This window comes from Nocardia sp. CA-290969 (genome assembly GCF_050936135.1).
In the GTDB taxonomy this organism is placed as follows: domain Bacteria; phylum Actinomycetota; class Actinomycetes; order Mycobacteriales; family Mycobacteriaceae; genus Nocardia.
Window position 1 is genome coordinate 686309 of the sequence record NZ_JBNJNJ010000001.1, and the last position, 57671, is coordinate 743979.

Genomic DNA, 57671 nt, shown 5'->3' on the forward strand with positions numbered 1-57671 from the left:
CGATGCCGACCAGTAGCGTCCCGATCACCGGACCGAGCGCGGACCCGGTATTGCCGAACACGTTGAACAGCGCGAACGCATCGGCCGCGCGGTCACCGCTGTCCCGGGCGATATAGGCGCGTACCGCCGGGTTGAACAGCGCACCGGCGAACCCGGTGAGCACCGACGCGAGCAACACCACCGGCAGCGAACCGCCGACGGCGAACAGCGCGAAACCGGCCGCCCGGATACCCGCGCCGACAATGATCACCCCGCGGGCCCCGAGCCGGTCCGCCGCCGACCCACCGACCAGGAACAGCCCCTGCTGACTGAGGTTGCGTACGCCGAGCACCACCCCGACCACCGCCGCCGACAACGCCAGATCGGTGCTCAGGTATTCGGCCAGGAACGGCACCAGCATGTAGAACCCGGTATTGCCGATGAGCTGGTTCACCAGCAGTAGCCGCACCGAAAGCGGGAACGAACCGAACAACCGGAGCCCCGTCATGCGGCTGCCCGCCGGCGTCGCACTCCGAGCCCGGGCCCGGCGGGCCGCCGCAGGATGCCGTCCGACCCACCCAGACCTGTCCACGGATCGTGCGCCAGCAACAGGTGCCCGTCCAGATCGACCCACCGCGCGGCCCCGGCGAGCTGCACCGCGGGTGCGATACCGAGTGAGCTGGCGGCCTGGCAGCCCAGCAGCACCGCCAGCCCGCGCGCCTGCGCCCGGTCGAGCATCGTGCGGGCGGCGTCGATGCCTCCGCACTCGGCGAGTTTGATGTTGACACCGCCCAGGCCGGCGGGCAGCCGGTCCAGATCGGCGATCGTTGCGGCGTCTTCGTCCGCGAGCACCGGAATGGGTATCCGCCGCGCGACAGCGGCGAGCCCTCGGAGATCCCCGGCGGCGACCGGCTGTTCGACGGCGGCGATTCGCGCACCGGCGAGCGCGTCGAGCACCGTGACGGCGGTGTCGGCGTCCCAGGCGCCGTTGGGATCCAGCAGCAGTTCCGCCTCCGGTGCCGCGGCCCGGATCGCGCGGACCCGGGCGATGTCCTCGGCCGGATCCGGTGCGCCCGCCTTCACCTTGAGCACGGTGAATCCGGCGCCGGTCAGCCGGCGGGCGGTGGACACGGCCTCGCCGAGGGGCATCAGGCCGATCGTGTAGGCGGTGGGCACGGCGTCCCACCGTGGCAGATCGAGGTATTCGGCCAGCGGCAACCCGGCCAGGCGGGCGAGCACATCGTGGACCGCACTGTCGACCGCGGCGACCACCGGAAGCGGGAACTCCGCGCGCAGCCGGGGGAGCAGTGCGCGGATCTCCCCGGGGTCGGCGCAGCCGGCGATCCGGTCGCCGATCGCGCGCAGCGCGGTGTCGATCGCGGCGCGGTCCAGGCCGAGGCGGGGGCTGCCGACGACCTCCCCGTGCCCGATATGGTCGCCGGCGGACACGGCGACCCACACGGCAACCCGGCCGGTCATCGTCGCACGTGAGATATGCAGGGGCCGAGCCAATTCCAGCGTGGTAGCCGTCCACGTCACGGTCATGCGCGGACCTCCCCGCCCGCCGAGCCGGTGGACCGGCCGGCCCGGACCGAATCGGAACCGGCGAGGCCGGGAGCGAGCGGGTCGCGGACAACGGTGCAGCGGGCCCAGCCCCGTGCTTCGGCCGCATCGGGTTCGGGCAGCTCCACCGGTTCGGTGACGGTCGCGCGGAGCAGGTCGTGGCGCCGGCACCAGGCGTCGTCGTAGATGCTGCGCAGATAGCGGTGCGGGCCGTCGGGGAACACGGTGAGTACCCGGATACCGGGTTCGCGCCGCGTGACCCACTCCGCCACCAGCGCGGTCGCCCCGGTACTCCACCCACCGGCGATTCCCGTTCCGGCGGCCAGCCGCCGGCAGGAGGCCACGGCCTCGGCCGGACCCACCCAGTGCACCTCGTCGAAGTCGGCGTAGGCGACATTGCGCGGCAGGATGCTGCTGCCCAGTCCGCGCATCAGGCGTGGGCGGGCGGGCTGGCCGAAGATCCGCGAACCCACCGAATCGACCCCGATCACCCGCAGCTCCGGCCAGTGCGCACGCAACACCCGAGTGAGGCCGGCACAGTGACCGCCCGAGCCGATCCCCGCCACCAGCACATCCGCGTGACCGGCCTGTTCCACCAATTCGGCGGCCATATCCGCGTATCCGGCGGCATTGTCGGGGTTGTCGTACTGATCGGGCCAGTACGCGCCGGGGGTCGCGGCGAGTAGTTCGGCCAGCCGGTCCAGCCGGGCACGCTGCCAGCCGCCCTCGGGGTGTGGTTCCCGGACCACGTCCAAACCCACACCGAACGCCGTGAACAAGGCGCGCATCTCCGGCTCGAGTTCATCGTCCACCACCAGCACCACGGGACAACCGAACGCCTTGCCCGCCAGCGCGAGTCCGAGGCCGAGCGTGCCGCTGGTCGATTCGATCACCGTCGCACCCGGGGCCAGGTCGCCACGGGCCCGGGCGGCGCCGAGCATGGACACCGCCGCCCGCGCCTTCATTCCCGCGATACTCGCGGCCTCCAGTTTCGCCAGGTAACTGCCTGTTCCGGCCGGTATCGGCACGACCGGTGTGCCACCGACGAGGCCGAGCAGCGCGGGCTGCGGAATCGTCATCGACTGCACGAAAGACCCCCGTAGCGGTAGTGGTACAGGGTGCTGGGCCCGCCGTCGAGCGAGAAGAAGGGATACGGTTCGGCCGAGACCGCGGTGACGCCCCGGCCCAGGAACCACGGCAGCACGGCACTGCCGGTCTGCGCGAACAGCACCAGCGGCCGCCCGCAGCCGGTCACCTCGGCCAGCAGGGTGTCGAAAGAGCCGTTACCCAGCGTCATTCCGGTCACCAGCAGTGCGTCGTAGTCCGCCGGAGCGTCCGTGACAGCGCGATGAACGGGTTCGTCCCATTCGGTCCGGCCGCCGGCGAGGTCGCACGGGTAGTAGCCGATACCGCGGGCGCGCAGCACCGCCAGCAGCGAGCCGACCACCCCGACGACGAGCACGCGCCGTAGCCCGGAGGGCAGCAGATCCACCACCGCCTCGGCGCGCCGCCGGGACTTCTCGAGTGAAGTCCCACCCGGGATCTCGACGCGCTCGGCAGTCATCTCGCCCGCGCCGGGGTGTGGGCGCAGATGCATCAGATACGCGTCCAGCGCCGCGATCCGGACTGCCGGCTGCGGGTGTGCCACCAACTGCGCAACCGTCGCGCCCACACACTCGTCGAGCACCTCGGGATCGTCGGTCCCCGGCTCGATCCCGCAGGACCCGACGGCCGCACCCACCCGCAAGCTGAGCACCGCGTTCCGGTAACCGCCGCGCCGCCCGGTGTGCCGGGTCCCGTACCGGGTGTGGAAAGCGGTGGCCACCGTCAGCTCTGCCGGGTCGGTGCCGAGGCGGGCCGCCCGCACCCACTCGAGGAGTTCATCGACGGAGCTCGGTCGCGAGGTGAGGTCCGTGGCGGTCACGACGCCACCACCAGATCGAGCCGGTCGATCAAGCGCTGCGCGTAATCGCCTGCGGCGCTGCTCGTTTCCTCGGTGACCATGACATGGCCGAGATAAGTGTTGTTATCGGTCGCAACCCGGACCTGGGTGCCCGGTTCGGCCAGAGTGTGCTCGACGATCCGGGGATCTTCCGGCCATTGCTGCGCCCCCGATATCCCGGTCAGCACCCCGGCGCGATCGGCGACGGCGAACGCGATGGCGGCACTGCCCGTGCCGGTCGGTCGTGGCGTCAGGTCGGGTGTGCCGCCCGCCGCCACCTCGGCGTGCACCGCCGCGAGGTCGATACCGGTCACCCGGCGGACCAGTTCGGAGATCCGGTTTCCCGCGGGCCGGAGGTTCACCTCGATCAGCCGTGGCCCGTCCGCGGTGTATTTGATCTCGGTGTGCGCGACCGTATCGTCGGCACCCAGCGCCACCAGCGCTGCCCGGGCCACCGCACCCACCGCCGCCTGCTCGTCCTCGCTCAGTGCGGCTGGGAACATATGCCCCGCCTCGATGAACGCCGGTGCTCCGGTCAACCGCTTGTCGGTGATGCCGACGACGGTGGTCTCACCGCGGACGGTCACCGTCTCGACACTGAATTCCGGCCCGTCCAAACATTCTTCGAGCAGGATCTGCGGTGCCCGCACCTGCCCGCGCGCGTTGACCGGGAAACCCGTGATCGCCTCGACCGCCGCTCGCAACTGCTCTTCGTCGTCGACCCGGCGGACATACATTCCCCCGCACAGGTCCACCGGCTTGACGACCAGCGGATAGCCGAGTTCCACCGCCGCGTCCGCCACTCCGTCCCAGCCCTCGCCGACGGCGAACGCCGGACCCGGCACTCCGGCTGCCCGGCAGACCTCGCGGGTCCGGTGTTTCTGGCCGGCCGCGGCGACGGCGTCCCGGCGGGGGCCCGGCAGCCCGAGGTCCGCGGCGATCGCCGCGACGGCAGGCAAGTAGTAGTCACACGAGGAGAGCACCCCGTCGAACCCCAGCACCTCGTGCAACCTGCGCACATAGGGCACGAGCGCCGCTTCGTCGTTGGTTTCGGCGGTGAGGATATTCGCCGCCCCGAGCAACGGATGACCGGCCGGCTTCCCGCGCAGGTAATGGTTCAGGTCCCGGGTGAGGAAGCTGAACGTATGCCCACCGGCGCGTATCCCGGCCGGTAGCAGCGTGCTCATCGAGCCGACCCAGCTCTCCACCATCAGCAGATGTCCCACAAACCCTCCAAGCTTCGAGCGGGACATAATGATAACCGTTTTCATTAACTGCACAAGCCCTTGTTGCCGATGTGGCCAGGGTGCAGTGGCTTTGTCTCGCAACGACCTTCACGCCCGCGCGGCGACCGCTGCACCTGGCCGGCTACGACCGTGTTCGCGATCAGTGGGTTGCTGCGGAATCTGCTGGGTCCGGCGGGGCAGCCTCGGACGGTCTTTCGCTCTCGGCGGAACCCACCTCGCCCTTTGCGGCGTAATCTTGTAATCAAGTAATCGTTGCAAGCGAGAAGGTGATCGTCATGAGGCATGGACACCGAGGGCGCGGGTTCGGCCGGCCGGGCGGCTGGCAGCAGGCGGATCTCCCGGAGACCGGCGATGTGCCGGATTGGTTCGCGGGCCGCCTGCCGAGCGAATGGTTCACCGGCCCGCCGGAGATCGAGATCGACCGCGACGAGATCGTGGTGATCGGCGAACTGCCCCTTCCGCAGCCGGAGGGTGGCCAGGAATCCGGCGACGACCAGACCCGGCCGATCCCCGACGCGACCAAGGAAGGTGCGGTCGCCCGGTTCCGGGAGTCCACCCGGGCGGCCCGGATGCAGATCGCGGACGAGGCGCAGCAGCGTTACCGGCGCAGTGTCGCATGGGGCGTCTCTGTCGACGGTCAGCGAATCCTGTTCACACACTTGGCCGTTCCGGTGATGACCCGGTTGCGCCAACCCGAGCGCAAGGTGCTGGACACCCTCGTCGACGCCGGTGTCGCCCGCTCGCGGGCCGATGCCCTGGCCTGGGCGGTGAAGCTGGTGGGCGAGCACACCGAATCGTGGCTCGAGGAGTTACGGACCGCGATGCGCAAGGTTGACGACCTGCGCTCGGAAGGTCCGCAGGGACTGTAGCCGCACCGATGTCGTTGACACCGTGTCGCCGGGCCTTCTAGGTTACTGAACTAATATCAGTTTAGTTCTGGAGGTCACGGTGTCCTCGTTCGCTCGACGTACTCTCGTCCTGATCTTCGCTGCGGCGGTCGCGGCCGCGGGCACGGCGTGTAGCAGCTCCACACCATCGGCGAATCTGCCGGTTCCCGGCGACTGGGCCGCAGTGGTCGCGGCTGCCGAGGAAGAGGGCAGTGTGCACCTCTACTCGACCCAGCACCCGGACAATCTCGCGAAGCTGAAGGCGGCGTTCGAGCGGAAGTACCCGCGGATCACCATGGAGTTCACCCGCGGCACCGATGTGGAGATCAACCCCCGGATCGAGGCCGAACACCGCACCGGCCGCGGAACCGCCGATGTGCATATGACCTCCGACCCGGTCTGGACCGCCACCGCGGCCGAATCCGGCCAGTACTCCGTGGATCCGGTCGGTCCGTCGTTCGACGACCCTGCCTACGGCCGGGACCGCAGCTTCCACGGCAACCGGTTCTTCCTGACCAGCGCCGCGGTGTTCGGTCTGGGCTGGAACACCGCGGCGCTACCCGCCGGCCTGGCGACACCGGCGGATCTGCTGGATCCCGCGCTACGTGGCCGCATCGGCGTGACCAACCCGGCCGGTTTCGCCGCCGTGGTGGATCAATACCAGTTCTTCGACCGGAACTGGGATCCCGCCTTCACCGAGAAACTGGCGGCGCAGCGGCCCCGGATCTATCCGAGCGCACTGGGCGTTGCGCAGGCGTTGAATTCCGGGGAGATCGTGGCGACGCCCATGGTGCAACCGCTGGTGCGTGAGCAGGCGGCCGGGGCGCCGGTCGATTGGAAGCTGCCCGATCCGGCCTGGGGTACGCCGTGGTACAGCCATATCGCGGCCGCCGCGCCGCATCCGAACGCCGCGCAGGTCCTCGCCGACTTCATGGTCACGCGGGAAGGGCAGATCGCGCTGTCGAGCGGTTACGCGGCCGCGCTCCCCGATATCGAAGGTGCCGTGGCGCGGGCGCAGGAGGTGCCGTTCCCCGATATCGCCGCGCTCACCCCCGACGCTGTCACCCGCTATCAGCAGACGTGGCAGGGCAGGTTCCAGCGCTGATATCCCGGAAGGGGCCGGAACGTGATCGGCCGGGCCATCGGCAAGATGCCGATGGCCCGGTCGATTCGTATGCGGCCGGAGGCGGTATCGCGTTCCGGAGGGCTCAGCGGGGTGTGTAAGTCATGCAGCGTGCGGAATGCTCCCCGCTCCCGGGGCCGACCCGGATCTCGCCGGCGGTGCATTCGAGGTCGGTGTTGTGCGTGCAGTCCGCACGCTGGCAGGCGCCGACCATACTGGTGACAGTGTCCAGGCCGCCCTTGGTGGCCAGCGGGATGAACGTCGCGCAATCGGCGCTGCCGTTCTGGCCGGAGACGTTGATCGCGTAGGCGTGGCAGCCGTCGTGATCGTTGTAGGAACAGTCGTTCACTGTACATTCGCTGACGTGCGGCATCTCCATGGTTGTCATGCGCTTCGTCCTCCTGGGCTGTGGGAGTCTTGCTCATGCGGCTACCACAATAGACCCGTTCGGTTGGCTCGGAATACCCGTTGGCGGCGGTTTCGGCGGTGGATTCCCGGCGGGTGTGCTCGTGTTAGCAAAATATTTGCTGAGATGCCGTCGTCGCCCCCTCACGCCAATAAGTGAACGCAATTTACTAAAGGGTGTTCACAAATGATGTGTGGTGTGGTTCACTCCTGTTGACCGTGTTCGGCAAGGCGGCCCGGTGCTGCGGCACCTCCGCCGGCGCGAACCGTACGTATCAACTTCAAGGGAGTCATTGTGACCGCACCGTCCCTGTCCCACGACTTCGATTTCACCGACCCCGACCTCCTCTCCGCCCGCCTGCCGATCGAGGAATGGGCCGAGCTGCGCCGCACCGCACCCGTCTGGTGGGTCGATCAGCCCGACGGTGTCAGCGGCTTCGACGACGGCGGCTACTGGGTGGTCAGCAAACTCGACCACATCAAGGAGATCTCCAAGAACTCCGAGGTGTACTCCACCAACGCCAACACCGCCGTGATTCGCTTCAACGGCGAGATCACCCGCGACGAGATCGATATCCAGCGCGCGATGCTGGTGAACACCGACCCGCCGGAACACGACAAACTCCGCCGCATCATCTCCCGCGGCTTCACCCCTCGCGCCATCCAGAGCCTGCGCGACGCCCTGCGCGAGCGCGCCGAACGGATCGTGCACGACGCCAAGAAAACCGGCGGCGGCGATTTCGTCGAACAGGTCGCCTGCGAACTGCCGCTGCAGGCCATCGCCGAACTGCTCGGCGTGCCGCAGGAAGACCGCGGCAAACTCTTCGAGTGGTCCAACCAGATGATGGGCTACGACGACCCCCAGTACGCCGACAGCTACAAGATGGCCAACGCGCAGGTCATGGGCTACGCCTGGAACCTCGCCGAGGAACGCCGCGGCTGCCCCGCCGACGACATCATCACCCAGCTCCTCAGCGCCGATATCGACGGCGAAGCCCTGAGCTCGGAAGAATTCGCCTGGTTCGTCATCCTGCTCGCCGTGGCCGGTAACGAAACCACCCGCAACGCCACCACCCACGGCATGAAGGCCTTCGTCGACAACCCCGAACAGTGGGAGCTCTACCGCGCCGAACGCCCCCGCACCGCCCCCGACGAGATCGTCCGCTGGGCCACCCCGGTGATCGCCTTCCAGCGAACCACCCTGCAGGACACCGAAATCGGCGGCCAGGAAATCAAGAAGGGCCAGCGCGTGGGCCTGTTCTACGCCTCCGCCAACTTCGACGAAGACCACTTCGTCAAGCCCTTCGAATTCGACTGCACCCGCAATCCGAACCCGCACGTCGGCTTCGGCGGCACCGGCACCCACTACTGCGTCGGCGCCAACCTCGCCCGCCTGCAACTCGACCTCATCTTCAACGCCATCGCCGACGTGATGCCGAACCTCCGTCAGGTCGCCGAACCCGTTCGGCTACGGTCGGGTTGGCTCAACGGCATCAAGAATTGGCAGGTCGCCTACGAATGACACCACCCGTCCGGCGCGGCCGGATGCCCGCGGTCAGCGACGCGGACATCCGGCGCGTAGCCGCGGAACTGTTGGTCGCGCAGGGTGCGGCAGCGCTCACCCTGCGCGCCATCGCGCGTGAACTCGGCATCACCGCCCCCGCCCTCTACCGTTACTACCCGTCCCGCGAAGACCTCCTGGCCGCGCTACGCCGCGATATCTGCAAACAGCTCGCCGACGACCTCGCCGCCCAGGTCGCCGAACTCCCCGACGACGGGGTGGTCCGGTTGTTCGCCATCTGCCGCGCCTTCCGCCACTGGGCCCTGGCCCACCGCCACGAATTCACCCTGGTCTTCGCCTCACCCACCGCGGACGGCTCGGGCACGGTCCGCCGCTTCGACGAATCCTTCGGCCTGGTCTTCCTGGAAGCCGCCGGCAAACTACTCGCCGCCTACGACCTCGCGACCCCACCGGTCGAATCGATCCCGGAAGCACTCCGCACGGACCTGCTCGCGTTCCAAGGCGAACTCATGGCGCTACTGGCCGGATCGGACCAGAAGTTCCCGGCCGAAAAGTTCGACCTCGGCGTGGCATACCTGATGATGACGGTCTGGGTCCGCCTCTACGGCCACGTGACACTCGAAGTCTTCGGCAACTACCCCATGCCGGTCAGCGACCCGGACGTCCTCTTCGACGCAGTCCTCACCGACCTCGCCGCCGGCATGGGCCTCACCACCGGAACGGCGGGTTAGTACTGCCACGGCGTTTTGATGGTCAGTGCTGGTAGATCTGATGTGTGGTGTTGGATCGTGTTGTGGCCGAGTTGGATTCGTCGATGTCGCGGATTGCGGTCCGGTTCGGGCGTGTGGAGCCGCGGACGCGCGAGGGAGTACGGGTCGGGGCTGGTAGCGGGGCTCGAGCGTAAGAATCGACAGCGGCCGGAAACGCGGTCGTGGCCATTGGCTGTCGGTGCGTCGCGGGCACCCCCTCCCATGAGGGTCGATTCCCGTCATGGTGACCTGCGGCCCGTCGTGCGCGTTGGGCATGATCGTGTCCGTGGAAGATTTTCTGGCGGTGTTGCGCGAGGAGTTCGAGGCTGCCGAAGGCAGCTTCATGCTGGGCCTGCGTGGTGAAGGCCTGGTGTGGGACCGGGCCGGGTTCACCCGGCTCGAACGTGCGATGCGCAGGGCATGTGAGTGGTCCCAGGAACACGATCGGTTCGATCGTTGGATGGCAGAGGGCTTCTACGAGGCCTCACACTTCGTTCGGGATTGGACGTCACATCCCAACTTTCCCCGCCCGGAGCCCGCACAGTATCACCTCGATTGTCTCGAACGAATCGACGACCTGGCGGACTGGTATTTCCGAGGTTTCCATGCCTACCAAGAGCCTCACGTCTGGCGGGACCTATGAGGTTCCGCCAGCAGATCCACAGCCGCAGGTAAGACCTACGAGTGGCCGAGCGACAAGGGGAAGCACCGTCCAGGGAATAAGTTGCCCAGCATCCGTAGGCTGGCCGTTCACGACGGGCTCGGTTCGAGAGAATGTCCGGAACGCGTGCGCTAGGCTTCGGGCCGAGGACGGATCGAATGGGTGGTGGGGGGATCAATGGTCCGGCGGGTAGGAATTCTGGTGGCGCTCGCGCTGGCGGCGGCGGGTTGCATGGACAGTTCATCGAGCGCGCCGGCACCGGTTGTCGAGACCGAGCCGTCGGCCGAGGCACTGGCCCGGCTCCGCGATACCGATATCTGCGCGTTGATACCGCCTGACGCTCTGGCGGAGTACGGGGTCACCGCGGTCGGCACGAATCACCTGTACGGATGCGCCGCGGTGCTCGGTGGCGACCCCCAACCATCAGGCAGTGTCGATTGGGTGGTGCGGTCACTCGACAACACCGACCTGGATGCCGGCGAAACCGTCACCATCGACGGCGCTGCCGTCACGCTGATCGGCGACTACCATGCCCTTCGTCCCGACGAAATCGCCACCGCCTCGCAGCGATTTTGCACCGCGTATTCGCCGTTGCCTACGGGAGGCTCGATCGAGATCCGCCTCAACGTCGGCGCGGGGACCGAGCCGTGCACCGCGATTCAGCCCCTTGTCGGCGTGGCATTATCCGAGTGGAAACGTCACCCGCGATTGGGCGAATCGCCGGGCACGGTGCGCACCGTAGTGACCGGAGCGGATCCGTGCGAGGTCCTGACCCGGCTGCCCGACGCCCGCGGCGGCCGTACACAGTGGGTCGACGGCTGCTGGTTCGATCTCGACGGTGACCACATATATGTGGGCTATACCCACGCCTCGGACAGAGAGTTCGAAAATTACGACAAGGTCGAGATCGCCGGACGACAGGTATTTGCGACAAATGAGGACGGAACGGCCTACATGGTCCGAGTCGGCCCGACCTTCGACCCGGTCGTCGATGGATACGAATTCGAAGAAGTCCCCGCGGTGCAGGTCCGAGGACACGATCGCGCAGCCGTGGAGAAGGCCGTGACCGCTGTACTCGGTATCTTCCCGGAAGCCGAGTGAACGGCACCGCACCGCGGGTTCGGCCTGCCGTCGCACCGAGCATCCTCGAGGCCAGGCCGCTGGTATGAGGTGGCTGTTGCTTCGAGCGCAACTGCCCGCCGTGGACCGAATCCTGGTCCGCGACGGCGCCGACACAGTGCTGCAACTAGCGCGTGTAGCCGGGGATCAACTGCCGATCGAGCGCACCCAGTTGGGCGACAGTAACGGTCTCGTGGAATCTATCCCCGACCAGAACTGGCCCGAGGTGGTCGGAACCGCGCGAAAGTTCGCCGCTCCTCTAACCGATGCGGTATGCGCGGAGAAAGGTCCGCACGCCCTCGACGACCAATGGACGGACGCGAGCGTCCGCGGCGGCGTTTGCCGAACCGAGCCTGTTGAGTGCGACGTTGAAGGTCAGCGCGATGAACTGGTCGGCTGCCAGCCGGGGGTCGGGGATATCGAGTAGCCCGTTCGCGGCGAGGGCGGCGAACCGTTCGGCAATTGCCTCGTCGGGGGTTTCGGCCATGGGGTTGTAGTCCGGAGCCGGGAGATGGCCGGATTCCGTGCGGACCAGTCGTTGCAGCGTTGTGTACTCCGCCGAGCCGAGCATATCGGTCGCGATACGCATCGCGAAGGCGACAAGGTCGTCTTCGAGATCGGTTATCTCGGTGAGGGTTTCGTCGAGGGTGCGCCGGATCGTCGTGATCAGTGACTGGCCGACAGCGTCCACGACCGCTTGCAGCAGCGTCTGTTTGTCGCCGAAGTAGTCGTAGACCGTCCGCTTGGAGACCTCGGCTCGCGCGGCGACCGCATCGACGCTGGAGCGGTCGAAGCCGTCGGCGAGAAACAGTTCCCGCGCTGCCGCGAGGATGGCGGCCCGCTTCTGCGCTGACCCTTCGCGCAGCGTCTTCGTAGTCGGCATGGACTCATCGTAGCCGTCTACACTGCACGGTGTAGTGTAGAAATGCGAATGGCGCGGGCGGGGCTGGTAGCCATCCCGCTCAGCACTGACGGAAGGTTGTCGATGACCGCAACTCTGGCTCCACCGGCCCGCATCGGGAAAGGCGCAGTCGCTGCGCTCGGCATGCTGGCCGTCGCCACCGGCGCCCTCGAGTCGGTGGTGACGCCGACGCTGCCGCTGCTACAACGCGACCTAGCGATGAGTCCGGCCCAGGGAGCGTTGCTGAGCGTCGTACTCCTCGTCACCGGCGCGCTGATCACACCGGTCGCCGGCAAGTTCGGTGATCGTTACGGCGGAAAACGGATCCTGATCCGGCTGATGGCGGTGGTTTCGGCAGGCGGCATGGTGTCCGCCCTGGCCCCGAATCTGCCGGTGCTGCTGCTCGGCCAGATCCTGCAGGGCGCGATGGTGGGCGCCCTTCCGCTGTCGTTCATCCTGGTGCGCGAACACCTTCCCGCGGGCGCGGCGAAGGTGGCGATCGGGGTGGTCAGCGGGCTGTTCGTGGGCGGCGGTATGGCGGGCACGCTGGCGGCCGGGCCCGTGGCGGAAGGTCTCTCCCGGCACTGGATGTTCGCGCTACCGACGATCGCGGTCATCGGTGCCTGTGCTCTCGTGAACTGGTTGCTTCCGCCGGATGTACCCGGCCGATCGGACGAGTCCGGGATGGACTGGCCCGGCCTGGTCCTGTTGAGCGCAACGCTCGCCAGCCTCATGATCACGCTCGCGCTGGCACCCGATCTGTGGTCGCAGCCCATCGTGCTCGGCGCCCTGCTCCTGGTTCCGGCCGCCTTCGGCACCGCATGGGTCGCGGTCGAACGCCGCGCGGCCGCCCCGATGATCGACCTGCGCATGCTGGCACGCCCCGCGATATGGCAACCGTGTGTGCTGACGTTCGCGGTCTGTGGCGGGACCTCGGTGGCGGTCTATCTCGTTCCGCAGCTGCTGGCCGTGCCCTCCGGCGAGTACGGTTTCGGCGCGAGCGCCACCGAGATCGGGTTCTTCCTGCTGCCCGGTGCCGTGGCCGCTACGCTCGCCGGACCCCTCAGCGGGGTGTGGGCGCGGCGCTCCGGCTCGCGGGCCGTGGTCATCGCCGGAATCGTCATACTGGCCGTCGCCCTGTTCGGTCTGGCGGCCGTGCACACCGAGGTCTGGCACCTCATCGGCGGCAAGGCATTGGTCGCGCTCGCCAACGGTCTGTGCGTTACCGCGATGGTGACCGGAATCGCCACGGCCGTCGAACGCGGTGACACCGGCATCGCGACCAGCCTCGTCCTGGTGACCCGGGTGCTCGGCTATGCCGTGGGCGCGCAGCTCAGTGGCGCGATCCTCACTGCTGCAACGCCTGCCGGGTCGGATGTGCCGGCCGAATCCGCCTTCGTCACCGGCTTCGTCATCGCCGGCGCCGTCACGGCGCTGTCTCTACTCGTCGCCCGCACCATGGACAAAGGAATCGAGAAATGACTCGCACCGAACTACCGGAAAATACCCGCACGACGCCGAAGCGGACCGTCCTGATTTCCGGGGCGAGTATCGCGGGGCCCGCTCTCGCGTACTGGCTCGAGCGCTACGGATTCGCCGTCACAGTGGTCGAGAAAGCGGACGCACCCCGCAGCGGCGGCTACCCCATCGACATCCGCGGCACCGCACTCGAAGTCGTCCGGAGAATGGGAATTCTGCCGCGGCTGCGGGACGCGCATATCGATCTGCGCCGGCTGACCTTCCTCGACGAGCACGGCCGCGAGGTGGCTTCGGTCGACCCGAACGCGGTCACCGGGGGCGTCGCCGGACAAGATCTGGAGGTGCGCCGGGGAGACCTGACCGCCGCCCTCTACACGGCGGTCCGTGACAACGTGGAGTTCCTGTTCGGCGATTCCATCGAAACCCTCGAACAATCCGGCGACGGTGTCGATATCACCTTCCGCCGGGGCAGCCCGCGCATGTTCGACCTGGTGATCGGTGCGGACGGTCTGCACTCCCGTACCCGTGAACTGGTGTTCGGCCCGGAAAAGCAGTTCCATCGATACCTCGGCTACTGCTTCGCCGGGTTCACCATGCCCAACACGTTCGGGCTCAGCCGCGAGACCGTCATGTGGAACACCCCCGGCAGGGCCGCGGCGCTCTACGCGGTGGGAGAAAACGACCGAGTCCACGCGCTATTGAACTTCGCGCACCCGGAACCGCCCCTCGAAGCGTTCCGGAACCCGCAAGCTCAACAGGACTTGGTTTCCGCACTCTTCGCCGGCGCCGGCTGGGAGGTCCCGGGCATGGTCGCGGCCATGCGCGACGCGGACGACCTGTTCTTCGACGAGGTCGCCCAGATCCGCATGCCCCACTGGTCCAGCGGCCGGGTGGCGCTGGTGGGAGACGCCGCGTACGCACCCTCGTTCCTCACCGGACAGGGATCCAGCCTCGCACTCGTCGGTGCCTACATGCTCGCCGGCTCCCTGGCCGCCCACCGCGACCCCGCTGCGGCTTTCGCCGCATACGAAAACGACACCCGGGATTTCGTGACCGCGAACCAGAACCAGGTCGGCGAGGGCGATGCCGCGCTCTTCCCGACCACACGGGAGGCCCTGGAACGGCGCAACACCATGCTCCGCACTCTCGCCACCGCGCCGCCCAGCGCGGCGGGACGACCGGTCCATTCGGCCCTCGCTCTGCCCGCATTCGTACCCGGCGCAGATGTCGCCACCTTCCTTGCCGGGCGAGCGTAGCTCCCCCGCTTCCGGCCGTGTCCATCACCTGCACCTGGATATCGAGCCGGTAGCCTTCACGACCGGCTGGAGCGGTCGCCGCCGGCCTCCGTGGCCGCGCACACGTCGCACCCGCCGTAACGGTCGCCCGGGTGGCCCACGGCATTGACTTTGCCGCCCGCCGGGCGTGTACTGAGAATCTGAAAGGAGCTCGTTGCAGCTGGTGGTGGGTGTGGTGAGCAGAATGAGCAGCGCATATGCCGTGGCGGACGATGCCACGGTTCCCCGTGCCCGCAACACCGGGGTCACCGGCCTCGTATGTCGTGAGCTCGACTGTTTCCGTCTCGAAACAGATTGGTCGAAAGCCGGCAGCGTCAGACCCGGACAGTGGTATCCGGACTGCGCGCCCCTTCGGCGAGCGATTACTCCGGCTTTCAGCCGGTCCAAACCGCCTTGTTGTGGGCGCGTTCGCACGCTGTCACAGTCGATACGGACCGTAGAGATGATCCGGGGTGTCCGGTCCCGCGATTCTCGTTACCGAATTCAGGTCCTCACATGATCATTCTCGGAATCATCCTGCTCGTCCTCGGATTTATCTTCGGTATCCAGATCCTGTGGATTCTAGGAATAGTCGTTCTCGTCGTCGGACTGGTGTTGCTTGCATTGGGGTCGATGGGCCGCGCCGTTGGCGGGCGACGCCACTACTACTGACGTCGCCGTGTCGATCCGGCGGCATCCGTTGTCGATGGCCAGCGTTGCGATGCGATGCCATCGACGAATCACACTCGAGGTGAGGAACGGAAATGGCAACCAGCACAATTATCGTGATAATTGTTGTCGCGGTTGTGGTCATCCTGATCATTGCCGCACTGATCTGGATGGCGATGAGAAAACGCAGGGCACGTCGCCGTATCGAGGCGGCGAGCATTCGCGACGAAGCGGCCGGAAGGCAACACCAGGTCGGGCAGCGCGAAGCGCTCGCCGACGAGACCGCGGCCAGAGCACGGGCGGCGGCGGCCGAAGCCGATGCCAAGAAAGCGCGGGCGGCGAGCCTGCAACAACAGGCAGCCGCACATCGCAGTGAGGCGGCGACCTCTCGCGACGAGTTGAATCACGAGTTCGAGCGCGCCGACGAGATCGATCCGGACGAGAAGAGACGCGGAATCACCTAGCTCGAGTTTTAAGCGCTGAGCTGCTGTTTTGTGATCCCGGGTGAAGCCTTTGGTTGATCAGTTCCTCTTGCGACAGAAAGACTTCCGACAACCGAGGGCTTCAGTTGAACAGTGTGCCCGACACCGGCTGCGCTGGCACGGCCGGGGACTTTTCGGGTTCCGGCGGGAGTTCTGCCAGTGCCTGCTTCGGCGAGCGGACGCGGCGTTCGATCTGGTGGATGCGGTGTTGTGCGCGGACGGGCCGGTGCGATCGTTGCCGGAGCTGTCGCTGATCAATGAGCATCGCCGAGGACACGGCAGCGTCTAATGCGGCCCTGGACCGCGGCCGGATCGACATCGCTCGGCTTCGTCGGGCGCTGGTTTCGGTGCCGCTGCCTCGCGCCGTGGACGGCCGGTTGGTGCTGGCGGTCGATATAACCTCATGGTTGCGGCCCGAAGCCCATACCTGCCCGCCCCCGGTGGCCGGCCACCGGCCGCGCCCTTCGCAGCGTCTCGCGATCACCGAATACACTCCGCTCGGCATGACATCAGCCGAGATACGGCTTCGACCTCTGTTTGGAGTGATGCCGTAGCCGGAGCCGCACCGTCTCGTGCACCGGAAGCGTTTCCAGCTGAGCCGGTGTCAAGAATTCGACATCGGTCGATTCCGCACTGACCGCGATGGCGCCGCCGGTCACGCGGCCGTAGAACGTGATGTTGAATTCTTGCCTTACCTCGCCGTCTGCGTAGGCGATCACGTGTTCGGGATCGGTGTATATCCCTAGGACGCCGGTTATCTCGATGTCGAGGCCAGTCTCTCGCTCCCTCGTTCCTCACCGGACAGGGATCCAGCCTCGCGCTGGTCGGTGCCTACATGCTCGCCGGCTCCCTGGCCGCCCACCGCGACCCCGCTGCGGGCTTCGCCGCATACGACAACGACACCCGGGATTTCGTGACCGCGAACCAGAACCAGGTCGCCGAGGGCGATGCCGCACTCTTCCCGACCACACGGCAGGCCCTGGAACGGCGTAACACCATGCTCCGCACTCTCGCCACCGCGCCGCCCAGCGCGGCGGGACGACCGGTCCATTCGGCCCTCACTCTGCCCGCATTCGTAGGCAACTGAGCCACAGAGGAATAGCGGCCGGGCTGCGCCACGACGACGGCGGAAAAGCAGATGCGGGGCCGGGAACACCGGACAATGCTGGGAACGTGAGCACCGATTTCACCGTCCACCTCGAACTCCCGTTCCCCGCAGGCATTCTCATACCCACTCTTGCCGATATCTGCTGGCGGGGCGACGCGCCCGGTGATCCGGTGAACGCTCCCGGCACGTGGTACCTCTACCGCGAAGGGATCTCCACCCGGGTATTGACCGTCGCCTGGTCCGACGACACCCTCGAGGTAACCCTGCCCGCGGCGTCCGCGCCGGAGGATCTCGACCTGGCCCTCCGGATACTGCGAGCTGCGGCGGACCACGCCGGCGGTGACGTCGACACCGAGTACGGCACGCTGCCGCCCGGTGAACTGACCGACGTGTACAACGAAGACTGGGCGCTGCATCAGCTCGGCCGGTCGGTCTCCATGGTCGCGCAACTGTCCGAGCGCAGCGGCGGAGTCATTTCGCTGCCCGGCCCCAACCGCGATGTCGCGCTGGGTCCGCGCACTCTGCCCGGACTCGTCCAAGGCGACGAACGCACCCGCGGCCACCGCCTGCTCGAACTGATGCGCCGTGTGCAGTGGCCGGACCCACGGTACGACCCCGCAGGGGTTTTCCAGGCGAGCAAGGACGACGAGAAATTCACCTTCGCCGCGCTGCTTTCCGAACGCGCCTGTTTGATGCCCGCCGTAGATCGAATCCTGGTCCGCGACAGCGCCGACACAGTGCTGCAACTACCACGTGCAGCCCTGGAGAAACTGCCGATCGAGCACACCCGGTTGGACGACGGGAACGATCTGGTGGAATTCATCCCCGAGGAAAACTGGCCCGGGGTGGTCGCAGCCGCCCGCGAACTGGTGGTTCCCTAGGAGACTGAGACTGAGCACTGATAGAGAGTCACTCCTTCTTCAAGGTTGCGGGTGACTCGGACCACATCGTCACGGAACTACCGCCGGTAGGACTTGTGCGTGGTGACATCGTTCCAGGCTCACTTATCTGCAAACGAGATCGATGTCGCCTACCCGTGCAACAGCCCTCGGCGTAGTTTTCAAAGACTGACAGCAGCGCATACCGCAAGTTAGGGAGCGGGCTGGAACTCGGTCGTGGTGGGAGCCCTTCATCCCGCTGGCGGCTCACTGACCGAACGGGAAGTGCCCATTATCCCACCACGCGGGCCAACCACCGACTGCTGCCCGAGCGCGGTGGGAAAATAGGTCTGGGGGTGCAAGCCTGCGGACGTACAGAGTCCTCGTCTTCGCCGTCTTGATGCCGAGCGGCTACTTGACATGGTGACAGCTGATTACGTGGCCATTCCAATCGCATGCCCAGTGGCACCCAACAGATTACATTGATGTAGTTTACTCAGGCATAGCCTGGTAGTAACTGCACACTACCAGTACAGGAACTGCCTGCAGTTAGGCCGGGGCCTACATCGCCCGCCATGGCAGTGTGATCGTTAGGAGGCAGTATGGGCAAAAAGGCAGTTGTGCTGTTGAGCGGGGGACTCGACTCTTCGACGGTTCTAGCGATCGCGCGTCACGACGGCTATGAGCCCTATGCTCTGAGCTTTCGCTACGGACAGCGCCACAGCGTCGAACTTGAGGCGGCGGGGCGGGTTGCCGCGGCACTGGGAGCAGTGGCACACGTCGTAGCCGATATCGATTTACGTGTCTTCGGTGGGTCGGCGCTGACCTCGGACATCGCCGTTCCCCATCACGATAACGTTGGGGACGTCGATGGTGCCGAGATTCCGATCACCTACGTACCGGCTCGCAACACAATCTTCCTGTCGTTCGCACTGGCATGGGCAGAGACTCTGGGCGCAAGCGACGTGTTCATCGGCGTGAGTGCATTGGATTACAGCGGGTACCCGGATTGCCGCCCCGAGTACATCGAGGCATACGAGCGCATGGCGAATCTGGCTACCAAGGCTGGGGTGGAGGGTAGGCAGAAATTGAAGATCCATACTCCGCTCATCGAGTTGACCAAGGCTCAGACGATCGAGCGTGGCCTCGCGCTGGGAGTGGACTACAGCCTTACTCACAGTTGCTACGACCCTCGACCTGACGGCGCGGCTTGTGGCACGTGCGACTCGTGTCTGCTGCGGATCCGCGGCTTCCAAGAACTCGGCATGTCCGACCCGGCACCGTACATTCCGACCGGAGTGGGCTGATGAGTTATCAGGTCAAGGAGCTTTTCTACACGTTGCAGGGTGAGGGAGGGAATGCCGGCCGCCCCGCTGTGTTCTGCCGATTCGCCGCCTGCAATCTCTGGAACGGTCGAGAGTCCGGTCGGGCTCGAGCGATCTGTCAGTTCTGCGATACCGATTTCGTCGGCACCGACGGGCCCGGCGGTGGCACATTCGCCACATCTGCTGATCTGACCGCTGCCGTCGTTAAGGCCTGGGAGGGAGAGGCTCATCCGCGTTCACGACCGCTGGTCGTATGCACAGGTGGCGAGCCGCTACTGCAACTTGACCAGCCACTGGTGGATGAACTCCATGCTGCGGGTTTCGAGATAGCGGTCGAGACAAACGGCACCAAGCCCGCACCGGATGGACTCGACTGGATCTGTGTCAGCCCCAAAGCCGGCACAGAACTCGCCGTGACATCGGGTGACGAGTTGAAGCTCGTCTACCCTCAGGCGGGAGCGGCTCCGGAACTGTTCGAATCACTCGACTTCTGTTCGCTGCTGCTGCAGCCGATGGACGGCCCGGCGCTACAGGAGAACACGAAGGCTGCGATCGAGTACTGCCTCCAGCATCCGCAGTGGAGGCTGAGCATCCAGACCCACAAGTACATTGGAGTCAAGTGATGGAGATCTACCGCGAGTTCACCTTCGAAGCGGCCCACCGCCTGCCGAATGTGCCTGAGGGACATAAATGCGCACGGCTACATGGGCATTCGTACCGCGTGGTGATCCATGTCGCAGGAGAGGTCGACCCGGAGACCGGTTGGGTGATGGACTTCGCAGAGATCAAGAAGGCGTTCGCCCCGGTGTCCGAACAGTTGGACCACTACTATCTCAACGAGGTTCCAGGACTGGAGAATCCGACCAGCGAGGTCATCGCACGCTGGATCTGGGTGTGTCTGATCGATCAGTTGCCGCTCTCTCAGGTTGTGGTTAAGGAGACCTGCACGTCCGGCTGCATCTACCGCGGGGAGGATGAAGCAGATGCTCGCTGACGTCCAGGCGAAACCCGACACACGAGGTATCTCGCTTGCGGAGGTCGGGATCGAAGACCTGCACTATCCCTTGCTTATCGCCGATGGACAGGGCGGCAAAAGAGAAGTCGCCGCAACCGTCACCATGTCGGTGAGTCTCACCGCGGATGTCAAAGGCGCGCACCTGAGCCGTTTCATCGATGTCCTGAACGAGTGGCGCGATCAATTCGGACCGGGCAACACGCTGAGCATGGTCGACGAACTCAGGCGACGAATGGGTAGCCGTTCAGCGCGGGCTAAGGTGTCCTTTCCTTATTTTCTCGAACGACGGGCGCCTGTCTCAGGTATCCCGTCCTTCGTCGACTACGCATGCGAACTCGAAGCAACTGTCTTGGACACCGGCTTCGAATTGACCCAGCAGGTTGACGTGCCGGTGACAAGTGTTTGCCCCTGCAGCAAGGCCATCAGTGACCGCGGCGCCCACAACCAGCGGGGACATGTGACGATCGGCGCCCGGCCTCTGGATCCGCGCGGTGACCTGTGGTTCGACGACCTGATCGATATCGCGGAATCTTCCGGTTCTTCACCTGTCTATTCGCTTCTGAAGCGGTCCGACGAGCGGTATGTGACCATGGCCGCATACGACAACCCGTTGTTCGTCGAGGACATCGCACGGAATGTGGCTCTTGCACTGCAGGCGGACGGTCGGATAGCTGAGTACCGCGTCCGGATCGTCAACGACGAGAGCATTCACAACCACGCCGCGTATGCGGCCATCCCGTGGACGGCTGTCGCCACGGACAGTTGGAGCGGCAATGGAGACTAGCGGTCCCCACTCCCCAGTACATGTAGTAGTCACCTGCACGAACCGTAAACGCATCGCTGTCCCCGAGCAGTTGACGCTGGGAAGTATCAGCGCTGTCACACCGGGAGACAGATTCTCCACATGGACCCGTCGGCTCAGTGAAGAACCACCAACCATTGCTGCGGAAGACCTGTACTGCGGCGATCACTGGAACATCGCACGAAACTTGCCGGACGTAATCGGTCAGCAGGCCAGGCTGTGGGTCTGTTCGGCAGGGTATGGACTCATACCGGTCAATACCCGCTTGCAGCCTTATATGGCGACGTTCTCGACCGGGAGCCAGGACTCGGTGGGCCGAGACCGGGCAGCTACCACCGACTGGTGGCGACGACTCACTGACTGGGCAGGTCCGCACCCTGATCAGCCGCGATCTTTCGCAGACCTGGCACGCCGTGATCCTGATGCCACTATCGTGGCGGTCCTGTCCAACCCCTACCTGAATGCCTGTGCGGATGACCTCCGCCGTGCGGCAAAGTCGCTAAACTCCGCGGACAAGTTCATAGTCATCGGCGCGAACCGGGCTACGCCCGAACTGGAAGATGTGGTCATCCCGATCCCGGCTACTCTGCGATCCGTTGTCGGTGGAAGTCTGCATGCGCTCCAGGTCCGTGCCGCTACCCATTTGCTCCCCCTTGCCATCGCTGAACCCGGTGGCATCGGCCGGCAAGTTCTGCGCCGAGTTGCCCACCAGGTTATCGCTGCTGCGCCGCCCGATCCGAGCCGGCGAACTCCCGGAGTGCGGATGGACGACGATGAAGTACGAAAGTTCATTATCCTCCACAGCGATCTGCCTGCGGTGAGCGCCACCAAACTGCTGCGAAAGTTGCGAGACTCCGGGTTCTCCTGTGAACAGGGCCGTTTCAAAAAGCTCTTCCACGAGACCATGGCGGAGGTGGCAGCCTGAATGACCTTGAGCAGCCCCAACCTCCTTCGTCGGCGAGCGCTCTGTCTGTCACAGAGCGAGAAGCACCCCCTGTACGTATTCACGCTCAGAGCCGAAGAGATCCTGCAGGTTGCCGATATCTCCCGCGTCAGCCGGGACGAGGCCGGCAAGCTGATCGGATATCAGCGGCCGGAGGTCCGCCGCCACGTCCAGGAGATCATCGAATACCTAGATGGCGTCGACGCGATCTTTCCGAACCCCATCATCATGGCGCTCTCCGACCGGGTGCAGTTCCAGGCAATCCGCGGCAACCGCATGCCAGGTGATGAGTTGGGAATCACTGGAACGGTGACGATCCCACTGCCGGCAACCGGACGACCCAAGCCCGCCTGGATAGTCGATGGGCAACAACGGGCGATCGCCCTGTCGCGAATCAAGAAGAAGGATTTTCCGGTTCCGGTGACGGCTTTCGTCGCAGACTCGGTGCAGATTCAGCGTGATCAGTTCATTCGTGTCAACAACACTCGCCCCCTACCACGGGGCCTTGTGACGGAATTGCTGCCCGAGGTCGACAGCAAATTGCCGTCACGCCTGGCTCTGCGTAAGGCTCCCTCGGAATTGTGCGACATCTTGAATACAGATGAGAAATCTCCTATGTATGGGATGATCCGGCGATCTTCGACGCCGAAGAACATCGATTCCAAGGCCGTGATCACAGACACCGCTGTGGTGGACATGATCCAAGAAAGCCTCACGTCACCTTCGGGCTGCCTGTATCCATATCGGGACGTGCGCCAGAACGAAACAGACTTCGACGGCATCATCCATGCCTTGTTCACGTACTGGTCGGCAGTGCGCGACACATTTCCCGATGCTTGGGGAAAACCAGCAAGCAATAGCCGGCTCATGCACGGCGCGGGAATCCGAGCTTTGGGCAGGTTGATGGATCGCATCCTGGGAACGGTTGATGCCCGCCGACCGGATGCACCCCAAACAATTCGGAAACATCTGGAACTCGTTGCTCCTCATTGCTGCTGGACCTCGGGAACATGGGATGAGAACGGGATGAGATGGAACGAGGTTCAAAATGTGCCCAAGCACATCCAGGAGTTGTCCAACTATCTGATACGGGTGTATCTCAATGCGAGGGTGGGCGTATAGAGATGAAGTTCTACTTCCCGGACAGCCAGGACCTTGTGAGCCCAACTTACGATTTCCTCCATGACGAATACCTGGCTACACGTGTCCGTCAGCGTGACGACTTGTATGCCCACGAGGTGCTGACCAAACCTGCCTACAACGGCATTTTGGTCTCCAAGGCGATCGTGGACGGTTCGGTCAGCGGTGCCGGCAAATACTCTATGCCCCAACGTAATCGGCTGTACCGTCTGGGTGTTCGATCCTTTTTCAGACTACCTGACGACGTGGCCACCCTCGGTGACTGCGGAGCGTTCAACTATGTGAATGAGCCCGTTCCGCCCTATTCCGTTGACGAGGTGCTCGACTTCTACGAGGAGTGCGAGTTCGACGCCGGTGTGAGCGTCGACCATGTGATTCTCGGATACCAGCGCCCGGGTTTGGTCAATGAACCCAAGGACGAGTGGGCAGAGCGAAGGGTCATCTCGCTCAGGTATGCCGAAAAGTTCTTGGCAGCGGTCCACCATCGGAAATCTGCAGTCGAACCGGTCGGAGCTGCGCAGGGCTGGGACCCGCGAAGCTATGCCGACAGTGTTTCCCAGTTGCAGAAGATGGGCTACAAGCGGATTGCGCTGGGGGGCATGGTCCCCCTGAAAACAGTGGATATTCTGGAATGCTTGCAGGAGATCGATGTGATCCGCGAGCGTGACACCGAATTGCATTTGCTGGGCATCACACGCCTGGACTCGATCGGATCCTTCGAAGACCTCGGCGTGACCAGCTTCGACAGCACCTCGGCCTTCCGCCAGTCCTTTATGGACGATCGCGACAACTACCACACTCGCTCGACCACATACACAGCCATTCGTGTGCCACAAGTTGATGGCAACGTGACATTGAAGCGAGCAATTCTCTCGGGCAAGGTGTCCCAGCGTGATGCGCTGACCGCCGAACGCAGTTGCCTGGCCGCATTGCGGGAATTCGACCAGGATGAATGCAGCATCGCAGACGCACTCGATGAGGTTCTCGGCTACGAGAAGATCGTTGGGGTGAAGAAGAGCTACCGCGACGCCTACCAGCGGACCCTCGAAGACGCCCCATGGAAGTCGTGCGACTGCGGCCTGTGCGCCGAGCACGGCATAGAAATCATGATCTTCCGCGGTACCGAACGGAATAAGCGGCGCGGATTCCATAATCTCTCGGTCCTCGCCGCCAAGATGGATGCGCTGCATACCGCCACACCGCCAGCTACCCAGAAGGAGTTTATGCATGGCTGATCGATACGACATTAGGGTTCCTGCGCTGCAGGTCCGGCAAGGCGATCGCCATATATTCTGCTTCGGTATCGACGGCAAGCGGTTGCTCGACTTCACCACCGTCTCACGGGTGCGCCGGTCCAGCGAAGGCAGCCTGGACGGCTACCAGCGTCCCGAAGTCCTCAGCCATATCCGGGCGATCCGCAGGTATGTCGAGTCCCCGGAGGCCATGTTGCCGAACGCTATCGTCTTGGCTCTCGATGGGCGCGTTCGGTTCGAGCCGAGCCGTCAGTTCAGTGCTGTGGACTACTCGATTCCTGGTGAACTCGTGATCCCGGTCGACGAGACGATCGACGAAGCCGACAAACCGGGTCTGCTGGTCGATGGACAGCAGCGTGTCGCCGCGATCCGGGACGCCGATATCGACGCATTCCCGGTGGCAGTAGTCGCGTTCATCGCTGACGGTCAGGACGAGCAACGTTCCCAGTTTATCTTGGTCAACAACACCAAGCCGCTCCCCAAAGGGCTGATCCACGAGTTGCTACCGGACTCGGCCGGCTATCTTCCCCCGAAGTACGCCCGGCGCAAACTCCCGGCAGAAGTCATGATTCGCCTGAATATCGACACGGACAGCCCGTTCTGCGGGGCGATAGCGACCCCGACCTCCCCGGACGGCCGGATCAAGGACAACAGCGTCCTGAAGATGATCGAAAACAGCCTCTACGACGGTGCCCTCTACCAGTACCGAAATCCAGAGGACGGAACCGGCGATATCGAGCAGATGGTCTTGCACCTGAAGATCTTCTGGAAACTGATCGCAGAGATGTGGCCGATCGAATGGACCTTGCCGCCACGGAAATCCCGACTCACCCATGGGGTGGGAATCCAATCCCTGGGGTACGTGATGGACATGTTGACGGACAACCACACCGCTGATCAGCTACCAGGCAGCGGGTTGGAGCGTCGACTCGATGGGTTGCAGGACGTTACAGCGTGGACTGCGGGTACATGGGATCTGGGACCTGACGATCAGCGGCGATGGAATTCCCTGCAGAACACTCCGACTGATATCAAATTGCTGACCAAAGTGCTGGCTGCCGCGGTTCGAGTGCGCAAGCCGATCTCCTGACGGGTAGTGTCTGAGCCCCGTTGACGGGCCCCTTCACAGGACTCCAGTCGACGGGCCTCATCCCGAAACCTTGAGGTCGTCGAGTTCAGCTTCCACTGCCCGCAACATCGATGCCGATCCAGAGCCGTCCGGGTAGCAGATCCTCCCCCGGTCAGCATTGTCGACGATGAAGCCGGTCGCCGCGTGAGCGGCGCGGCGTGTCGCGATCGCGATGATGTCGGCGTTGCGACTGTGCTGTCGAAGGGCGGGATTGCCGACCTTGTCGGACGACTGGTTTACCTGGATGGTGGGGTATTGCGCGGCCAACGCGGCGGCGACTCGATCCAGCGTCCCCGTATCAAGGCTGTACAACAGAACGCGAAGCCCCTCAGGAAGCTCACGTTCAATCAACTGCTCCTCGGTCTGAGCAGATGTCCAGTCGAACTCGAGGCCGAGGTCACTCGAGATCAACACTGCCAGCGAGCGCAACGACCCTGCCAACCGGCGGCGTTGGTGGTGCAGGGCACCGAGAATCGTCGTGACGAACGCGATCTGCGCGTCGCTGTCCGGACGCGGCCCGCAGGTTACGGCATCGGCCAGATCGAGCGCCTGCGCGGCTGTATTCACCGATACCCAACGGCTGGCGAATGCCCCCAGGTCATCGAGCAGCATGGCGTAGTCACCGGCCTTCGGAGCGCTGCTGAGGACGATCGTGAGCAGCGAGGTCAACGCGCTCAAATCTGCTGGTGCGAACCGTTCTTCAACTAGATACCGGCGAATGAAGGCATGTGCGGTGTCCGGTGCCGGCACGTCCGGCGCAGATGTTTCGAGGAACGCTGCGACTCCCGCCAACAGCGCATCGGTGGCAAGGTCCGGCAACGAATCGATGCGGTGTGCGATTTCTTGATCGTGATCTGACGCTGGAGTCCAGGACTCGACAAGTTCCATCACGTCGTAGAACTTCGCTCGACGGTCGATGCTGTCCAGCCACTCGATCCACGAACTCGGTGTCCGGTCTGGCTCATCGACCGCCGGTTGTTCGGTGGATACAGCCGTTTCATCGGCGGTGTCGGTGGGTGTTGTCTCCTCGGCAACCGTCTCCGACCGAGGTTCCAACCCCAGATCTGACGCGAGCGCAGTTCGAGCATGCTCATCGAGCGCACCGTTTTCCAGTAGACGGAGCGCGAGGTCGTGGTCACCGCGGGTCTCTGCGACGATCACACCGAGAGCCACCGCATCAGTAGCATGCGACCGTGTCAGGAAACCACCTACGAGCATGGCGAAATCGACTGGATCCGCGCGGAGGCGGGCCAGCGTCTGCTGGACATCTATCGCACTGTCGACGTAGAGATTGACTCTCGCCCAGGCACCGAGAATTACTTCGCATACCGCCGTCGGAGGTTCGGTATGCACGACCGTGGGAAGCGATCTGTGCGCCAACAGTTCTGCATCGCGCCCCAGTCGGCCGAGGCGTTGCAGTTGCAGGAAGGCCAGATTCTCGTGCGAAATACCGCCTACCCGTTCGATTTCTTCGAGCAGGCTGGTCGACTGCTCTACCGCGCCTGCTGCCAGAGCCAGATCGAACTCTCGAAGGATGCGGCCGGCAGGCCGCGGCAGCGAGGTCGTTCGCCGGGGACTTCCAGCGAGGGTGCGCACGAACCGATGAAGACCGCTTACCAGGTCATGTTCGGTTGTGTCATCGGGCCGCAGCACGAATGTGGTTCCAGCTCCTACCAAATCAAGAAGCGCGCCCTCGGGTCCATCGCCCGCTCGCAACCGCGTCACCCTGCCGTCGAAGGGTGCCAGATAGGAGGCAAAGGCTGCGTGCAGGAGTGGCCGGATCCGCCCTGCATGGGCAGGATCCCAGCACACCACGTACACGGTGGATGCCCGATCACCGCGTTCGCGACGCGGCAGAACCAGCGGACACTCCCCCTTATCGCGCGCTGCGCGGACGAAAGGCGATATCGCTCTGGATGCGCCGGCTGTCGGATCCATATCCGGCCATATCAGATTCGGAGCCGAGAAGAATCGCCTGACGACGTCGTCGAAGTCCGGTGACATCATGTGTGGCCACCGATCCATCGCGTCTGCAACTCGAGGCGCTCTTTCGCAGCCGCTGCGCTCCCGACCAATAGGTCGATGCTTTCCTCGTTACGTTGCAGCCCGTTCCAGGTGAAGTTCATCGATCCCTTCATCACCCAGTCGTCACCAACGAGTAGTTTCTCGTGCAGGTCCGGGCTCGAGTGCGTGTGGATCGGGACTCCACGATTCTCCAGCCTTCGAAGGAAACCGATGTTGTGGTCGACCTCACGGACAGCGACGTGTACGTACGCTCCACGTCGCGCCAACTCGACGAGAACATCGGACAGGTACAGTTCAGCCGGAGCGTCATCCCCCAGCAGATCGTCGAATCGGTGCGCCGAGTTGTCGAGCACCAGCGTGTCGCTCACCCATCCTGTGACCAACCAGAGTTCGGAGCTCGGTGAACAAAGTTCCGAGAGCAAGACGCCGGAAAGTACATCGACGATGGCGAGCCCGTTGCGCGGACGCGTCCGGATCGTGCGTTGCGCGGGGCCGGTCACTGCAGCTCCTCGGCGATGTCCACACGTGCCAGCCAATCGGTGCCGCACCGGGTCACAGCGGTGACCCGCGCGTACACGCGAAGACCGGCACGTTCGATGGGAGTGACCAGGCATTCGCGAAGCGCTCTTGCCAGATCGTCGTTTCGTGCTGCCGGCGCGTGCAGTCGGACCGCGCCATCGCGTTGCACAGCCTCCACGTAGCTCGCCTGCCACCCCTGCTGCGAAATATTCACGATGATGGAGTTGTCGGCGACGAGAGAGTCGAGCACGAGTCGCTCGACAACCAAATCTTCGCGGTAAGGATTCCAGTACTGCAATCGCTTGTTGCGTGCTGCATGTCCCCGCGCCCAGAGCATGCTGTAGGCGGAGTCGAGGGTGAGGGGCCGGATCGATATCCCGAGCGTGCCCTGGTCGGCGTGGTAGACGAGCGTGCGGGGATCGATCTCCACCCCGAGTCGGCTTTCGAGATCGATCCAGGCCTGTACCATCTGGTTGACCTTGGCGTCGATCTGCGGGTGCGAGCCCGGACGCAGGAGGCGGGTCGAGAAGGTCGACAATGTCAGGTGACTGGGCGGGCCGTCGAGTGCTTCCCATTCACGCCGAATATTGTCGAGTGCCTTGTCCAGTGCCGATGCGTCTCGCGCGGCGCGGAAATCGGCGACTGCGCGCGCGAGGGGGGACCAGTTTTCGACCAACGCGGCCAGTGCAATCTGTAATGCACGATCGGTGTCTTCGACGTCGGTGGGTGCGACCGCGCGGCCGACCCTCTCCCAGAACCTGCGCGGATCCAGGGCATAGGCCTGATGGAGGGCCTCCATGATGCCGAGACCTCCGATGGCGGTCTCCGAAACGAAGATTCGATACTCGCTCGAGTCGTGATCCACTTGCACGTCGGCAACCAGATCGCCTTCTTGGGCATCAGGAATGGCATCGAATGTGGCGTCGAGAATGGCGGTGGCCAGAGTGTCGACGAAGACCTGCCGATACAGATCCTGGGTCGTCACACCGATATCGGTGGCGGTGAGCAGTCGCGAATGCTCCTCCACGACCGCACGCACGTCCGGGTCGGTCGCCAAACTCTCGAGGTCGACCAGTACCCGTTGGTTCGCCACCGTCGCAGTATCCTCCGACCGGTAGGCGGTGCTGAGGAACGCGACGAGGTTCCGCGTCCACACTCCGTCGGCGAGTGTGGAACTTGACGCGTCCCCAGCGGGATTCGTGAGGCTGGTGTCGACGTAGGCGTGTAGATAGACCTCGATGAGCCATCGCCGCTGGAACATGTTCGCGATACCGTCCAGTCGCGTATCCGAGAGCACCCGACTCCGGAATGCGAGTGTCCGCCAGGCGGATGTCTGTGCAAGCGCCACCCACTGACTCTCTTCGGGAACGACGCCGGAGACGATGAAGGCATCCACCTCCAGTTCGAACCCCAGTGCGGCCGGGGAACCCTGATGCACGTACCGCGTCGTGTGCGCCCGTCGCTCGATTCCCGAACCGCGTTGCAACGCCAACTCACCCTGGGCGCCCACACACATCCGCCGGACTGTCAACGGACCACCGGCGACATGGAGGGCGAAGGCGACCTTTGCAACAAATGCGGACCACGGCGAGGGCGAAGGAACATCCATGTCATGCAGCGAGGCGTCCTGGTACTCGAACAACGACCGCCAGACAGCCTGCGCCCCCGACGTATCCGCTACCTCGCGGGGTGGTGCCTGCAACTGGATCTCGAGTGGACGGACGACGAAGAACTCCTCACCCGACTGCGCAGTCCACGTCCCCAGGGCATGTCCCTTCGACACGACACTCGTCAACTCGATGTCCACGCCATGGGCGGCCAACGGGAGCCAGGTCCGGTGTGAGGCATGCGCGTATCCGAAGCGGCGACTGACTCGTCCTGGTACAGCCTCCCTGAGTGCCTGAAGTACCGGCATAGTTTCCTGTTCTCCCGTACGGAAGTCGGGCGGCATCGCCAACACCACATCAGGGGTGTTCAGAGCGCTGAACAGTGTCGCGGTGAGAAACTCGGGGAGCGGGGTTCCCGGGATCGCTCCTGGGTCGACGCTACCGGGCAGTGCCTTCCATTTCCGCTCAAGCCGTTTTAGCAGTGTGGGCACGACCGACAGCATCATCGATCGCGGCTCTTCCCACATGACCGCTTCGGCGTCATCGACCGATATCGACAGAGTTCGCTGGATGAAGCGCTTCACCTCGTCCTGGCGTTGCTCCGAATCCAGCACCTGCCGGAGAAGTTCGATGACAGCCGAGGCATCGGGTGCCGCATGACCCGGTCGGGGCGGCGCCGCCACAGCCCGCGCGTCACGTCCTGTCACGCGCGCCAACCAGTCGAGCAATGCATGCGTGGCCTGGATCTTGATGACGAAGCGGTTGCCTACCGGCAGAGTTCGCACACCGATCTCCGGGCTCAACAGTCGCTCGTACTCCTGGTACGCAGCGTGATCACGACCGAAATCGGAGAGAACCACCGCTGTGAGCGGGCGCATCTCGAGGCGGCGGCCCGCCCGCCCACGGCGCTGAAGGAACGACGCCATGTCACGCGGCGCCTTGTGCTGGACCACCACGCCGACTCTCGGATCATTGAACCCGACTTCCAGCGACGAGGTCGCCACCACGACGTCCGCCGCCACGTCCACACCGGAGTCTTGCGACGATGTGCGTGCCACACGCAGGGGTGAGGCCATGCGACCCAAACGACTTGCCATATCCCAGGATTGGCCGTCTTCGTAACGCACACCTGTTTGCGGAAGTCCCGGATCGCGCAGTCGACCGAGAATCTCACCTCGTGAGCGTCCGAACTGTGAATGTCCCTCTGCATCGCGCAGGTTGTCATAGAGGCGGTTCACCACGTCGAGGTCGTCGGTGAACGCGAAAACGATGGAACCGAACTGACTCGGCCTGCGGTCCAACATACGCCCCAGCAGCATCAGCGTCTGAATCGTGGTCGAAAGGAGGGCGGCCCCAGAGAGTGGATCCCCACGCAGAACGACACCGTATTCCCTGCTGATGGGATCGAGTTCGTCGGCAGTGGGTGCGATCAGATCGACATCACCGCGGTCGATGCCGGTCAGATCCGAGAAGAACTGGCCGGCGTCGCGCAGGGTCGCCGACAGACCGACCATGGCCACATTGTCCGCATTGTACTGCCGGTTGGCATGTCGCCACCGCCGCAACGTGTATGCCACTTGCGCCCCGTGAACACCGGAGTACGTGTGGACCTCATCCAGAAGCACGAGCCGGGTTCCGTTGGGCCCCTTCCATCCCAGTACCTCCGCAACGCGCCCTGTGGTCGACTGCTTGCTCAGCATCTCGGTAGTCGTGAACAGAATGTCCGGCGGACGTTGGGTAATGGACTGGCGGGTCAGCGCGATGGTCTCGGGCTCGGTGGCTCTCCCACAGATCGAACATGTGAGGCGTTCGGTGCCCGCGCGTCGATCCCGGTCGAGCCATGCCATGCTCCCGGCGCATCCGTCGGATAGACACGGGAAGTACGGGGACGTCCATCCCGTGTTCGTGCGGCTCCATTCGCGTGGTGCCAATTTTTCGAAATCGCCGCTGTACGGTGTGCCGCCGTAGAGTAACCCCACACGAACCCTACGACCACCTCGCGCAATCGGCCCGATACGTTCGCTCAAGAGCATTGCTTCACGTGCCTGGTCACGGAGAAGTTCGATCCGTGGGTACAGCGCCAGCGTGTGCGGCCCGCGCCGCCGTGCCGATTTGGTGGCGGCGATGTCGAGAACAGCAGGCAGATAGAATGCCAGCGTCTTTCCGGAACCTGTGCCAGCCGTGACGATATGAGCCGTCGGTCGGCCGGCGGCTATCCCGGTGAGAACGGCACGCGCAGCACGCAACTGGAATCGTGCCAGCGACGAACCTTCTATCACGCGGTCCAGGATTTTCTCATGGGTCGCAGACCAGTCGGGAAGGGTACGCAAGTCATCCCGGACCGCCTCCGCAGGGATATCGCGGCGTGGGTATCGACGCGGACCCACCCACAGCCTGTAATCGGCGACCAGGGTCGCGTGCCGTCGCCACCATCCGTCAGCAGCAGGATCTGCAGGAGGCCACAACTGCCGCAGCAGACGGAGCAATCGAAGTTGCTCGGCAAACCTCGTTCGGTAACGTTCCTCCCCAGTGGGGAGACGGAAAAGAAGGTTTCGCTGGATCAGCAGGTCGAGGTACTCGTCGGTGGCTGGCACATCGAACTCTCCGATGGAGAAGGCCGCACCGCGTTGATCGTCGATCGCCGAGGTCACATCGTCGGCGCTGAGGAAACCGTCGACGACTCCCCACGACAGCAGCGGAAGTTCGAGATCCTCGAGCCGGCTGACGAGTTCCCCCAAGCGGTGCTCGTTGACGTACGTCATTCCATCCTCAAGGAGATCTGCGAATCGATGCCATGGGAGCGTAGGAGTATGATGTCCGCATCTGAGAGGTCGCTGAGCCTGCAAGGAAATTTCGCCAGAACGGCGTCCAACTCTGAGGTGGGGCCGAGTTCGTCGAAGAGTGTGTTAACAGACGCGAATTTTGACAGGAAAGTCTCGACTCCGGCGACGGTCGGAGGCTTGCTAGCAGCCTGCTTCATATCGCGTACGGTGGTGTCGACCAACATTTTCCGTGGGCCCAAAAGCGCCATGCGTGAGAGTGGCAACTCATTGAGCCTTTCCTGCGACCAGTTCGCCCACGAACTCGATGCGCTCGCGTCGATGGTCTGGCGCACCTTCGATGCGTCTCTTCTACGTGCATGCAGTAAGTGCGGAGTGGGTCTTCCGACGTGGTCGATATGGTCTCGCAGATCGCGCGGTGCCTTGGTGAGGTCGATACTTAAGTCGTCCGCAATCGATTTCTCCACCAGGAATGTATACAACTTCAGCGACGCGTCTAGGGAAGTCAGTTCCTTGGCGAGTTCTTGGAGGGCCGTATTCGTCCTTGTGATGTTCTCGGTGTTCTCCGCACCTTCTCGGCGATTCCTGGCCAAGTCTGTCAAACGCCGTGACCGGGTCAGAAGACTCGTGCTCGATTGACCGTCAGGCATCGGTGCCTTCCTCTCCTACCATCGCGAGCCACCGCACAACCTGTTCATTAATTGCGTCGTCGATATCGATCGACGAGCCTTGGTCGACTTCACCGATCCGAATTCCCGACTCGACCCATTTTGCCGAGTCTTCGAGAAAGATGACAATCTTCGTGAGGTCGCTACCCACGTCGGTACCGACAGCGCAGGCGAGGTCGTAGCCGGACAGGCCTTCGGAGTTAGCGAGCGCCTTCTCTACCCGAGCAATAACACGATCGTTGAAGCCCCGAGCATTGGAATTCCTCGTGGCCAGGGCGGACAAATTCTGGACAGGTACCAAACCCTGCCCCGACGCTTCATCGGCAGCTCGACTGACGGCGTCGACCGTCTCTACGTACGACTCGCCAGGTGGTAGCAATACGCGGAGCCGGCCAATCAGCCCTGTCCATTCGTTCACCTGTCGCGGGGCGACCTGGATCAACGTGGTGAGTTGTTTGTGGGCCGCAGCACACCAACTGGGCAATTGCCGTTGATCGAGCGGGGTCCCCCAGTCAGCGCGCACCCCCCTTACGATTTTTGCAAGCCGTTCGTAATCCAGTGCGTGGACGCCACCCGAACCCTGCGCGGCGCCCACACCAGCAATGAACTTATCGATCGCCTTCTGGCGTTCTCCGATGTAGGTCTTGTACTCGGCGTTGTACTGCGGGTGTCGGGAGTCCTCGTCCGGGCGATTCGGTGTTCCCCTCCATACGAGTGCACGCACCAGTCCGCTGTTTGTCTGAACCGAGGTGGAATGGCCACACACGTGTGCACCTTCGATTAGTGAACGAGCCGCAGAGACCAACTTTGCCTCGTCATATTCGAGGGTCGCGAGGATCCTGTCACGCGCCACTGGAATCGCGTCAGCTACAAGGGCATCCAAGCGTGCCAGAGCATCACCCGACATGCCTGGCCGCTTGTCGTCAAGCAGCAGCAGGCCCATGAGCATCTGCGCGTTTCGCGCCGTTCGGCTGACGCGAATGACCGGTTCGACGCCGGAACTGATTGATTCTTTTGCTCCCTCGATCGACACACTGCGGGCGCCGACAGGCAGTGCTTTTGTGAGGACCTCCGCATTGGGGGGTTTAATCACAGGGGAGAACCATTCCAGACGATTGAGGATCGCCTCGCGGATATTGTTCCGAGCGAGATTGGCGATTCCCTGCGGCAATACCGCGTCACTGGTACCCCATGCGTCGACCTGAGCAAGGGATCGCTGGACCGAGTCACGTAGCGTGTTTGGATCGCTCGACCGATTCGTCGACTCTCCAGCAAGCGTACTTGTGGGTTCCTGCGGCGGCCCGCCCGCAGACCTCGATTCCCGAGTGTGCGTCCCAGGCTCCGGAAACAAACTTCTCGGAAGCGGCTCGATCCCAAAGGCCGCAAATATCGTGTCCGCTGGGCGACGGGTCCCGTTTCTCCCCCAGAAGAGAAGGAAGGTGCCCAACTGGCGCGCGATGTCAGGTGGGTACTGTTCCTGTAGTTCCGCCGTTAAGTCGACTGAAAGTCTCTGCAACTTTGCGTTCTTCGCCTCTTCTGCAAGTAAGTCCCCGGGAGGGAACTCTCCCCTCTGCACTGAGTTCTCGGCTGTTTCCAGAACATCACGCACGGCTCTGGCAAGCACACGTCGTGGATTGAACAGTGCGTGCTCGCCGTTTCGATCGACGTCCGCGCACGCACGCACGGCACGTTCGACTGCCGATCGGTTGTAGGGGTAGAGGCCGTAGCCAGCTTCGGACATCCCGAATGCCTCGTGACACGCGTCCTTGACCGTACATTTATTACATGCGTTGGGGGGAATCTGCGTGGACGTCGCACGCATCGACGACTCCAACTCGTCTTTACCGACACGCGCCGCGTTGAGGTACCGACTGACAAAGTCGACGAACTGCGAGTCGTCAGCACCGTCTGCTGCGAGTTCGATATCCACGACATACCGCGGTGAACTCGCCTCCGCGCGTGTCCGGAACGTATCAGGAAGTTGCTCGTGGTAGTACCGCGGCGTTACTGCGAGGAGAGCACGGACTGTGGCGTATTTCTCCCTGCCTTGTACGATGCTGGTTTCGATAATGGCGTCCAGCAGGTCGCGCCGGACGCCTTGGATCAGTGCCACATCCTCGATCAATAGAATAATTTCGTGTCCGACCAACTCCTCGCGGAGTTTCATGAATGCCCGATTGATATTTCCGACTCCAATGTTCGCCGCCTTCATGACGGCGACATCAAGAACCTCATTTAGAATGCGGACCGCCTCCGACTGCAAACGGCCGTCAGTTGCCATTCGCCTGAATAGCTTTTGCGTCGCTGCCGCAGCGTCATCCAACCTCGCTGAATCCCCTATGTCCATGGGAAGTTCGTCGTGGGTGAATTCGAGAGGCACATCCGGCTCGTCGGGATCACGCCCGTTCAGCGCGTGGAGGGCGCGCTGGTTGATGAACGAGCCGGGTCGGAGCAGGTGATCACGGAACAAGGGATCGTGAAACAGCAAGCCCAACCCGTTGTCGCCGACTAGTTTTTTGTCCAGTGGGCCCTGCGGCGCTCGAGACCGCAACGCCTCGGCAAGTTCGTTGAGGATCCTGTGTTCCATCTCCGCCACAGTGATCGAAGCGCCGAAGCTCACTTGTCCGCGGATCTCGTCGAATACGGGACCTTCCTGGTCTTTTAGGAGAAACTCGACAACATCGCGAAGACTCGTCCGAGTCTTGGGCAAATAGACGATGCGACGTTTCTCCGTTTTCGGCATCGTGGCATGGACCCACCGGACAAGGTGTGACTTTCCAGAGCCGGATTCACCAAGGACCGGTGCGATCACGACACCGGCGTTGGGGGGCGACCCCAGAAACTCGTTTAGCACGTCGCGCTCGGTCACGTTGTTGGTTCCCGTGCCCGCGCGCGCACCTTCGCGCCGGATACTCAGGGGCGAGTGAGTCGCCAGCAGGACCTCGTCCGACGGAGTCGCCGCTTCCGTGGGAATTGTTGCAGTGACAGTTTCTGCTTTCCAGCACGTAAAACCAGCAGGGAATGTCGTCATTTCAGCACCTCGATCCATGAGACATAACGAGAGCGGCCGGATCCCTCGTTGCTCGGAAGTGCTGCCACCCCGGTCGGGTCCGATTGGTAGCCCATCTTCAGCACATTCCGTGCTTCGGCGCAGTTGAGAGCCAATCCCACGGCAGCCCACCCACTCGACTCGTCGGTGTCCATGCCGTCGTACACCGCCGACGGATGCCCTGGGAGAATCGGCAATTCGTTACGCAGAGCATTCATGAAGGTCCCGACTGGTATTTGCTCCCCACTGGGGAAGTGCGATTCCGATTTTGGATTCAACAGAATATCGAGAACGGCTTCTGTCGGATCAGCCGTGATCGAACCGTTGGAACCGGGACCGAGGATCTTGAGTGCCGGACGCGCGAAGCCCAAAGCAACACTCCAATGGGGAAATGCATTCCAGCGAGTGTCGTTGAGAAAAGGCATCTCATTCTGGTCACCAGTCTCCCAGTGGAGTGGTGCAAATGGGTCCTGCCTCATGAGCCACACCAGACCTACCCGCAGATCGGGCGCACCCTCGAACGAAGGAGAAATGTCTTTCGGGGGCACGACGATAACTCGCCTGAGTTTCCTCAAGAAACCAGCTGTATTAGTTGGCTCAGCGCTTAGCAATCCATCGCTGTCCACGTCGACGAGACCCAACTCGATGAGTCCGGCCAGCGCGCTAGAGGCGTGCGCGCCCTTCTGTGGAACGGTCTCGAGCAGTTCCTCGGGCACGACGAGGCGAAACAATTGTTCCTTGGCTACCCCGTTGTTACGGGCCACAGTTGAGTAGCACAACCACATTGTCTGAGGCAATACCAATGCCCCACTCGGATCCAGAATATCCATTCACAACTCCGTCAATAAGGTCGATGCTCGAACGCTCAATGCGGTGTCCGCCACACTCCATCCGGGCTTGTCCGGATTCGCGAGGGCATGTGGACCCACGACGTAGGTGACAAGCCCGAGGTCTATCCGTTCCCTGATCTCGGCCGGAACAGTTCCTCCGCTCACGACGGCTACGAGTGGTCCCAAGTATGTGAGCATGAGCGGCTCGTCGGAATCGGGATCGTCCACGATTACTGGCATCGAGGGAACACTACGCTGCAGGCGCTCGCCCTGGATCGTCGTGAGGCCTGCGAAGAGTTGCAGGCCACGCTGGGCGAGTCGCGTGAGAATGCCCTCCGGTTGTTCGGCGTCGGTGTACCAGATGAACACCCAGCAGGAATCGCCTCTCCACCCGGCTAGTGGGTCCGCACCGCCCGCGTGAGGCAGAGTCGGAATCGGCTCGCCCACCGATACCCCTGGCGAATGTGCAGGATCTTTTCGACATGCCGGGCACCCCCGGCATGTCGGGGTGGTGATGAGTTGTCCACCTTCACGTCGCACCCTGTAGTGGCCGGCAAGAATTCGACCCACGCACCGGTCGCGGGACAGAATCTCGAACATAGCTTGCAGCGCCCGCTGCTGGGATACGCGAACGTCCTCGCGTATCCGATTTGCCGCCTGTGACCATCCGTCCTGACGGAGGTAGTTGCCATTTGCCAACTCGAATTCGACAGCATCGGCGGCAGATTCGAAGAACGCGTCCCGGTCCTCACCGTCTATATCCGGTCGCCATTGTGGGACCTGGAACTTGATCGCCCCAGCCTGCGCCATGAGAAGCAGCGTACGGACGTTCCATCTCGCGCTTTCCCCGTACCCCTCGGACAGGTACGCGGGGACCAAGGACCGATCGACACGGTAGCGCAGGCTTGAGATTTGCGTCGCCTTGTGCAGCAGTCCCTGCCATCGGTTCCAACCCTTGGCATCGCCGATGAGTGTGGACATACTCAGTTGCTCCGCGAGACGCCGATCTCCGGGGCCTTCGCACAGGTACGCGACCGTGGGCCGCCCATCGCGCCCTGCACGACCTACCTCTTGGTAGTAACGGTCTACCGTCTCGGGAACACATGCGTGGACGACGGTGCGGATATTCGTGATGTCGAGGCCGAGGCCGAACGCAGAGGTTCCTACCACGATGTCGGTGGTGGTATCGCTCCCGGTGCCATCGGCGTTTCTCCCGCGCACCGACGCCACGACCGCGGCTCGTTCGTCATCGGTTGATTTGCCAGTGATACACGCAACGCGGAGGTAGCCTGCGTCCTTCAGTTTGCCGGTCCACTCCTGAGCGTCCTTCACCGTAGTGGTATAGAGAATCAACGGTTTCGGTAGCCCATCGATTGCCTGGATCACCGCTTTCCGGCGGGCGTCCTCCTCCTGAGTGCTGTCGAGGAAAAAGGCCGGCTCGCTCCGAAGTTCTGAGCCCCACACCAGGTTGGGGAGATGTTCACCGCGGAAGAGGTGGTCGACGAGATCGACCGCGCGTTGTGCAAAGGTCGCACTCAGGAGAGTAACCGAGGGACGTGCACCTTTGGGTGCGCACGCCCTTACTTCGGCGATTAGCCCTGCCATCGTCTGGAACGCAGTGCGGAAGTCGTTTCCCCACTGATCGACAAGGTGAGCTTCGTCCACAACGACCTGCTGCAGTCGCCCCGCCTTCGCACAGTCGAGGATCGCGGGCGCAAGGCCGGTGACCAGCGCTTCGGGACTGGTGTATAGCATTCGCTGGGAGCCCTCACGGACGGCTACACGAAGCGCCGACTTGATATCGGAACTTATGCTTCCCACATAGGCGAAACGCCCCGTAGGGGTGAGATTCAATCCGCGCTCTCGCGCCAGTTCTTGTGTCCGCCGTTCCATGTCGAGGGCCAAGACCACGGTCGGAACCACCATGACAGTGACACCAGATGTCGACATCAGCGGCTTGGACCAGACAACCGCGGTCTTGCCCCGCCCAGTAGGAAGCGAGACCACCAGTGTCTCCTCGTGGTTCAACACCGCCGCACGCGCCGCCTGGCGCTGCGTCTCCCCCCGATATGTTTTGAATTCTCGGCCGTGGGCACTGGTCCAGAAGGGATCGGCCGGCACCTCCGGGAACTCTGGAACCGAATCCTCGAAGGCTGCGCGAATCTGATTGCGGGCCTGGTCCGCGATCTCGTTGTCAGACTCGCAACTTGCAGGAATCCACGGTTGCGGAGTAACCCTCACACTGCCGTCGGCGAGTGGTGTTGTATGGCAGTTAATGCACCGCCATTGTTCAACGGTGGGCCATCCAGCCTGTTGCGGGACCGGCAACACAGCGTCATAACCATACGTGGCACTTACTCCGATGAGGACCTGGCGCAACAGTGTCCCGACATCTCGCCAGCCCGCCTCGCCGGACGACAATTGCGCTGTAGCATCGAGAAGTCGGCGGCATGCATCCGATATCTGTGCGGTGGGTGCCGCCTTGTACTCCGACGGCCACGAACGAAGCGCGGCAGCGACGACAGTGAGATCTTCGCTAGGCATATTCACCCCAGGTCTGCGCCGATCGAACAAGGCACGAAACTGACGCAAGATGGATCCGTGGTGTTCTGACCCCCTGCTCGAGTGCGCGCCCTGCCTCGATCTCGCCCGCTAACAGGTCGACGTCTGGAACCATACCCGCCGCAGTGTGCCGCGCCTTCGACTGCGCAACGATCGAATCGGTTTCCAGTGCAACATGCTTTGCTGCTTCTTCCGTTACGCGTGCGAGGTCGGCAACGCTGCGGAGGTGATTGTGGGCGATGTCGAGGCACTGGGGCGCAATCGTGCCGAGAACACTGGGCCCTCCCAATACAGAATGCAGCGCGCCCATGCGACTGGGGTTGATATTGGTATCCCGCCTGTCTCGGTAGGGCTGATCCAGATACCTGATCGTGTTCCTATCCTCCACCGGCGCCATCGTGCTCACATCGACCCACACCTTCCAGTGCTGTGGCCGTAGCGCGAGATCACCGCGACGTCGAGCAACTGGAACCGCATCCGTGCCTTCGTGGAAGACCCCGAGAAGAGGATCGAGGTCGGCTTCCACAAGAAATTCGAAGCCAAAGTACACGAGCGGGTCATATGGCCATGTGCGATCAAGTCGCCACTGCGCGGTGGCCTGACCTCTGTCATCGATTGCCAGGATGGACTCCACGCCGTCGATAAAAGGATTTCCTCGGCGGAAGAGACGCCGTCCGGGCTTGATCCGCCAACGGTCGAAGTAACCGGTGCGCGATTCCGGGCGTGTGCTCACGCGTGCCAGCAGGCGAGGACTGACCAATGGGGACTGGAGCGCATCGGGTTCGAACATCGTGCTGCCATCGGAATGCTGTCGTGCGGCCAAGGCAAAGCCGCCCACACCGGTCAGCAGGTGCTTGAATGCGCTTTCGATCGTGTCGTGACGCGCATCGTATTGGGCGATGCGTTTCGCCAGCATGTCACTCGCGCTGTCACCATAACTCGCCTCGAGCGCATCGAGCCTGTTGATCCGGGTGCGTTCAGCCTGCAAGCGTGGGGGAATCTCAGTGGTCTTCTCCGCCACGGCCTCGCGACCTTCGTCGAGAACGCTCACCCACACGTCCTCGGCCAACTCCTCGACGATGTCCTGCACCGACGAGATCGATTCATCGAAGATGGAGAATCCGTCTGCCAAGACCTTCAACCAGGCGGTATGAATCCCATCTCGATCGGGATCCGATACGACCCACTGGCTGGCGGTCCTGTTGGTTCCGTAGCGGTCCACGCGGCCGATCCGCTGCTCGAGGTGGTTGGGATTCCAGGGAACACGAGCGTGGAACACGACATCGGCCTGTTGAAAGTTGCGTCCGACATCGCCGCTCTCGTCCGCGACCAGGACACCACCCACAGTCTGCCACGCATTCACAGCGTGCTGCCGAGCCTCGCTGGGCGCCTGGGCAAAGTGCTCGAGTACAGGTACCGAGTTCTGGCCCAAGGATTTCAACTGTGACGACAAGGCGGAGGCGAGGCGGCCCTTGCCGCAGAATACAACCGCTCGTTGGTTCGGCTTGATTCTGCACACGATATCGGCCGCCAGAATCTTCGGCCCGTCGGCCAGTTCCGACTGGCGCAGCCGTTCGAGGAGATCTTCCTCGAACGACAACGGCGGCACATTTCGCAGGCGGGCCATCTCGCTCGGCGAGAACTCTCCGATGTTGCGTCCGGACACTCTGGCTTCGATCACGTCGGCCACATCGCCCGCGGTGGCTGCACCGAGTCTGGAAACAAGTATCCCGGCGACACCCGCGTACGGCGCCGACTCCACGCCATGGTCGAGAATATGGTCCGCCGCCCGGCGCAACCACTCGTCCACCACGTCCACCGCGAGCGCCCCCTCGACGGTATCCAGCCGAAGCACATTCGGCCGGCCCCGCCCGGTGAACTCGAACGGGGTCATCGTTCCTTCATCGTCCAACCTCTGGCGCTGGACCGTGTGCCGGCGGTTACGGATGACCCGGTGATGAAGACGGTACGTCTCGGCAACGTGCGTACGAACGACGACGACCGAACGCAGGAACGCGTCCTCGTCGTCTACATTGCCCTCCGAATAGGTGGACATGGAGTCGGCGATTGCCTCGTCGAGCAACTCGTCCTGTGGCAGCAGTTCCCGCAGGCGATCATAGAAGTACTCGACGTCTTCGGGATCTTCCGGATCGGGGTCTTCCAGTCCCGTAATCACCTCCGCCAGTTCAACTCTCGACTTGAGCAGGCGTTCGAACTGTTCGCGCCCTTCCCACCGGAAGTGGACCGGATCGAGCAAGTGGAGGAGCGCAAGGTGGGTGGTAGCGCGTCTTCCGAAGGGGGTCGCTGAAATCAGAAGGATCCGCGGGACCACCCGTGCGACCTCCGCAAGGAGACGGTACGGCTCTTCGTCCGGCGAGTCGACACCGGCAAGCAGGTGCGCCTCATCGACGACCAACATGTCGGCACCGACGAACTTGTGCCACTCGCCGGGTTGCTCATGGCTGCGAATCGCAAACGGCAACCGACCGTCAGAGGTGGCGAAGTCGTCCAGATAGAACCTCTCCAGGAGTTCGCCCTGCCACTGCTCCCTCAATGCTGCTGGGACGATCACGCCGATGCGACGACTCCGATCGTCGAGGAGCAGCTGGCGGATGGCGAAACCCGCCTGGATCGTCTTGCCCATCCCCACTTCGTCCGCCAAAAGGTACCGCTGAACCGGGTCGTTGATGATACGCAGGGCGGCACTCACTTGGTGCGCGTGGATCTTTACTCCGGACGACGTAATACCCGTCGCGGACATCGACGACGCCCGGTCCGCGAGAAGAGCGTCCCGCACCGGCTGCCTTGCATCCCGATACCGCGGAGTCTCGTTGGCTTCGCTGATCAGCACCTGAAGTGGATCACTCACCGGTAGTTCTCGCCGCACTCGAAGGGCAAACTCCGGCACCTCGAGGTCAACCGTCTGATTGGGGAACCGAACGTAGTACGTGGGGGCCTTTCCGCCGATTACCCTGCCTGCGAGCCAACCGCCGTCGTTCTTCGGGACGAAGACGCGCGTCTCCTTGCCCAGACGAACACGGCGAATACCCTCGACCGAGACCCACTGCGACCCGACAACCGGTTCAGCGGCCGACTCGAAGAAGTCGACGCGCGCGCGGCCCCCACGCACAGCAGAAACGCGGCCGATCCCCGGAGCACCATCAAAGGTGACTAGGACCCCTACGGCATCTGACACGTACAGCCAACCTTCGACGCTCCGTGGTCCTAGCACTTCGAGTCTGTGACGAGAACCATAAGTCAACCAGATGTGAGCATAGCCGCATTGGGAGTGCCAGGCTGGAACCGGGGGTGCTCGGAACGACCTGACGGAGTGGCTGGGGCTGCTGCATCGACAGGTGACAGGTGACACCGATCTGGCTTGCTGGCAGGCAAGCCTGGAAGGATCATCATCGCGCCCAAGCCTTGCCCGCAGAGTTCCGTGACGATGACGATGTCAGCCGAGATACGGATTAGGTCTTTGCTCGGTGTGATGCCGTAGCCGGAGCCGCACCGTCTCGTGAACCGGGAGCGTTTGCAACTGCGCTGGAGCCAGGAACGCGACTTCGGTCGATTCCGCGCTGACTGTGATGGCGCCGCCGGTGACCCGCCCGTAGAAAGTGATGTTGAACTCTTGCCTGACTTCGCCGTCCGTGTAGGCGATTACATGGTCGGGGTCGGTGTATATCCCTAGGAGACCGGTTATTTCGATATCGAGGCCGGTCTCTTCTTTCGTTTCCCGGATCACGCATTGTTCCAGGGTCTCGCCGATCTCCATGGTTCCGCCGGGAAAAGACCAGTTCCCCGAGTCGGTGCGGCGTTGCATCAGAATCGCGCCGTTGTCGTCGACTACCAGCGCCGAGCCTCCGGGAACCAGGCTGTTCGCCTCGGGTGCATCCGGGTCTCGGTAGTAATCACGCCGTGATGCCATCGGAGCCTACCTCTTGCAGGTACGGGGTCACTGCTCCCCAGATCTGTTCGGTTTGGTCTTCGAACGAGGCGAACATACCGTGCGGCGACAGTTTGCGCAGATGCAGCGCTGGGTGCTGGTACCCGCGGGCCCGGACCAGGTACGGGGTCACGATCATCTGGTCATCGAACCTGAATACCGAGTTGTACAGGTGCGTGGTGTGCAATCCGATCCGGCATCCCGGCGCTGTGGCGAGCGGGCCGAGCATACTCAGTGCATTCCGGATGCGTCCGGGTAGCGTCCCCTGCATCTGCTCGAGCGCATCGCGTTCCGCGACGTGCGGACAATCCGGATCGGCGAACGCGAGTCGGACGGTGGCGCCGTTGCGGCACTTGTCTGCGATGAGGTCGGAGGCATCCGGCAGCAGCTCGAGTACGAACGGATAGGCGTATCCGATGATGTCTATCCGCTGAGTCGCGCTCGTCAGCAGGGTGATCCAGACTTCGTTCGGGATATCGGCGCGGTGAGCGTAAGCGGCTACAACCTCGGCTGTAGCAGGCGCTCCCGCGCTGAGGTCCGGCCGAGTCTGCGGCCACAGGGTGGATTCGGATTCGCGCAGAACCCGGGCAACGTCGGCCCTGGTCCGCTTGTGCGGCACCCGCCCGGCCAACCACCGATTCACGGTCTTGGCGTCGACGCCGACCGCGGCGGCGAGCGTGGCCGAATCCATCTGTGCCCGAAGCATTGCCGATTCGAGGCGCTGGCTCATGCCGGAACCATACCGGGACATTCAGATGGTTTGAAGTGTCCGGAAAAACGTCCTGGACGTAGTTCAGGTGTCCGTCCAGCGTCCATACGTTGATTCGCGACCCCCGTGGTGTGTGTCGGCGCCGCGCCACGGGGAGTCTGCCAACGATGTGAACCGAAGGGGAGACGATGCGGCCGACCGCGTTCGGATGGGTGGATGACGACGTGAGTACCGCGCCCGAATGGGACCGGGCGCAGATTCGGCGATTGGCTGACCGTCTCGGCTATCGGATCATCTGGCCCGATGTGTGTTCAGTGCTCTCGGTCGTGGATCAGGTGCGGAACGCGGGGGTCGACGCGGTGATACTGCCCGCGCCGGATCACCTCGGCGCGCTCGAACTGAACCGGGTGATGGGCGTGGCCGACGTGGAGACGGTCCTGCCCCGGTTGTCGTTCGCACGGTGGTACGCGGCCGGGACTGCGCGGTGACAATGCTCGGCTTGGCGGTGGCGGTCGGGCTGCCGGTCGCAGTGATCGTGTGGTCGATGTTCTGGCCGGTGAACCGCCGGTAGAGCAGCCATTACAGCCTCCCGACACCAGCACCACCTCTAGCGCTTGCCTGCCGCATAAAGGAGGTACCCATCATGGCAGTGCCTGTCGTTCCCGAGCGGCTGGAAAGGGCGATTATCTTTCTGCGTGGTGAAGAAGACGGCCGGGTGTGGCTCGACGCGCTACCGGATCGGATCGCGAGCTACGCCGGCCGATGGGATCTGCGGTTGGAGAGCATCGCCGACAGTGGAGCCATGTCGTGCTGCGTGTATTCGGTCACTGCTGACGGAACGGCTGCGGTGCTGAAGATTCCCGTCGACCAGCAGTCGGGGACCACCGAGATGGCCATGCTCGATCGCTGGTCGGCATCGGGGGCGACGCCGGACATCCTTAACGCTGACGAGGACTCGGGTGTTTTCCTGATGTCCCGGATCGTGCCGGGTGAGATTGCCTGGCCCGTGCACGGTGCCGGCGATTCGAAGCAATTCGGCGAGCTGCTGAGCAGGCTCAATGCGCCCGGTCTACCCGGGCCGCCGGAGCTGAAGGACCTCGCCGATATCGCCTGGATGCGCATCGACTGGGCGCGCGAACGTTTCGCCGACGAACGCTATGCCGGCGCCATGGAACGGTTCGGGGCCACAACACATCTGGCGCGTGCGGAGCAAATGCTCGAGCTATTGCTCAGCACCGGTACCGAGCCGCATGTCCTGCATGCGGACCTGCAGGCGAAGAACATTCTCCAAGGTCCGGGTAGCTGGTACACGATCGATCCGCTCGGGGCGGTGGGGGATATCAATGCCGAGGCGGGGCTGTGGGTGGCGATTCAGGAGGGGCCGGTATCGATTCCGGATCGGCTGGGTGAGCTCCGCGCACACCCGCTGCTCGACGAAAACCGGCTCTACGCCTGGACCTACGTGTTCGCTATCGCCGAGTATCGTTCCTATCTCCCGGCGTCCGGTGACCGGATGGAGTCATTCGTCAAGTCGGTGGATCCCGCCGAGATCATGAATCGTGTTCAGCCGAGCCGGTGACGACCGCGGAATCGGCGTCTATTCGGTCGCGTCGCCGCCTTCAGCATTCCTGGTGTGGCCCCGCGAACACGACCTCGCCCTCGTCGACCGCTACCTCGACGCCATTGAAAAAGTCATCCACCACGCCGACCACCTGAAAGGGTGAACCCATGACGACCCACCTCGAAGACCTCACCACCCAAGCCGAACGCGACGGGGTCCAGCAACTCGTCGTCGGCGCGGTCGTCGAACACAACGAACGCGTCCTGCTGCTGCGCCGCCCCGGCAACGACTTCATGGGCGGCATCTGGGAACTGCCCAGCGGCAAAGTCGAACCCGGCGAAATGCTCGACCAGGCACTCGCCCGTGAAGTCGAGGAGGAAACCGGCCTCCAGGTCACCGGGATCGGCCGCTACATCGACAGCTTCGACTACCATTCCGGCGGCGGAAAGCACAGCCGCCAATTCAACTTCGTCGTCGAATGCGCCGCACCCGAACCCGTCCGGCTCACCGAACACGACGCCTACACGTGGTTCCAGCTCATCGAAGAACCCCCGGTCACCGAGGCTGTCAAACAGACACTTACCACCTATCGAAATATCGATTGAACACGTAATCATGGTGGACGCGGCGGCTCCGGACGAACACGGATGGCGAACGATCGGTCGTCACCGCAGAAAAACGCGGACTGAGCCATCCTGGGTTCCAGAGGCACGTTCACGTTGATTCGACCGACTAGGGTCGGAGCCCGGAAGCTGGGTCAGGTGAGACGGTCACTGCCGCACGCTTGTGCGGCCGGCCGCAGGTCGATTCGGAGGAGTGTCGCCGATGGCGGATGAAATGGGAAGCGAGCCCGGTCCACGGTGGGCCGGAGCTGCGGGACTGAATCCGGTTCTCGCCACCATTACGCCCTTCACCAGTGATCTACGGGTGGATACGGGTGCTCTCGGTGACTACCTCGCCTTTCTGCACGAGTCCGGGGCGCAGGCGATCCTGGTCAACGGCACCACGGGAGAATTTCCGGCACTCACCGTCGCCGAGCGCAAGACCGTTCTCGAATTCACCCGTGCACGCTGGCCGGGGCAGGTGGTCGCGCATATCGGTACCACCGCCGTCGGGGATGCGATCGAGCTGCTCGATCATGCGCAAAGTCATGCGGACGCCGTCGCGGCCATTGCTCCGTACTACTTCGCCGAACCGCCGGAAGCCGGGATTCGCGAATACTTCGGCACCCTGCTCGGCCGGACGAAGGTGCCGCTGCTGGTGTACAACTTCCCTCGCCACACCCAGGTCGCCATCACGCCGGGCTTCCTCAGCAGTCTCGCCGTCGTATACCCGATGCTTGCCGGGGTGAAGGACTCCGGGGCCGACCGTGGGATCACCCGCGCCTACGCCATTCCCGGGCTGTCGGTGTTCGTGGGATCCGACGGTGCCGCAGCCCATATCGGGGAATTCGGTGCGCAGGGGATTGTTTCAGGCGGTGGCAACCCGGTGCCCGAGCTGCCGGTCCGGATAGCGGAAGCACTCCGCGCCGGTGACAACGCTGCGGCGCTCCGGTGGCAGTCGGTATTGGACGAATGTCGTGAGCTGCGGCGGCGCTCCGGCCTCACGGATGTCGCCTTCGTGAAAGCGGCTCTTACCGAGCGACTCCCGGGCTTTCCGGCGGCTGTCCGTCCGCCTCTTGTGGCGGCAGACCCTGAACAGACCCGGGACATTCGTACCTACCTGCGGGAAAGGATCCTGCCCCGAATTCACGAGAACGGGTCTTGATGCGAATCGACAACAGCGTGGAGCGGCGGCTGCCTCAGAGCCGGTCCTTACAGTGAGATTTGATCCAGCCAGGAGTCCTGTTGGTCGGCCAACGGTCGCTCCAGAGGTAGTGCCACGAAGCGGCACGCGAACTCCATGCCGTGGTCGTCGCCTGTGCCGGTGACCCGATGTGTCCAGGTATCGGGTGTGGCTGGTGCGGCCTCGAGGTGGAAGAAGGTGGTTCGGCGTGGATGCCGGGTCTGTGGGTGCGGGGGGCTTCTGCCTTGACCTCACTCCAAGTACGTGCGCGGCTCATGGCTACTCCTTTTCCGCACGGCAGTTGCCGTACCACCTCTTCTCCAGGGGGTCGACCTGTCCTACCAGCGTGACCATCACTCGGCATCCGAGTCGCTCGGTGCCCAACTGCGGTGCGCCAGCGTAGCGCGTGGTTCGCGTGAACGCTTCCGAGATCACCGAGCAGGACCTGCGAAGCAAGACCAGCGAGATCATGGATGCGGTCGAGAACGGGCAAACCTTCATTCTGCGTAGCGGCGAGTGCCGGATCGGACGGCTCGTTCCCGTGCGGCGCCGCTTCGTCTCCCGCGATCAATTCGTGGCGATGTCGGTCACTGCCCCGCATGTCGACCTCGAGGCCTTTCGAGGAGACCAGGACGCTGCTCTCTCCCATGATCGGCGCAGCTTTCCGGCTGGGTGATACGGGATGGATCGCTCAGTGATTCATTCAGCGATCATTCGGCCTTTCCGGTTCGATGATCGATTTATGCATCACCGAGGGTTTGTGGTGGGGGAGCTCGATGCTGCGATCCAGGATGTGCGTGTGGGGCGTGGCCGAATGAGTTGATTCATTCGTTCCCTGGATCCGCCGGGTTAGAATCTGTGGCCGTATCGCCTGTGGGGCGCCGGAGGTCTGGGCGTCGAGTTGCTCGAATTCGTGGGAACCGATCGAGACCGGACAGGGAAGTGATGACCATATTCCGCGCTGGGCGCGTTGCGTTGTTCGCTGTTTTCGTTGCGTTGACCGCGGTGGTGGGGGGTGTGAGTCCCGCGGGTGCCGCGCCGTTGCCGACCGTGGTGCTGGTGCACGGTGCATTCGCCGATTCCAGCAGTTGGGATGGTGTGGCGGAGCGGCTGCGGGGGCAGGGATATCGGGTGGTGACGCCGGAGAATCCGCTGCGGGGGCCCGCGTATGATGCCAGGGCCATCCAGTCGGTGCTCGACACCGTGGAGGGCCCGATTGTGCTGGCGGGGCATTCGTACGGCGGGTTCGTGATTAGTAATGTGCACGACCCCGATGTGGTGTCGATGGTGTATGTGGCGGCGTTCGCGCCGGTGCAGGGGGAGGTCGCGCAGCTGGCGCTGGATCCGATCCGGTTCCCGGGGAGTGAGCTGTTGCCGCCGACGTTGCAGGTGGAACTGGTCGACGACCCGCAGGGGCCGATGGGGCGCAACCTCGACGGGTATGTCGCGCCGGCTCGGTTCCATGATGTATTTGCCCAGGACGTCGATGACGCCACCGCCGCGAATATGCTCGCGCATCAGCGGTCGATCGCGGTGGCCGCGAATCTGGAGCCGTCCGGTCCGCCGTCGTGGGCGGAGGTGCCGAGCTGGTATGTGGTGTCGGGGCAGGATCGGGTGATCCCGGCGTCGTCGCAGCGGTTCATGGCGGGGCGGATGGGAGCGCGGACCAGCGAGCTCGATGCCTCGCATGCCTCGCTGGTTTCCCGGCCCGGCGAGGTCGCGGCGGTCATTACGACGGCCGCCGGCTGACCTGCGGCACTGGTGCCGGGTGGGTCGGATGCGCTGGTGTCCCGTGTTCGCGAGAAGCGGGACACCTGCGCGACTGCGATCGCGAGAAGCGGACACCAGCGCGACTGCGATCGGTCGCCGGCAGGGCCCCGGCGAGCTGCGGACGAGCAGAGCAGATCGTCGAGCACTGTGGGGGCCGGGCCGAGGGCGATGGTCATGCCGATTCCGGAGGTCACCGAGGCGGCGCGGATGCCGGGGGCGGGGTTGCTTTACTCGACCCGGGCGATCCTGACTATGTGCAGGCGGCTGCCGACCTCGCCGGGGTAGCGGCGTGAGGTGATGGTGACGGGCTGCCATCCGCTCGGGTTGTGGGCGCGGATGCGAGCTGGGGTGACGGCCTTTGTATCGGGTAGTCCCGATTGCAGCATGACCGCCGATTTGGCGACTGCTGCCCAATCGTCTCGGTGGATGAGTTCGGCGTCCCCTTCGCGTTGCCAGTCGATCCAGGAGGGTACGTGGCCGATCCACTGGGCGATGAGCGGAGCGCCGGTGGGTGGGAAGGCGAGCAATGCGGCCGCTGGCGTCTCGGGGCCGGGTTCGTCGGTGAGGCCGAGGGCTTCGTGTGGGCCGAGGGCCGCCGGTTCGACGTCGGAGACATCGTGGGTCAGGCCGCGTAGCCCGGCTCGTTCCAGGTCCGTTCGGCCACGGGCGAAGATCTGCCAGTTCATCAAGTGGCCGTTGTCGTGCAATACCACGATGTTCGAGGTGAACTGGGCGTCGGGCTCGGGGTTGGTGCCGAGCGCGATCAAGGCGGTGGCGTCATCGAATTTCACCACCTTGCGAAAGAACTCACCCGGTGATCGCACCCGTTTGAATCCGTCTGCGTCGTCGGTGCTCATCATCCAGGATTCGAGACGCTGTTGAACTTGTAGCTCGCCGGCGTACCAGCCGATTCCGGCGGCCGGGCGATGTGCGGGAATCGGTTCATCGGGTGCGCCGACCCAGAGATGAAGGGCGTAGACGTCGCCCTCCGGGCCGAGGACGGGCAGGGCGCGAACGCGACGGTGACCACCGCGCCCCGATACGACCTGATCGACTTCCGAACCGGATTGACGGACCCAGTCGACCAGGTCGGCGGCATCCACGCCTTCGTTGCGTTGCAGGGAACGCAGGGAAACCCACTCACGTCGCTCGCCGTCCTTGGCGACGATGGTCATCGGGGTGGCCGGCGGACCCAGTGCCTCGATGAGAAACCACGACATCGGACGGTGCCTACCTCTCCGGAAGGGCGGCCGCCGAGCGGCCACGGGCGAGCAATTCGAAGGGTTCGGGACGCAGGGTTCCGCGCTCCTGTAGCGCCAGCGGTGCGTCGGAGGAGTTGCGCAGATCGAAGGCGTGTACGAGGCGGCCGAGCAAGAGTGTTGCCTCGTGCAGGGCGAACGCGCGCCCGATGCACGAGCGTGGGCCCGTGCCCCACGGCTGGAAGAACCGGTCGGGGAAGGCGCGCAGAGCGGCGGTATCAAAGCGGTCGGGGTCGAAATCCCCGGCTGCCGGGCCCCAAACCTCCGGGTCGCGGTGGGCGGCCAGAGCCAGCACGAAGACTGCTCGGCCGGCCGGAATCCGGTAGCCGCCGAGGTTCTGGTCGGTGCGGGCGATCCGGAAATAGCCGGGCGCGGGTGGGCAGAGACGCAGGCATTCGTTCAGGAACTGGCGGGTGAATCGCATCCTGGTCACGGAGTCGTAATCGAGACTTATTGCCTGTGGGGGCATTTCGGCTCGGACGCGGTCTTGATGGCCGGGGTTCTGTGCCAGGTAGTACAGCGCGACCTCCAGCAGTGCGGCGGTGGTCTCGTGCCCGGCGATCAAGAACGTGAGGGTCTGGTCGCGAACGTTGGCGGTCGGCAGACGTGTCCCGGTCTCCGGATCGACAGCGGTCAACATCAAATCGAGCAGATTGGTTGGATCGTCGTCGTTCTCGACCTGTCGGCCCGCTATCAGTTCGTCGACATACTGTTGCAGCGACGCGATATCGCTCCGAACAGTCGAAGCTCGTAGTGCTTCTCGGATGTGGCCGAGGATCGGCACGTCATTGGTGGATTCCGAGGCCCACTGCAGGGTTCGGCCGAGTTCTCGGACGAAGCGGTGCGAATCGCTGCCGTCACCTGTCGAATCGAGCAACCCGAGGTTCCGCCCGAACCCGGCTCGGGCGATCACCTCGAGGGTGGCGCGCGTCATCGCCGAATGGACTGCTACCGGCCCCTCGCCGGCCGAGGTCCACTCCGCCACCAGATCATCGGCAACCGAGGCCATCGCGTCGTGGTAGGTGCGCATCGCGGCCTGGGCGAACCCCGGCGTGAGAATACGCCGCGCCTGCCCCCAGAGCGGATCCTTTGAGCTCGCCGTGAACATCCCGTGTGGCGCCATCGGCCGCAGCTTCGCCAGGGGGCCCAGAAGTACACGGCCCCAGGCGGATTCGTCGTTGCACTGCGCCGCCAACCGCCCCCCGGCTACGATGATCAGCCGAGTACCGAGCAGTTTGCGCTGGAAGATCGGGCCCAGTCCATCTTGGGCAAGTTTCAGCTCGTGTTGCGTCGGGCGGTGCCGGTCCACACTGGCCACGTCACCGATGATCGGTAGCCGGCCCGGCGGATGTGGCAGCGCGTCCATGGGCAATGCGGCGCTGAACGAATCCATGCGACCACTCAAACACGTCTGCCGACGGCTCGCCACGTCGCACGTTTCGACCCTTGTGCTGGTTGCGCCGTGTCACAGGCCTGTGCTTAGCTGGGGCCAAGTCGGGCGGCTCATTCCCCTGGCTGGACGTAAGAAGCTCGCACCATACCGCGTATCTCGAGTACCCGGCTGTCTTGCTGAGCAACGAACACGACCAGCAGGTAAGGCAGCAATGGGCGACGAATGGGCTGATACGGCCCGCACATCTTCCCGGTCCCATCTGGCCTACGGCTTTCATGGACCGACATCTTGCGGCCGACGCTGCGAAAAGCACGGGGCTCCCGGCCTTGCGGCGGCGACCAGAGGCCCTCCGCCAGTGCTCGCCCGGTCATAGTCAGCGCCTATCGACGTGGTGCAGAGGCTTGCCGGGCAAACACTGAACCACGACGCGCCGCAGGTCGTTGGGGTAGCCGCACGGTTGGCGGGGCCGGATTCGGAGGGGAACTCCGGCCCCGGTTCAGCGCGGCACTGGTCAGAGCAGGTCGTCGAGGACTGTCGGGGCCAGGCCGTGCGCGGTGGTCATGCCGATGCCGGAGGTCACCGAGACGACCCGGATGCCGGGGGCGGGGGCGGCGACGAGGAAATCGGTTTTCGGGGAGTCGGCGTAGATGCCGCGCCAGCGGCGGCGGACGGTGAGGTTGTCGACGCCGAAGAGGCGGGCGCCTTCGCGCAGGACGAGGTCGGTGACCGATTCCTCGTCGAAGGGGAGATGGGTGCGGCTGTAGTGGTGGGTGTCGCCGAGGACGATGGCGCCGTCGGGGCGCTGGGTGAGCATGAGGTTCATGACCGCGTCCAGGGTTTCGGGTGCGCGGGCGGTGGTTTCGCGGCGTACCTCGGCGGCCGATCCGGTGGCGGCCAGGCCGCCGTAGCGGAGCATCGAGTAGCCGGTGAGTACGGCGGGTTCGATGCGGACGTCGCCGGGTGGGTCGACCTCCAGCATGTGCAGTTTGCAGCGGCGGACGTCGTATTCCTCGGCGAGAGCGGGGAACAGGCGGTCGATATCGTGGCCGGCGGCGTGCACGATCGAGGTTGCGCGCAGGTCGCCGCGGGCGGTGTGGACGAGGCCGGGGGAGAGGGCGCCGGCGTGGGTGTGCCAGCAGAATTCGACGCCCTGGCCGGCGAGCCAGTGCGCCAGGGCGGGGAGGGCGGCGCGCGGGTCGACGCGCAGGTCCAGCGGGAGATGGGCGCCGCCGATGATCTCACCGCCGTTGCCGGCCGGGAACGATTTCTCGACACCCGTGCGGTCGAGCAGGACGACCTGCTCGCGGCCGCGGGCGGCGGCGAATTCCTCGAGGACACCCATTTCGGCGGCGCTGCGGGCGACGACGAGCGTGCCGGCGCGGACGATCTCGAAACCGGCTTTTTCCGCCAGCTGTAACCATTTCTCACGCGCTGTCATGGCGTAGTCGAGGGCGGTTCCGGTCTGCGGGGTGGCGCAGAGATGACCGAAGTTGCGAATGGACGCGCCGACCGCGCGGGCGTCGCGTTCGACCACCGCGACCCGCATCCCACGCTCGACCGCGTCGACGGCATGGGCGAGGCCGACGATGCCGGCGCCGACGACGGCGAGGTCGACCGGCTGGGCCGGCAGGGCGGGGGAACCGGGTGGCGGGGCAGCTGTCATGGCTGGAATGGTCGCAAGTCCGATCGCCGTGGTTCAAGGGTGGCGGCAAACTTGTATAGATAAGTTCATCCAGTATTTGCTGAGGCCAGCAAGATATTTGCTCCTGCTCGCGGCCGCCTCCCTATACTTGTCTGGTCAAGTTCGGGCAGGGCGATCGAAGAGCCGGGAGGGTCACGTGGCCGTACCGCTGCACGCCAGGGTTTCCGCAGAACTGCGGGACAGAATCCACCGCGGCGAACTCCCGACCGGTGCGTCCCTGCCTTCGGAGGCGCGGCTGTGCGAGGAATTCGGTGCCTCCCGGGGGACGATTCGCACTGCACTGGCGACCCTTCGCCACGAAGGGCTCATAGTCGGCGGGCAGGGTCGACCGCCGGTGGTGCGGGATATCGCGCTCGGGCAGCCCTTCGAAACGCTGCTCTCGTTCACCGCCTGGGCGCACCGCATCGGCCGGACCCCCGGGCAGCGCACCGTGGAGATCGCCCGCCGCGGTGCATCCCCCACCGCGGCCGCGGCGCTGCGGATCGGTGAGGGCGATCCGGTGGTCGAGATCCTGCGTGTGCGGCTGCTCGACGGCGAACCTGTGCTGCTGGAACGCGCCGCGTTCGTCGAGGAGGTGGGGCGGCTGCTGTTCGATTTCGACCCGGACACCTCCTCGATCTACGCCTCCCTCGCGGACCGTGGCGTGGACCTGTACTCGGCGCGGCACACCATCGACGCGGTCGCCGCCGATCAGGGTGACGCGGAATTGCTGGGAATCACCCCGGGAGCCCCGCTGCTGCGGGAACGCCGGTACACCTCCTCCGCGGCGGGCGTCGTACTCGAATACGGCGACGACCGCTACCGGCCGGACCGGGTCGGCTTCACCATCGACAACATCCGGGACGCGGCGTCCGGCCGGGATCTCCGGGTCGTGCAGCAGGCGCAGTGAAAGCGTCCGCTCCGGAACCGGCGTGAGGCCGATCTCCGCGCCGCCGACGACGCCCGCGCGGTCCGGAAATTACGGTTGGGTGCGCCGGAATACCGGTTGGCGGCAGAAACTCCGGCAGCGTTTGTGCGGTGCCGGGGTGCATCGGAGACTCTCCCCGGTAGATCGAAAAACCCAGGGAGGCAATATGTCCGAGTCGCCTATTCTGCTGCCGACTCCCGGGGAGTCCATGCTCCAGACCCATGAGCGCATTCTGCAGGCCGGTGAGATCGTTCCGGTCGAACTGCCGGGCGGGGTTCCCGCGTGGATCGCGGTCAGCCATCGCGCGGTCAGCGAAGTGCTCGACGACAAGGTGTTCCCGAAACACCATTCGCGGTGTCCCGCACTGCACGACGGAACCATTGCCGCCGACTGGCCGATGCGGCCGCTCACCGATGCCGAACATATGCTCAACCAGGACGGCGCCGCACATCGCCGGCTGCGCCAGACCATCAACAAGGCGTTCACCCCGGCCCGGGTCGCGGCCATGGAACCGCGGATCCAGAAGATCGCCGATGAACTCATCGACAGCTTCCCGGCCGGCGACGAGGTCGACCTGATCGCGAACTATACGACGCCGTTGCCGGTCCGGGTGATCTGTGAGTTGTTCGGGGTGCCGATCGAGGAGCAGTCCCAGCTCAAGAACTGGACCTTGACGATCGTCTCGGCCACCGCCACCGGTGAAGAAACGCAAGCGGCCATGATGGCCATGAGCGGGTACTTCGCCGAACTGCTCCAGCGTAAACGTGCCGAACCCGGCGACGACCTCACCTCGGCGCTGCTGGCGGCCAACGAGGACAACGAGCTCACCGAAGAGGAACTCATCAGCATGCTGTGGCTGGTGATCGTCGCCGGGCACGAGACCACGGTGCACCTGCTCGGCAGCGCGGTGGTCGCGTTGCGGGAGTTCCCCGAACAGCTCGCTCGCGCGCAGGCCGAGAACCGCTGGGCCGATGTGGTGGAGGAGGCGCTGCGCTACCGTTCCTCGGTGGTGGGCGCGCTCATGCGCTATCCACAAACCGATGTGACGGTCGCCGGTGTGGATATTCCGGCCGGCAGCATGATCATCTGGCACGGCGGCGTCGGGCGCGACCCGCTGAAATACCCCGATCCCGCAACCTTCGACATCGATCGCGACCACAAGGATCAGCTCGCGTTCGGCCGCGGCCCGCATTTCTGCCTGGGTGCCCCGCTGGCCCGGCTGGAGAGCCGGATCGCCCTGTCCACCCTGTTCACCCGGTACCCCGGCCTGACCCTCGCGGTCGACCCGACGGATATCGAGTACACGGTGCAGATCCCGACGGTCGGCCCGGTTTCGCTCCCGGTCCGGCTCGGGCCCGCGGCGTAACACCGCGACGAGGTGGATCACGCCCGCTGCGCGGCGATTTCGCCGCGGCGGCGCCGGAATTCCCGGGGTGTCTGGCCGAACCGTTCCTTGAACGCGGCGGAAAACCAGGCGGGCGTGAATCCACAGCGGGCCGCGAGTTCGGCGATGGGCACGGTGGCGCGCGGGTCCTCCAGGATCTCGCGGGCCACCCGCAGCGCCTCCTCCCGGCGGACATCACGGAAGGTGGTGCCCGATTCCCGCAGCACCAGCCGTAGTTGCCGTTCCGACCAGCCGAGCGCCCTGGCCACCGCGGGCAACCGCACATCGCCGCGGCCGATATGGGTGCGCAGATAGCTCCGGACACTTTCCGCCACCGCGGCATGCTGGGAGCGCTGCGGCGCGAGATCGCCGGCGGCCATCATGCACAGCAATTCGGTGATCCGATCGCAGACCGCGTTGAATTCGCGTTCGGACAGGCAGGATTGCTCGGCATGCGCGCCGCGGATCATGGTGGCGGCGATACGGCCCAGCCCGTGGGTCATATCGAGGAGCAGGTTCATATGTGTACGCGGGCGCAACCGATGGTCGAATTCGCTGCGTGGCACCTGTAACGCGTAGCACGCCGAATCGGGGACATCGATACGGCACGGGAGTTCCAGCCCGGCGACCGCGGCCGTGCCGGGCACAGTACGCGTGACGCTGTCGCGGAAACGCATTCCGAACGAGCCGCGGTCGGGAAGCACCACCCAATAGAAGTCGTCGCCCGGTTCGGTCCGGATATGCCTGACGCTGCGGTTACAGAGGCGACCGCCGTGCTGGTCCCAGCGCAACAGGGTGTAGGTGCCCGACTGCTGTGTGGTGAGATCGGCCTGCCAATCGGGTCCCCCGGTGAATTCGTGCGCCATCGGAACGAATCCGTCGGCCAGGCTCGAGAACGACTCGGGTCCACACGCGGCCTCGCTGGACCAGCGCATAAGCAACGCTCCCATCGATCAGGATCGGCCTTTTCCACTATCGCCGATTTGATCAGCTCAACCACGATACTGGTTTCGCCGGTACCCGGCCCGCCGATCCGGGTTTACGACAGGGCGGCGACCACCGCGCGGTACCGGTCCGCGTCGGCGGGCCGGTCGTCCTCGATCGACCAGTCGATCTCCTCGATCGCCCGCAGATACGCCCAGGCGTGGGCGCGCTCCCGGTCCAGTTCCAGACCGTCGGCGGTGGCCGCGAGCGCCCGGTTCGCCGGCACCGGGTCGGGTTGTGTCTCGACCTGTTTCATGATGAGGAACCCGGCGTCGAACGCCGCCTCGCCCAGAAAGGACTTGGGATCGATGAGCAGCCAGGGTTCGCGTTCGGCGGCGACGATATTGCCCAGATGGGTGTCGCGGTTGACGATCAGCAGCGGTCCGTCGGGGACGGTCAGCCACGCGCAGAGCTCGCGGGCGCGGGCGGTGACCGCCGCGGGCAGGTAGCCGGTGAGCTCGGGGGAGGACAGCCGCCGCTGCCAGCCGGAGACGATATCGGCCACCAGCGGCAGGGCGGGATATCCGGCCGGGATATCGGTGGGCGGGCGGCGCAGCCGGCGATACAGCGCGCAGGCGAGCTGGATCTTGCCGGCGTTCTCGGGCTTGCCTTCCAGCGGAATCCGCGGCTGGGCGA

52 protein-coding genes and 1 pseudogene (2 of these 53 running past the window's edge) are annotated in these 57671 nt (G+C 64.2%); 30 read left to right on the forward strand and 23 right to left on the reverse strand.

The genetic code is table 11. The features are described 5' to 3' along the window. The 5 genes in view from ACQEVO_RS03220 to ACQEVO_RS03240 are tightly spaced (each overlapping or abutting the next) and all read right to left on the reverse strand, a layout consistent with a single transcriptional unit that may run on beyond the window. On the reverse strand, positions 1-487 hold the 5' end (the start) of the coding sequence (locus ACQEVO_RS03220; RefSeq protein WP_432908727.1) for an MFS transporter. It extends 824 nt beyond the left edge of the window; 487 of the gene's 1311 nt are visible here — the first part of the coding sequence; the start codon lies at positions 485-487; its stop codon lies beyond the left edge, outside the window. Then, entirely contained in the window at positions 484-1524 is a 1041-nt protein-coding gene (locus ACQEVO_RS03225) for a mandelate racemase/muconate lactonizing enzyme family protein (RefSeq protein ID WP_432908728.1), read from the reverse strand. Before ACQEVO_RS03225 ends, ACQEVO_RS03220 begins: the two co-directional genes overlap by 4 nt. Then, a complete protein-coding gene (locus ACQEVO_RS03230) occupies positions 1521-2621 on the reverse strand; it encodes a PLP-dependent cysteine synthase family protein (protein ID WP_432908730.1) in 1101 nt (366 codons plus the stop codon). The genes ACQEVO_RS03225 and ACQEVO_RS03230 overlap by 4 nt, the downstream gene beginning before the upstream one ends. Then, positions 2618-3466, reverse strand: a complete 849-nt coding sequence (locus ACQEVO_RS03235; RefSeq protein WP_432908732.1) for a hypothetical protein — start codon at positions 3464-3466, stop codon at positions 2618-2620. The genes ACQEVO_RS03230 and ACQEVO_RS03235 overlap by 4 nt, the downstream gene beginning before the upstream one ends. Then, a complete protein-coding gene (locus tag ACQEVO_RS03240; RefSeq protein WP_432908733.1) occupies positions 3463-4710 on the reverse strand; it encodes an ATP-grasp domain-containing protein in 1248 nt (415 codons plus the stop codon). Before ACQEVO_RS03240 ends, ACQEVO_RS03235 begins: the two co-directional genes overlap by 4 nt. Before the next feature lie 296 nt (positions 4711-5006). On the opposite strand from ACQEVO_RS03240, the gene ACQEVO_RS03245 reads away from it, so the two are divergent. Further along, positions 5007-5600 carry a hypothetical protein gene (locus tag ACQEVO_RS03245; RefSeq protein ID WP_432908735.1) on the forward strand — a complete coding sequence of 198 codons (594 nt, stop codon included), beginning with the start codon at positions 5007-5009 and terminating at the stop codon, positions 5598-5600. A 79-nt stretch (positions 5601-5679) separates the two neighbouring features. Continuing rightward, positions 5680-6723: an ABC transporter substrate-binding protein gene (locus tag ACQEVO_RS03250; RefSeq protein ID WP_432908737.1), complete on the forward strand. Its 1044-nt coding sequence runs from the start codon at positions 5680-5682 to the stop codon at positions 6721-6723. Positions 6724-6826: 103 nt separating this feature from the next. Here ACQEVO_RS03250 and ACQEVO_RS03255 read toward each other — a convergent pair whose 3' ends face one another. Next, a complete protein-coding gene (locus ACQEVO_RS03255; RefSeq protein ID WP_432908739.1) occupies positions 6827-7129 on the reverse strand; it encodes a DUF1540 domain-containing protein in 303 nt (100 codons plus the stop codon). Positions 7130-7441: 312 nt separating this feature from the next. On the opposite strand from ACQEVO_RS03255, the gene ACQEVO_RS03260 reads away from it, so the two are divergent. The 5 genes and pseudogenes from ACQEVO_RS03260 (at position 7442) to ACQEVO_RS03280 (ending at position 11179) form a co-directional block, all read left to right on the forward strand. Further along, positions 7442-8668: a cytochrome P450 gene (locus tag ACQEVO_RS03260; protein WP_432908740.1), complete on the forward strand. Its 1227-nt coding sequence runs from the start codon at positions 7442-7444 to the stop codon at positions 8666-8668. Beyond that, positions 8665-9399, forward strand: a complete 735-nt coding sequence (locus tag ACQEVO_RS03265; protein WP_432908741.1) for a TetR/AcrR family transcriptional regulator — start codon at positions 8665-8667, stop codon at positions 9397-9399. Before ACQEVO_RS03260 ends, ACQEVO_RS03265 begins: the two co-directional genes overlap by 4 nt. Positions 9400-9443: 44 nt before the next feature. After that, positions 9444-9636 (forward strand): annotated as a pseudogene (locus tag ACQEVO_RS03270) (hypothetical protein); the annotation flags it as partial. 67 nt (positions 9637-9703) lie between these two features. Then, positions 9704-10060 carry a hypothetical protein gene (locus tag ACQEVO_RS03275; RefSeq protein WP_432908742.1) on the forward strand — a complete coding sequence of 119 codons (357 nt, stop codon included), beginning with the start codon at positions 9704-9706 and terminating at the stop codon, positions 10058-10060. A gap of 180 nt (positions 10061-10240) precedes the next feature. Continuing rightward, on the forward strand, positions 10241-11179 hold the full coding sequence (locus ACQEVO_RS03280; protein WP_432908743.1) for a hypothetical protein: 939 nt from the start codon (positions 10241-10243) through the stop codon (positions 11177-11179). 277 nt (positions 11180-11456) lie between these two features. Here ACQEVO_RS03280 and ACQEVO_RS03285 read toward each other — a convergent pair whose 3' ends face one another. Next, complete coding sequence (locus tag ACQEVO_RS03285) at positions 11457-12080, reverse strand: TetR/AcrR family transcriptional regulator (RefSeq protein ID WP_432908745.1); 624 nt, start codon at positions 12078-12080, stop codon at positions 11457-11459. A gap of 102 nt (positions 12081-12182) precedes the next feature. Between ACQEVO_RS03285 and ACQEVO_RS03290 the strand changes: the two genes are divergently transcribed. From ACQEVO_RS03290 to ACQEVO_RS03305, 4 genes are all read left to right on the forward strand, one after another. Next, a complete protein-coding gene (locus ACQEVO_RS03290) occupies positions 12183-13580 on the forward strand; it encodes an MFS transporter (protein ID WP_432908746.1) in 1398 nt (465 codons plus the stop codon). Beyond that, a complete protein-coding gene (locus ACQEVO_RS03295; protein WP_432908748.1) occupies positions 13577-14833 on the forward strand; it encodes an FAD-dependent monooxygenase in 1257 nt (418 codons plus the stop codon). Before ACQEVO_RS03290 ends, ACQEVO_RS03295 begins: the two co-directional genes overlap by 4 nt. A gap of 534 nt (positions 14834-15367) precedes the next feature. Then, positions 15368-15523, forward strand: coding sequence for a DUF6131 family protein (locus tag ACQEVO_RS03300; protein ID WP_432908750.1), 156 nt, complete (start codon positions 15368-15370; stop codon positions 15521-15523). Between the two features lie 92 nt (positions 15524-15615). Beyond that, positions 15616-15984, forward strand: coding sequence for a hypothetical protein (locus ACQEVO_RS03305; protein ID WP_432908751.1), 369 nt, complete (start codon positions 15616-15618; stop codon positions 15982-15984). Positions 15985-16511: 527 nt separating this feature from the next. On the opposite strand, the gene ACQEVO_RS03310 is transcribed toward ACQEVO_RS03305, so the two are convergent. Next, positions 16512-16721, reverse strand: coding sequence for a hypothetical protein (locus tag ACQEVO_RS03310; RefSeq protein ID WP_432908753.1), 210 nt, complete (start codon positions 16719-16721; stop codon positions 16512-16514). A 116-nt stretch (positions 16722-16837) separates the two neighbouring features. Here ACQEVO_RS03310 and ACQEVO_RS03315 point away from each other — a divergent pair, with 116 nt between their 5' ends. The 10 genes from ACQEVO_RS03315 to dbpB (ACQEVO_RS03360) all read left to right on the forward strand — a co-directional run bounded on the left by ACQEVO_RS03315 (position 16838) and on the right by dbpB (ACQEVO_RS03360) (position 25556). After that, positions 16838-17089, forward strand: a complete 252-nt coding sequence (locus ACQEVO_RS03315) for a hypothetical protein (RefSeq protein WP_432908754.1) — start codon at positions 16838-16840, stop codon at positions 17087-17089. 86 nt (positions 17090-17175) lie between these two features. Further along, a complete protein-coding gene (locus ACQEVO_RS03320) occupies positions 17176-17991 on the forward strand; it encodes a hypothetical protein (RefSeq protein WP_432908756.1) in 816 nt (271 codons plus the stop codon). Between the two features lie 599 nt (positions 17992-18590). After that, positions 18591-19295, forward strand: a complete 705-nt coding sequence (queC, locus tag ACQEVO_RS03325) for a 7-cyano-7-deazaguanine synthase QueC (RefSeq protein WP_432908758.1) — start codon at positions 18591-18593, stop codon at positions 19293-19295. Beyond that, a complete protein-coding gene (gene queE, locus ACQEVO_RS03330) occupies positions 19295-19936 on the forward strand; it encodes a 7-carboxy-7-deazaguanine synthase (protein WP_432908760.1) in 642 nt (213 codons plus the stop codon). Before queC ends, queE begins: the two co-directional genes overlap by 1 nt. After that, positions 19936-20307: a 6-carboxytetrahydropterin synthase QueD gene (gene queD, locus ACQEVO_RS03335; RefSeq protein ID WP_432922303.1), complete on the forward strand. Its 372-nt coding sequence runs from the start codon at positions 19936-19938 to the stop codon at positions 20305-20307. Before queE ends, queD begins: the two co-directional genes overlap by 1 nt. After that, positions 20288-21112, forward strand: coding sequence for a GTP cyclohydrolase FolE2 (gene folE2 / locus ACQEVO_RS03340; RefSeq protein WP_432908762.1), 825 nt, complete (start codon positions 20288-20290; stop codon positions 21110-21112). Before queD ends, folE2 begins: the two co-directional genes overlap by 20 nt. 451 nt (positions 21113-21563) lie before the next feature. Further along, a complete protein-coding gene (locus ACQEVO_RS03345) occupies positions 21564-22055 on the forward strand; it encodes a hypothetical protein (protein ID WP_432908764.1) in 492 nt (163 codons plus the stop codon). After that, positions 22056-23195 (forward strand): DGQHR domain-containing protein DpdB, encoded by a 1140-nt coding sequence (gene dbpB / locus ACQEVO_RS03350; protein ID WP_432908766.1) that lies wholly within the window; start codon positions 22056-22058, stop codon positions 23193-23195. A gap of 2 nt (positions 23196-23197) precedes the next feature. Beyond that, positions 23198-24448 carry a tRNA-guanine transglycosylase DpdA gene (dpdA, locus tag ACQEVO_RS03355; RefSeq protein ID WP_432908767.1) on the forward strand — a complete coding sequence of 417 codons (1251 nt, stop codon included), beginning with the start codon at positions 23198-23200 and terminating at the stop codon, positions 24446-24448. Next, on the forward strand, positions 24441-25556 hold the full coding sequence (dbpB, locus tag ACQEVO_RS03360; RefSeq protein ID WP_432908768.1) for a DGQHR domain-containing protein DpdB: 1116 nt from the start codon (positions 24441-24443) through the stop codon (positions 25554-25556). Before dpdA ends, dbpB (ACQEVO_RS03360) begins: the two co-directional genes overlap by 8 nt. A 57-nt stretch (positions 25557-25613) precedes the next feature. On the opposite strand, the gene ACQEVO_RS03365 is transcribed toward dbpB (ACQEVO_RS03360), so the two are convergent. From ACQEVO_RS03365 to ACQEVO_RS03410, 10 genes are all read right to left on the reverse strand, one after another. Continuing rightward, positions 25614-27602 carry a hypothetical protein gene (locus ACQEVO_RS03365; RefSeq protein ID WP_432908769.1) on the reverse strand — a complete coding sequence of 663 codons (1989 nt, stop codon included), beginning with the start codon at positions 27600-27602 and terminating at the stop codon, positions 25614-25616. Beyond that, positions 27599-28120: a phospholipase D-like domain-containing protein DpdK gene (dpdK, locus tag ACQEVO_RS03370; protein ID WP_432908770.1), complete on the reverse strand. Its 522-nt coding sequence runs from the start codon at positions 28118-28120 to the stop codon at positions 27599-27601. Before dpdK ends, ACQEVO_RS03365 begins: the two co-directional genes overlap by 4 nt. Next, positions 28117-32508 (reverse strand): protein DpdJ, encoded by a 4392-nt coding sequence (gene dpdJ, locus ACQEVO_RS03375; RefSeq protein ID WP_432908772.1) that lies wholly within the window; start codon positions 32506-32508, stop codon positions 28117-28119. Before dpdJ ends, dpdK begins: the two co-directional genes overlap by 4 nt. Next, on the reverse strand, positions 32505-33176 hold the full coding sequence (locus ACQEVO_RS03380; RefSeq protein WP_432908774.1) for a hypothetical protein: 672 nt from the start codon (positions 33174-33176) through the stop codon (positions 32505-32507). Before ACQEVO_RS03380 ends, dpdJ begins: the two co-directional genes overlap by 4 nt. Next, positions 33169-36225: a protein DpdH gene (dpdH, locus tag ACQEVO_RS03385; RefSeq protein ID WP_432908776.1), complete on the reverse strand. Its 3057-nt coding sequence runs from the start codon at positions 36223-36225 to the stop codon at positions 33169-33171. The genes ACQEVO_RS03380 and dpdH overlap by 8 nt, the downstream gene beginning before the upstream one ends. Then, positions 36222-37073 (reverse strand): hypothetical protein, encoded by an 852-nt coding sequence (locus tag ACQEVO_RS03390; RefSeq protein WP_432908778.1) that lies wholly within the window; start codon positions 37071-37073, stop codon positions 36222-36224. The genes dpdH and ACQEVO_RS03390 overlap by 4 nt, the downstream gene beginning before the upstream one ends. Then, positions 37074-39617 (reverse strand): protein DpdF, encoded by a 2544-nt coding sequence (gene dpdF / locus ACQEVO_RS03395; RefSeq protein WP_432908780.1) that lies wholly within the window; start codon positions 39615-39617, stop codon positions 37074-37076. Beyond that, positions 39610-42831: a protein DpdE gene (dpdE, locus tag ACQEVO_RS03400; RefSeq protein WP_432908782.1), complete on the reverse strand. Its 3222-nt coding sequence runs from the start codon at positions 42829-42831 to the stop codon at positions 39610-39612. The genes dpdF and dpdE overlap by 8 nt, the downstream gene beginning before the upstream one ends. 258 nt (positions 42832-43089) lie before the next feature. After that, positions 43090-43563 (reverse strand): NUDIX domain-containing protein, encoded by a 474-nt coding sequence (locus tag ACQEVO_RS03405; protein ID WP_432908784.1) that lies wholly within the window; start codon positions 43561-43563, stop codon positions 43090-43092. Next, positions 43547-44311, reverse strand: a complete 765-nt coding sequence (locus ACQEVO_RS03410; RefSeq protein WP_432908786.1) for a hypothetical protein — start codon at positions 44309-44311, stop codon at positions 43547-43549. The genes ACQEVO_RS03405 and ACQEVO_RS03410 overlap by 17 nt, the downstream gene beginning before the upstream one ends. Positions 44312-44514: 203 nt before the next feature. Between ACQEVO_RS03410 and ACQEVO_RS03415 the strand changes: the two genes are divergently transcribed. The 7 genes from ACQEVO_RS03415 (at position 44515) to ACQEVO_RS03445 (ending at position 49385) form a co-directional block, all read left to right on the forward strand. After that, complete coding sequence (locus ACQEVO_RS03415; RefSeq protein ID WP_432908788.1) at positions 44515-44778, forward strand: hypothetical protein; 264 nt, start codon at positions 44515-44517, stop codon at positions 44776-44778. Between the two features lie 155 nt (positions 44779-44933). Next, positions 44934-45869 carry an aminoglycoside phosphotransferase family protein gene (locus ACQEVO_RS03420; protein ID WP_432908790.1) on the forward strand — a complete coding sequence of 312 codons (936 nt, stop codon included), beginning with the start codon at positions 44934-44936 and terminating at the stop codon, positions 45867-45869. Next, positions 45850-46014 carry a hypothetical protein gene (locus tag ACQEVO_RS03425; RefSeq protein WP_432908792.1) on the forward strand — a complete coding sequence of 55 codons (165 nt, stop codon included), beginning with the start codon at positions 45850-45852 and terminating at the stop codon, positions 46012-46014. Before ACQEVO_RS03420 ends, ACQEVO_RS03425 begins: the two co-directional genes overlap by 20 nt. Before the next feature lie 4 nt (positions 46015-46018). Next, positions 46019-46456, forward strand: coding sequence for an NUDIX hydrolase (locus ACQEVO_RS03430; protein WP_432908794.1), 438 nt, complete (start codon positions 46019-46021; stop codon positions 46454-46456). A gap of 220 nt (positions 46457-46676) precedes the next feature. After that, on the forward strand, positions 46677-47618 hold the full coding sequence (locus tag ACQEVO_RS03435; protein WP_432908796.1) for a dihydrodipicolinate synthase family protein: 942 nt from the start codon (positions 46677-46679) through the stop codon (positions 47616-47618). A gap of 433 nt (positions 47619-48051) precedes the next feature. Continuing rightward, on the forward strand, positions 48052-48312 hold the full coding sequence (locus ACQEVO_RS03440; protein WP_432908798.1) for a prevent-host-death protein: 261 nt from the start codon (positions 48052-48054) through the stop codon (positions 48310-48312). Positions 48313-48581: 269 nt separating this feature from the next. Continuing rightward, complete coding sequence (locus ACQEVO_RS03445) at positions 48582-49385, forward strand: alpha/beta fold hydrolase (RefSeq protein ID WP_432908800.1); 804 nt, start codon at positions 48582-48584, stop codon at positions 49383-49385. A gap of 248 nt (positions 49386-49633) precedes the next feature. Here the strand turns inward: ACQEVO_RS03445 and ACQEVO_RS03450 are convergent, their stop codons facing one another. The 3 genes from ACQEVO_RS03450 to ACQEVO_RS03460 form a co-directional block, all read right to left on the reverse strand. Next, the gene (locus ACQEVO_RS03450; protein WP_432908802.1) at positions 49634-50626 is read right to left on the reverse strand and encodes a GAF domain-containing protein; all 993 of its coding nucleotides are present in this window, start codon (positions 50624-50626) and stop codon (positions 49634-49636) included. Positions 50627-50636: 10 nt separating this feature from the next. Then, positions 50637-52058 (reverse strand): cytochrome P450, encoded by a 1422-nt coding sequence (locus tag ACQEVO_RS03455; RefSeq protein ID WP_432908804.1) that lies wholly within the window; start codon positions 52056-52058, stop codon positions 50637-50639. Between the two features lie 511 nt (positions 52059-52569). Beyond that, positions 52570-53721: a TIGR03364 family FAD-dependent oxidoreductase gene (locus ACQEVO_RS03460; RefSeq protein ID WP_432908806.1), complete on the reverse strand. Its 1152-nt coding sequence runs from the start codon at positions 53719-53721 to the stop codon at positions 52570-52572. Between the two features lie 175 nt (positions 53722-53896). On the opposite strand from ACQEVO_RS03460, the gene ACQEVO_RS03465 reads away from it, so the two are divergent. After that, entirely contained in the window at positions 53897-54649 is a 753-nt protein-coding gene (locus ACQEVO_RS03465; RefSeq protein WP_432908808.1) for a GntR family transcriptional regulator, read from the forward strand. A gap of 184 nt (positions 54650-54833) precedes the next feature. Then, a complete protein-coding gene (locus tag ACQEVO_RS03470; RefSeq protein ID WP_432908810.1) occupies positions 54834-56033 on the forward strand; it encodes a cytochrome P450 family protein in 1200 nt (399 codons plus the stop codon). Positions 56034-56050: 17 nt separating this feature from the next. Here the strand turns inward: ACQEVO_RS03470 and ACQEVO_RS03475 are convergent, their stop codons facing one another. Together ACQEVO_RS03475 and ACQEVO_RS03480 are read right to left on the reverse strand one after the other, a co-directional pair. Beyond that, a complete protein-coding gene (locus tag ACQEVO_RS03475) occupies positions 56051-57001 on the reverse strand; it encodes an AraC family transcriptional regulator (protein ID WP_432908812.1) in 951 nt (316 codons plus the stop codon). Between the two features lie 89 nt (positions 57002-57090). Beyond that, on the reverse strand, positions 57091-57671 hold the 3' portion of the coding sequence (locus ACQEVO_RS03480) for an aminoglycoside phosphotransferase family protein (RefSeq protein ID WP_432908814.1). Its footprint extends 352 nt past the window's final position; only the last 581 of its 933 coding nucleotides appear in the window; its start codon lies beyond the right edge, outside the window — the gene reads right to left on this strand; its stop codon occupies positions 57091-57093.

Excerpts from the sequence above, each read along its gene's own strand:
- ACQEVO_RS03230 (WP_432908730.1), bottom strand. The coding sequence starts at position 2,621 with ATGACGATTCCGCAGCCCGCGCTGCTCGGCCTCGTCGGTGGCACACCG.
- queE (WP_432908760.1), top strand. The coding sequence starts at position 19,295 with ATGAGTTATCAGGTCAAGGAGCTTTTCTACACGTTGCAGGGTGAGGGA.
- ACQEVO_RS03315 (WP_432908754.1), top strand. The coding sequence starts at position 16,838 with ATGCTCGCCGGCTCCCTGGCCGCCCACCGCGACCCCGCTGCGGGCTTC.
- dpdF (WP_432908780.1), bottom strand. The coding sequence starts at position 39,617 with ATGCCTAGCGAAGATCTCACTGTCGTCGCTGCCGCGCTTCGTTCGTGG.
- ACQEVO_RS03460 (WP_432908806.1), bottom strand. The coding sequence starts at position 53,721 with ATGACAGCTGCCCCGCCACCCGGTTCCCCCGCCCTGCCGGCCCAGCCG.
- ACQEVO_RS03300 (WP_432908750.1), top strand. The coding sequence starts at position 15,368 with ATGATCATTCTCGGAATCATCCTGCTCGTCCTCGGATTTATCTTCGGT.
- ACQEVO_RS03285 (WP_432908745.1), bottom strand. The coding sequence starts at position 12,080 with ATGCCGACTACGAAGACGCTGCGCGAAGGGTCAGCGCAGAAGCGGGCC.
- dbpB (WP_432908766.1), top strand. The coding sequence starts at position 22,056 with ATGACCTTGAGCAGCCCCAACCTCCTTCGTCGGCGAGCGCTCTGTCTG.
- folE2 (WP_432908762.1), top strand. The coding sequence starts at position 20,288 with ATGAAGCAGATGCTCGCTGACGTCCAGGCGAAACCCGACACACGAGGT.
- ACQEVO_RS03365 (WP_432908769.1), bottom strand. The coding sequence starts at position 27,602 with ATGATGTCACCGGACTTCGACGACGTCGTCAGGCGATTCTTCTCGGCT.
- dpdH (WP_432908776.1), bottom strand. The coding sequence starts at position 36,225 with ATGACGACATTCCCTGCTGGTTTTACGTGCTGGAAAGCAGAAACTGTC.
- dpdA (WP_432908767.1), top strand. The coding sequence starts at position 23,198 with ATGAAGTTCTACTTCCCGGACAGCCAGGACCTTGTGAGCCCAACTTAC.
- ACQEVO_RS03225 (WP_432908728.1), bottom strand. The coding sequence starts at position 1,524 with ATGACCGTGACGTGGACGGCTACCACGCTGGAATTGGCTCGGCCCCTG.
- ACQEVO_RS03380 (WP_432908774.1), bottom strand. The coding sequence starts at position 33,176 with ATGCCTGACGGTCAATCGAGCACGAGTCTTCTGACCCGGTCACGGCGT.
- ACQEVO_RS03255 (WP_432908739.1), bottom strand. The coding sequence starts at position 7,129 with ATGACAACCATGGAGATGCCGCACGTCAGCGAATGTACAGTGAACGAC.
- ACQEVO_RS03450 (WP_432908802.1), bottom strand. The coding sequence starts at position 50,626 with ATGTCGTGGTTTCTCATCGAGGCACTGGGTCCGCCGGCCACCCCGATG.
- ACQEVO_RS03405 (WP_432908784.1), bottom strand. The coding sequence starts at position 43,563 with ATGGCATCACGGCGTGATTACTACCGAGACCCGGATGCACCCGAGGCG.
- ACQEVO_RS03430 (WP_432908794.1), top strand. The coding sequence starts at position 46,019 with ATGACGACCCACCTCGAAGACCTCACCACCCAAGCCGAACGCGACGGG.
- ACQEVO_RS03295 (WP_432908748.1), top strand. The coding sequence starts at position 13,577 with ATGACTCGCACCGAACTACCGGAAAATACCCGCACGACGCCGAAGCGG.
- ACQEVO_RS03305 (WP_432908751.1), top strand. The coding sequence starts at position 15,616 with ATGGCAACCAGCACAATTATCGTGATAATTGTTGTCGCGGTTGTGGTC.
- ACQEVO_RS03290 (WP_432908746.1), top strand. The coding sequence starts at position 12,183 with ATGACCGCAACTCTGGCTCCACCGGCCCGCATCGGGAAAGGCGCAGTC.
- queC (WP_432908758.1), top strand. The coding sequence starts at position 18,591 with ATGGGCAAAAAGGCAGTTGTGCTGTTGAGCGGGGGACTCGACTCTTCG.
- ACQEVO_RS03470 (WP_432908810.1), top strand. The coding sequence starts at position 54,834 with ATGTCCGAGTCGCCTATTCTGCTGCCGACTCCCGGGGAGTCCATGCTC.
- queD (WP_432922303.1), top strand. The coding sequence starts at position 19,936 with ATGGAGATCTACCGCGAGTTCACCTTCGAAGCGGCCCACCGCCTGCCG.
- dpdJ (WP_432908772.1), bottom strand. The coding sequence starts at position 32,508 with ATGACGTACGTCAACGAGCACCGCTTGGGGGAACTCGTCAGCCGGCTC.
- ACQEVO_RS03455 (WP_432908804.1), bottom strand. The coding sequence starts at position 52,058 with ATGGATTCGTTCAGCGCCGCATTGCCCATGGACGCGCTGCCACATCCG.
- ACQEVO_RS03445 (WP_432908800.1), top strand. The coding sequence starts at position 48,582 with ATGACCATATTCCGCGCTGGGCGCGTTGCGTTGTTCGCTGTTTTCGTT.
- ACQEVO_RS03390 (WP_432908778.1), bottom strand. The coding sequence starts at position 37,073 with ATGGATATTCTGGATCCGAGTGGGGCATTGGTATTGCCTCAGACAATG.
- ACQEVO_RS03245 (WP_432908735.1), top strand. The coding sequence starts at position 5,007 with ATGAGGCATGGACACCGAGGGCGCGGGTTCGGCCGGCCGGGCGGCTGG.
- dbpB (WP_432908768.1), top strand. The coding sequence starts at position 24,441 with ATGGCTGATCGATACGACATTAGGGTTCCTGCGCTGCAGGTCCGGCAA.
- ACQEVO_RS03475 (WP_432908812.1), bottom strand. The coding sequence starts at position 57,001 with ATGGGAGCGTTGCTTATGCGCTGGTCCAGCGAGGCCGCGTGTGGACCC.
- ACQEVO_RS03410 (WP_432908786.1), bottom strand. The coding sequence starts at position 44,311 with ATGAGCCAGCGCCTCGAATCGGCAATGCTTCGGGCACAGATGGATTCG.
- ACQEVO_RS03420 (WP_432908790.1), top strand. The coding sequence starts at position 44,934 with ATGGCAGTGCCTGTCGTTCCCGAGCGGCTGGAAAGGGCGATTATCTTT.
- ACQEVO_RS03265 (WP_432908741.1), top strand. The coding sequence starts at position 8,665 with ATGACACCACCCGTCCGGCGCGGCCGGATGCCCGCGGTCAGCGACGCG.
- ACQEVO_RS03435 (WP_432908796.1), top strand. The coding sequence starts at position 46,677 with ATGGCGGATGAAATGGGAAGCGAGCCCGGTCCACGGTGGGCCGGAGCT.